Origin of the sequence: Thiomonas sp. SCN 64-16, assembly GCF_001725585.1 — a bacterium.
Classification (GTDB): Bacteria; Pseudomonadota; Gammaproteobacteria; order Burkholderiales; family Burkholderiaceae_C; genus Thiomonas; species Thiomonas arsenitoxydans.
The window spans coordinates 56,356-112,473 of record NZ_MEGQ01000003.1 but is presented as its reverse complement, the minus strand read 5'-3'; the positions used below and the strand labels follow the sequence as shown (position 1 = coordinate 112,473).

The following is a 56,118-nucleotide window of genomic DNA, read 5'->3' as shown; positions in this document are numbered from 1 at the left end:
CTCGCACAGCGCGTGCTGGTGCTGCATGGTGAGCAAGACGATGTGGTGCCGCTGTCCGGCGTGCTCGATTGGGCGCGGCCGCAGCAGTTGCCCGTGGTCGTGTTTCCGGGCGCGGGGCATTTTTTCCACGGCCTGCTGCTGCCCCTGCGCGAGTGGGTCTGTCAGTGGCATGGGGCACAAAACCCCTGAGGCCAGCAGCACGCGCGTCTGAAACGCGCCTTTGTTTTTTCGTTCTTGCGAACCTTCTCGCCGCCCCGCGCTCTGACCCTCTGCCGCGACATCGAGAGTGCGCGGCAAAACTTCGTCACCCCTGTCACGCCCTCAGGCTGCTAGGGTGTCGGTTTTCTGTTTTGAGTCTCAGGATTCGCCTATGTCCGTTCAATCGTTTGTCGCCGCCTGCAGCGCGGCCTGTCTGCTCGCGCTGTCGCCTTTGGCGCAGGCCGCCCCCACTCCAGCGGCAGCTCCCGCCGCAACGACTCCGGCCCCGAGTGCCGCAGCCGCTCCCCTCACGCCGATGCAGGCCATGCTGGCCACCGTGCCGCCGCCCAAGCTCGATGCGCGGGCTTGGTTGGTGGTCGATCTGACCAGTGGGCAGATCCTCGCCGAGCACGACGCCCACGCTCAGGAGGCACCGGCTTCGCTGACCAAGCTGATGACGGCTTACTTGACCTTCAAGGCCTTGAAAGAAGGCACCATCAAGCTCAACCAGATGGTGACCGAATCGAAAGAGGCTTGGCAGACCGGCGGCTCGCGCATGTTCATCGACCCGCGCGTGCCGGTGTCGGTCAACGACCTGCTGCTGGGCATGATCGTGCAATCGGGCAATGACGCCGCGATGACGCTGGCGCAGACGGTGGGCGGCTCGGTGAGCGCCTTCGTCGCCATGATGAACCGCCAGGCGCAGCAGTGGGGCCTTAAGGGCACGCATTTCATGGACCCGACGGGCCTGCCCGACCCCGGCCACCACACCACGGCGTATGACCTCTCCATCATCGCCACCCACATCATCCGCGACTTTCCGGCCGATTACGCGCGCTATTTCAAGGTCAAGGAATTCACCTACAACCACATCACCCAGCCCAACCGCGTCAGCCTGCTGTTCACCGATCCTTCCGTGGACGGCATGAAAACGGGTTACACCTCCGAGGCGGGTTATTGCATGATTACCTCGGCGCTGCGCCAATTTCCCAACGGCCCGCGCCGCCTGCTCACCGTGGTGATGGGTACGCCCACCGAGCGGGCCCGCGGCGATGAGAGTCAGGTGCTGCTCAACTGGGCCTATCAGAACTTCGACGACATCGTGTTGGCCTCGCCCGGCAAGCCGGTACTGACTGCGCCAGTCTGGAAGGGCGTGGATAACAAAGTGGAACTGGGCTCCTCGGTGCCGGTGGTCATCTCGGTGCCGCGCGGCATGGGCAAAGACCTTCAGACCAAGGTGGTGCGACCCGACCCGCTGGTGGCGCCGCTGCAGGCCGGGCAACGCGTCGGCCAACTCGACGTCAGCATGAGCGGCAAGCCGCTGGCGGTCTATCCGCTGGAGGTCATCAAGGCCGTGCCCGAAGCGGGTCTGTTCGGCCGCGCTTGGGACAGCTTGCGCCTGATGATCAAGTAGAGCGCACAGGCTGAAGCGAATCAGACCGCTGCGGCCTGATCCGCTTCAGCCATGCACACCTCGCCGCGCAGCGAGTGCGGGTAGGCCGTGGTGATGCGCACCGGCACGATCTGGCCGATCAAGCGCGCGTTGGCCTTCAGGTGCACGATGCGGTTGTTTTCGGTGCGGCCCTGCAGTTCCGAGGGATCTTTCTTGCTCGGCCCTTCGATGAGCACGGCCTGTTCCGTGTCCACCATGGCGGCGCTGATGGCCGAAGCCTGCATCTCGATCTGCGTCTGCAAGACCTGCAGCCGCTTGAGCTTGACGTCGGCCGGGGTGTCATCCGCCAGATTGGCCGCCGGGGTGCCGGGGCGCGGGCTGAAAATGAAACTGAAGCTGGCGTCGAACTGCATGTCCTCGATCAGCTTCATCAGCTGCGCGAAGTCGGCCTCGGTCTCGCCCGGAAAGCCGACGATGAAGTCGGAACCGATGCAGATATCGGGGCGCACCGCGCGCAGCCGCCGCACGATGCTCTTGAACTCCAGCGCGGTATAGCCGCGCTTCATCGCTGCCAGAATGCGGTCGCTGCCATGCTGCACCGGCAGGTGCACATGGTTGACCAGTTTGGGGATACGGCCGTAGGCATCGATCAGCCGCTGGGTGAATTCCTTCGGATGGCTGGTGGTGTAGCGGATGCGTTCGATGCCGTCGATCTCGGCCACGCATTCCAGCAGAAAGGCGAAATCTTCGCCCTCTCCCGAGCCTAGCCAGGCGTTGACGTTCTGGCCCAGCAGCGTCACTTCGCGCACGCCCAGCGAGGCCAACTCGGCCACCTCGGTGAGCACGTCGACCAAGGGCCGAGAGACTTCCTCGCCGCGGGTGTAGGGCACCACGCAATAGCTGCAATACTTGCTGCAGCCTTCCATGATGGAGACGAAGGCGCTTGGGCCCTCCACCCGTGCGGGCGGCAGGTGGTCGAATTTTTCGATTTCCGGAAAGCTGATGTCGACCTGCGCGCGCCCGAGCGCCTGGCGCTGCGCAATGAGCTGCGGCAGCCGGTGCAGCGTTTGCGGGCCAAACACCAGATCGACATAAGGCGCGCGCTTGACGATGGCCTCGCCTTCCTGGCTTGCCACACAGCCGCCCACGCCGATCAGCAGACTTGGCTTGTCGGCCTTGAGCTCGCGCAGGCGCCCCAGATCGCTGAACACTTTTTCCTGCGCCTTTTCGCGAATGGAGCAGGTGTTGAGCAAAATGAGATCGGCTTCCTGCGGCGTTGCCACGGGTTCATAGCCTTCAGCCGCGCCGAGCACGTCGGCCATCTTGGCCGAGTCGTACTCGTTCATCTGGCAGCCGAACGTCTTGATAAAGACCTTTTTTGTCACGATGGAAGCGTCCGTCAATTGCTGAAAAACAGCCCGCACTGCCCCGGTGCCTTGGGCAACTGAAGCTGGCTGGCCGTGGAATCGCTCACCAGCCACACGCGAAACACATTGCCCATCGCGTCGGTCTGAAACACCACCGGGGCCTGTAGCCCGTTGAGCTGATTGCGGGGAATGATGCGGTTCTGTGGGCTGATCACCCGCGCGCCTGGGCCGAGGGTGTAATCGGTGCAGTTGATGCTGACGTTCGGAAACGCGCCAAACGTCGCTAGGCCCTGCAGGCTGCCCATCGGGTAGTTCATCTGCGCGTGAGCCGCGCCCAGGCTGCCCAGACACAGCGCCGCCCCAAGGGTCATCCGACGCAGCAACGGTTGAAGTTTCATGGCCGACTCCTTGGACAAACAACGGTTCAGCGGTTCGCAGGGCGCGCAAAACAAAAAAGCCCAGGCAGCAACGCATGGGCTTGGATCAGCGCCCACGAATTCGGCGCGAAGGGTGCAAACGAGAAGCCTACGAAAAAAACGATGTGGGCTGGAAAACTATGGTGGCGCTTCAGGGACTCGAACCCCGGACCTGCGGATTATGATTCCGTCGCTCTAACCGACTGAGCTAAAGCGCCAACACGCAAACAAGCCGCGCAGTATAGCGCATCATTTGTTCGTGAAAAGCGGTTTTCGTTTTTCCAGGAAAGCCGCCATACCCTCCTTCTGGTCGGCCGTAGCGAACAGCGACTGAAACAGCCGACGCTCGAAACGCAAACCTTCGGACAGCGACGATTCAAACGCGCGGTTCACGCTCTCCTTGGCCATGAGCACCGAAGGCTGCGAGAAGCTGGAAATGGTTTCGGCCATCGCCACGGCCTCATCCAGCGTTTGCTGCAGCGGCACGACCCGCGCGACCAGGCCGCTGCGCTCGGCCTCATGCGCGTCCATCATCCGGCCGGTGAGGATCAGATCCATGGCCTTGGCTTTGCCCACGGCGCGCGTCAGCCGCTGGGTGCCGCCGGCGCCGGGAATGATGCCGAGCTTGATTTCGGGCTGGCCGAACTGGGCGTTGTCGGCGGCCACGATGAGATCGCACATCATCGCCAGCTCGCAGCCCCCGCCCAGCGCGAAGCCGCGCACCGCCGCAATCACCGGCTTGCGAATCTGCATCATCGCTTCCCAGTTGCGGGTGATGAAGTCCTCCGCGTAGCTGGCGGGAAAGGTCTTCTTCGCCATGGCGGTGATGTCGGCCCCGGCGGCGAAAGCCTTGTCGCTGCCGGTGACGACCATGCAGCCGATGGCCGAATCCGCGTCAAACGCTTTCAGCGCGGCGCCTAGCGCGTCCATCAGGGCGTCGTTCAGGGCGTTGAGTTGCTTGGGGCGATTGAGGGTGATGAGGCCGACGCGGCCTCGGGTTTCGGTGAGGACGACAGCGTCGTCAGGGGTCTCCATGGGCATCTCCTAAAGGGGCGTTTAACTCAGATTTTCCATTAGGACACGGGATGATGGTGCGGCGGATTGGGGATGGATTTGGCCCGGCGCGACAAGCTCATAGCCGAAGCTATGGGCGCGAAGCGCGGGGGTAAAGACGCCCCAATCCGCCCGCCAGCGCCCGTGTAGGGCGAAGCCTCGCCTAATGGAAATTCTGGGTTTTAGAGCATTGTGCGTCACAGTGCGGCGCCCATCCAGGCGCTCAGACGTTGGCGCTGCGCGGGGTGCGGTTTGTCGGTCAGGCGCAGCTGCACGCGGCTGTCGGGCAGCGCAAACCAAGGCGTTTCGCTGTGCTGCTCCAGGTCTTGCCGCAGCCAGGTGAGACGCCACACATCGCCCGCTCGGGCCTGTGCATGGCGGCGCTCGATCACGGCTTTGCGCGCCCGCTCGCCGTCCAGCGTGAGCAGCAGATCGCCAGCGGCCAGCCCGGCGCGTTCGGCCCAGCCGCCGTTGCGCACGCGCTGCACGCTCAGCCAGCCGCCCGCCTGTTCCTGCGCGGCCAGCCCCAGCGCGTCGAGCGGAGTGTCTTCTTGCGAGGCCCATTGAATGCCGAAATCAGCGAACTGTGTCTTGACCGGGGGCAGTTCAGTGCCGTGAACATGGCGACGGAAGAAGGCGCGCCAGTCGAGGTCGCTCACTTCCTTGAGCAGCGCGGGCATCGCGTCTTCGGCCACGCCTTCGGCGCGCAGCGGCGCGTCGGCACGGCCATAGCGCGTCCACAGCAGACGCATCACGTCGTCCAGCGTGGCCGCGCTTTCGCGGCGCAGCCGCAGGTCGATGGACAAGGCGACCAGCGCGCCGAGCTGGTAGTAGCTCACCGTGGCGTTGGCGGTGTTTTCATCGGGACGGTAATACTTGGTCCAGGCATCGAAGCTGGCCTCGGCCACGCTTTGAACCTGGCGCCCGGGCGTGCGCAGCACCGCGCCGAGGGTGCGGGCCAGACCGTCGAGGTATTGCTGCGGCGTGATCAGTCCCGCGCGCAACACCATCAGATCGTCGTAATACGCGGTGAAGCCCTCGAACAGCCACAGCAGGGTAGTGGGGTTTTCGGCTTGAAGGTCGTAGGGCGTGAAGGCCTGCGGCTTGATGCGCTTGACGTTCCAGGCGTGGAAGTATTCGTGGCTGCACAGACCGAGAAAGTCGCGATAGTCGCTGTGGGCGCTATGGGCGCTGTCGGTGTCTTGCAGGCGCGGGTGCGGCAGGCTGCGGCGGGCGCACATCAGAGCGGTGCTGTCGGCATGTTCCAGCCCGCCGTAGCCCTCGGCGGTCGGTGCGACCATGAACAGGTACTCGGCAAACGGTGCGCGCTTGCTGCGGGGCTCGAACAGGGCGATCTGCGAACTGCAGATGCGCTTGAGGTCGCGCGCCAGCCGCCGGGTATCCACGGTGTCGTGCGGCCGATTGCCTTGGGCGATGACCATGGCATGCGGGGCCCCGCCCGCACTGAACTCCAGCCGCAGCAGTTCGCCCATTTCAACGGGATGGTCGATTAGCGCGTCGTAGTTTGCCGCGCGTCGGCTGCCGAAGCCATGGGTGTCGCATTCAAGCGCGGGCAAGGTGGTGGCCACTGTCCAGTGCGGCGCGAAGTCGGGGCAGGCGAGGGTGACGGTGTGCGGCTGTTGCTCGCGTCCAGCGGCTGCGAGCAGCAGGCTGCTGGCGTTGAAAAAGCCGCGCTGAATATCGAGGTAGGCGGTGCGTACCGAGAGATCGAAGGCATACACCCGGTAGCGCAGCCGTAGCGGCCCGTTGCACGGAGCGGCGCGCCAGCGGTTCTTGGCGATTTTGTGTAGTGCGATGGGTTTGTCGCCGCACCAAGCCTGCAGCTGCAAGATATGGCGGGCGAATTCGCGCACCAGATAGCTGCCGGGAATCCAGACCGGGAGCCAGAACTCCTGCCCCGCTGGCTCAGGGTGGGGCAGGTCGAGCTCGACCAAAAACTGGTGCGCGAGTGCATAGGCAACCGATACCCGGTAGCTCGGGCCGGTCTGCGAGCTGTCGGGAGGGGCTTGGACTAGGGCGGTGGTACGGGAGCGAGGTGAGGCAGAGGAGGTCATGGTGTCGTGCGCTGGCATCGATCGGGCGCGTTGTTGTCAGAGAGCACGGAATTTGTAAGTCCGGATTTGAGCGTTTCAAAACCCATGCTAACCTGCCGGAAATATTCAGGCTTGGTCCTTTCAACAACACTCTTCAACAACGATTGAGCGGCACCTTCATTGTGGAACGCGACGTTTTTTCTGAAATTGCCGCACATGCGGGAGCGGGGGCTCCGGCGCTGGTTTATCAACCGCAGGTGAGTTTCCCGGCGGGGCAGGTCATTGGGCTGGAGGTGCTGTTCCGCTGGCGCGCGGAAGATGCGCCGAAGCGGCATTCCCCGCTGATGTTTCTGCCGCAACTGACCCCTGCACAGACCAGCGAGCTGTTTTTCTGGGTGATGGAAGAAGCCATCTCCGAGGCGCGGGTGCTGTCCAACTGGACAGGCTGGAACGGCTACATCTCGGTCAATATCGAGGCCGATCAGATCGGCGATCCGGCACTGATCGAGCACATCAGCAGTACCCTGCAGCGCTACGCCTGGGCGCCCGAGCGCCTGATGGTCGAAGTGACCGAGCGCCGCGCCATCCCAGCGTTTCCCAGTGTGGCGCGCAATGTGCAGTCGCTGCGCAAGTCGGGCGTGCGGGTGGCGATGGACGATTTCGGCGAGGGCTACGCCTCGTTCGAATATCTCAAAATCCTCGATCCGAGCGACATCAAGATTCCGGCCAGCTTCACGGCGGATGTGACCAAGGACGTGCGCAACGCAGAAATCGTGCGCGGACTCGTCGATATCTCCCGACGCCTGTCGATCAACGTGGTCGCCGAGGGCGTGGAAACGCGCGAATGCGCCCAGGCGCTGCACGGCATGGGCCTGCAAAGCATGCAGGGCTATCTGTTCGGCGAGCCGCGCGAGCTCGAGGAATGGGCGCAACTGCTCAAACAGCCCGGCGCCAGCGTGTTGCAGCCCAGTTGAAGCAAGACGTCACCCCAAGTCACATTTCGACGCCCCGTCTCCTGTTTTTTCCATCCATCATGGAGGAAGGATAAATACAGGAGACAAGCATGAGCACCATCCCGGCGCCCTTGGGCGCAGAGGCGTCTGAAGGCCCCCGTCCCGGCCACCACGGCGCGCCCACCATCGCGGCGCGCATCGACCGCCTGCCTCCCTCGAAGACCGTGCGCAATATGGTCATCCTGCTCTCGCTGGGCGGGCTGTTCGAGTTTTACGACCTGTTTCTGACCGCTTATATCGCGCCCGGTTTGTTCAAAAGCGGGGTGTTCACCGCGACCACCAAGGGGCTGTTCGGTTTTCAGGGGATTGCCAGCTTTGTTGCGGCCCTGTTTCTCGGTTTGTGGGTGGGCACGCTGTTCGTAAGCTGGCTGTCGGATCGGTATGGGCGGCGCGCGGTCTATACCTGGGCCTTGCTCTGGTATTGCATCGCCACCCTCATCATGGCGTTTCAGCAGACCGCGATGAATATCGACATCTGGCGCTTCATCGCCTCCATCGGGATCGGCCTGGAGATGGTCAACATCGACACCTATGTCTCGGAACTGGCGCCGCAGGCCAAGCGGGGCACGTATTTCGCGATGAACCAGTTCATCACCTTCAGCGCCGTGCCGGTGGTCGCCTTTCTGGGATGGCTGCTGGTGCCGCATCAGATCGCGGGGCTCGATGGTTGGCGCTGGGTGGCCATCATCGGCGCGCTGGGCGCCATCGTCATCTGGTTCATCCGGCTGCGCCTGCCCGAGTCGCCGCGCTGGCTGGAAGACAAGGGCCGTCATCACGCGGCTGACGCGATTCTCAGCCGCATTGAAAAGCAGGTGGAACGCGAAACCGGCCGACCCCTGCCCGAGCCGAAGGGCTTTGTGGGCGATGTCGAGCACGTCAAGGCGCGCTGGGGCGAGATGTGGGAAGGCGTGTATCGCAAACGCACGGTGATGCTCATCCTGTTCAATATTCTGCAGACCGTGGGGTACTACGGCTTTGCCAGTTGGGCGCCGACCTATCTCATCGCCAAGGGCTTGGACATTCCGAAGTCGCTGCTCTACACCTTCATCATCGCCTTCGCCTATCCGATTTCGTCCCTCATCGGCGCCTCATTCGGCGACCGTTTCGAGCGTAAATGGTTGATCGCCGTGCCCGCGCTGGCCGTGGCGTTGTTTGGCCTGCTGTTCGCCCATGCGCAAGGGGCGGCCGCGATCATTGTGTTCGGTATTGCGGTGGCGTTTTTCAACAACATCATGAGTTACGCCTTCCACGCTTACCAGAGCGAGCTCTACCCCACCCGCATCCGGGCGCGGGCAGTGGGTTTCGTCTATTCGTTCAGCCGCATCAGCGCGGTGTTCACCGGCTTTGTGATCGCCGATCTGCTCAAGACCTCGGGCGACGTTGGCGTGTTCACTTTCATCGCTGCCGCGATGGTCGGCGTGGCGCTGGTCATCGTCATCATGGGGCCGCGGGTGACGCAGCGGCGGCTGGAGGATATCGCGCGGTAGGCTTTCAAATCGGCGTCGGATAATGGGCTGTCTTCATTCCCCACGGCCCGCCATGACCTCCACCGATCTCATCGTTCCAGACCCCGTGTTTCGCCGCGTTCCCGCCGCATTCGGCCTGCGCTGGTGGATGGATGGCTGGCGCAGTTTCATGCAGGCGCCGCTGCCCTGGCTGGGCCTGGCCGTGGCGCTGCTCGTGCTGCTGTGGCTGTTGGGCGAGTTGCCGATGGGCGGGCTGCTTTCGCAATGGCTGAGCCTGCCGCTGCTGGCTTTCGGCGTGATTTTTGCGGCGCTGCTGCGCAAGCGGGCGGCGCAGGCGCGAACGATCACGCCGCAAGGCATGCCGGTCGAACCTCAAAATGAAGGCACGCTGTCGTCGACCACGCAGCGGTGGACCGGCCGCATCGGCCCGCTGTTGCTGGTCTCCCTGCTGGTGCTCGCGCTGGGCGGGGTGATCGGCGCGGTGATCGTGATGGGGCTGGGCGCGATGTTCGGCCTGGGGCTGGCCAGCTTTGGCGCGTTTGCCAAAGTCATGACCCCCGGCGTAGGCATGGCCGCAGGTCTGGGCGCCTTGGCGGGTTCGCTCATGACCTTGCTGCTCTTGGTTCTGCTGGCGCTCTATCTGTTCAGCGTGGCGTTCTGGTTCGTCAATACGCTGGTGGCGCTCGGGGGCGTCAGTCCGTGGAACGCGGTCAAGCTGTCGGTGCGAGCCGGGTTCACCAATCTGGCGCCCATTACCTTGTTTACCGTTTTGCTGCTGCCGATTTCTATCGTGGCCATGTTGCCGTTCGGCCTCGGCCTTCTGGTGCTGTTTCCCGTGCTGTCGGGCGCGTCGTTTGCGTCGTACCGCGACGTGTTTGGCGACGAGGCGGCGGCCTGAATTTCCTTTGTTGAACGGATCACCATGAATGTCATCGACTATCTGCGCCAACACATCCGCACCGTGCCCGACTGGCCGTCGCCCGGCGTGCAGTTCCGCGACATTACGCCGCTGCTGCAGAACCCGCGGGTGTTCCGCGTGCTCATCGACCAGTTCGTGCATCGCTATATGGCCCCCGATCTGCGCCCGGACGTGGTGGCGGGCATCGACGCGCGCGGCTTCATTCTCGGCGCCGTTATCGCCTACGAACTCAACATCGGCTTCGTACCCATCCGCAAGAAGGGCAAACTGCCTTTCGACACGGTGTCCGAGGAGTATGAGCTGGAATACGGCAGCGCCACGGTGGAGATTCACACCGACGCGGTGCGGCCGGGCGATTGCGTGCTGCTCATCGACGACCTCATCGCCACCGGCGGCACCATGATGGCCGGCAAGCGTCTGCTCGAAAAGCTCGGCGCCAGCGTGATCGAAGGCGCAGCCATCGTCGATCTGCCCGAACTCGGCGGCTCAAAGCTGCTGCGCGATGCAGGCCTGCCGCTGTTCACCCTGGTGGATTTCGCCGGACATTGATGATGCTACGGCTGATCAGCAACTGGCGAGGTTTGCTGCCCGCCCTGATGTGCGCGGCGGCCTTGTTTGCCTCGCCGCAAGCGCAGGCCCAGCAAGCCGCCATGGCGCCGGAGGTGTCGATTCGCAGTGTGAACAGCATCGCCCTGCAAGGCGCAACCGCCATCCTCGATCTCACCCTGAATATCCGCAACACCGGGAGCCTGGCCCTGCCGCTGCAGAAACTGCGGTTTCAGATCCGGTTCAACGGCCTGGATGTGGCGCAGGGCGTGAGCACCGCGCCCGTCACCATCGCAGCGCAGCAGCAGGCGCAGGTTCCGGTGCAGGTCGAGGTCGACAGCGCAACACTGCTGAGCCTCATCGCTACCCTGCCGTCGGACGGCACGGTGCGCTACGTGATTCAGGGGACAGCCGAGATCGGCCAGACGATGCTGCAGATTCCCTTCTCCCACAGCGGGGCGGTGCGATTGACTCTGCAGTAGCGCAGTCACTCAGACTGCTGTCGCAGGCGCTTTGTCGAGCTGGCGGCGCATCATGCGGTGCGACCACAGTCCGCCAAACGGAATGAGCGAGGCGAGGAAAACGCCCAGGCTGCGCAAGGGCGAGAGCTGCCCGCGCGAGAGCGTCACCACCAGTGCGATCGTGGCCCAGATGAACAGCGCGCCGTGAATCGGCCCGATGATTTTCACGCCCGCAGGCCAATCGGCCGCGTACTTCAGCGGCACGGCCAGCAGCACCAGAGCGATAAGCGACGAACCTTCGACCAGCGCCATGACGCTGAGATGATGAAGCGGGGACTTGAACATGCGCGAAACTCCGATGAATCGAGATAGATGCGCGAAATGCTATGTCCCGAAAAATCCCCTACGACGCAAATGCGACCGAGCGAGTCCCGAGGAATTGCCCGATCGCAATTCCTGCGTCAGCGAGTGCGCTGACCCCCGCCCTGGCGGCGCTGACCGCCGAAGCCAGCAGCTTGTCCACCGCCAGAAGGGCGGCGTCCACTGCCTTGGCCGTTGCGCATGTGCGGAGGCAGGTCGAGTTCGACCCAGGGGGTGCTTTGCCAGGAATCGGCACGGCGTTCCGGCGGCAGGCCGCCTGCGGCAGCAGGTGCGCCAGAGGGTTTGTTGCCGCCGTTGCCCGATTGGCGCTGGCCTTGCGGCTTGGAGCTGGCGGATGTCTGGGCGCGTCCCTGGCCCTGACCGGGGCCGTTGCGGCTTGCGCCGCGATTGCCTGCGCTTGCACCGTTGCGGCGTTGACCTTGGCCACCGCCTGCGCCGCCCCCACCCTTGCCGCCGCGGCGCTCGCCGCCGTGCAGTACAGTGCGGCCCATGACGATGGGCTGCGCCTTGGCGTCGGGGTCGGGCTCGAAGCCCGGAATGACTTCTTGCGTAATGGGGTTGCGCACTAGCTTTTCGATGTCGCGCAGGAAGCCTAGTTCGTCCACGCAGACCAGCGAAATGGCTTGCCCATTGCTGCCCGCACGGCCGGTGCGGCCGATGCGGTGCACGTAGTCTTCGGGGATGTTGGGTAGTTCGTAATTCACCACGACCGGAAGCTGGTCGATGTCGATGCCGCGCGCGGCGATATCGGTAGCGACGAGCACCTGCAGCTTGCCGCTCTTGAAGTCGGCCAGGGCGCGCAGGCGGGCGGACTGGGTTTTGTTGCCGTGAAAACCGGTGGCGACAATGCCGTCCTTGTCGAGCTGTTCGGCCAGGCGATTGGCGCCGTGCTTGGTGCGGGTGAACACCAGAGTTTGCGGCCAGTTGCGTTCGCGGATGAGGTGAACCAGCATGTCGCGCTTGCGTTCGCGGTCGACGGGGAACACGATCTGTTCGACCAGATCGGCCGTGGCGTTCTGTCGTGCGACGGCAACCTGTTGCGGGTTGACCAAAAAGTCGCCGGCCAGCCGCTTGATCTCTTCAGAGAAGGTGGCGGAGAACAGCAGGTTCTGGCGCTGCTTGGGCAGCAGGGCGACGATGCGGCGCATATCGTGGACGAAGCCCATGTCGAGCATGCGGTCGGCTTCGTCGAGCACCAGCATTTGCACCGCGGACAGGTCGATATTGCGCTGGCTTTGGTGGTCGAGCAGGCGGCCGGGCGTGGCCACGACGATGTCCATGCCGCGCGCCAGGGCGTTGATCTGCGGCTGCATGCCCACGCCGCCATACATCGCCATGCTGTGCAGCTTGAGGTGGCGGCCGTAGGCGGCGAGGTTTTCATGCACCTGCGCAGCCAGCTCGCGGGTGGGAGTGAGGATGAGGGCGCGGGGAATGATCTTTCCCTTGGCGTTGCGAGCGGGTTCGCCGCCGCTCAGGCGCTGCAGCATGGGCAAGGTGAAGCCGGCCGTTTTGCCGGTGCCGGTTTGCGCGGCGGCCAGCAGATCATGCCCTGCGAGCACAACCGGAATGGCCTGGAGTTGAATGGGAGTGGGTACGGTGTAGCCTTGCTCGGCAACAGCACGCACGAGGGGCTCGATCAAGCCCAGATCTTGAAAAGACATGTGAAAAACTTTCGGGAGCGGTGTGTGAACCGATCCAGGACTCTGCCACCGCGCTTGAAGAAGCGCGCCAGTCTGCAACAGATGGAGTGGGCCGAGAGGCTCGGCAGGAGTCAAAAGTGACTGCGGCTGGGAGACTGGACATGGCCGCTAAGCAGTATGGTAATGGAATTCTTGCTGCTGCGCGTCATGGCCGTGGCCTTGCAGCGACAATAGCGGTTTGCCCCATGGGATGCGGGCGCGCAGTCTTTCCTCAAACAGGTCTGAAACACAGATGGCTCAATACGTTTTCACCATGAACCGGGTCGGCAAGATCGTGCCGCCCAAGCGTCAGATTCTCAAGGATGTTTCGCTGAGTTTTTTCCCCGGCGCCAAGATCGGCGTGCTGGGCCTGAACGGCTCAGGCAAATCGACCCTGCTCAAGATCATGGCCGGGGTGGATACCGACATTGAAGGCGAAGCCGTGCCGATGGCGGGCTTGCGCATCGGCTACCTGCCGCAGGAGCCGCAGCTCGATCCGGCGCAGACCGTGCGCGAGGCGGTGGAAGAGGGCCTGGGCGGTGTGCTCGCCGCCAAGAAACGGCTGGAAGAGGTGTATGTGGAATACGGCAACGCCGATGCCGACTTCGACAAACTGGCGGAAGAGCAGGCGCAGCTCGAAGCCATCATTGCCGCGGGCGAGGGCGACAACACCGATCTGCAGATGGAAGTCGCCGCCGATGCGCTGCGGCTGCCCGCGTGGGATGCGATTGTCGGCCCGCTGTCGGGCGGTGAAAAGCGTCGCGTGGCGCTGTGCCGCCTGCTGCTCTCCAAGCCCGACATGCTGCTGCTCGATGAGCCGACCAACCACCTCGACGCCGAGAGCGTGGACTGGCTCGAGCAGTTTCTGCACCGCTTTCCCGGCACCGTGGTGGCCGTCACTCACGACCGCTATTTCCTCGACAACGCGGCCGAGTGGATTCTTGAACTCGACCGTGGCCAAGGCATTCCGTTCAAGGGCAATTACAGCAACTGGCTGGAGCAGAAGGAAGCCCGGCTGGAGCAGGAGTCGCGCAGCGAGGCGTCTCACCTCAAGACCATGAAGCAGGAATTGGAGTGGGTGCGGCAAAACCCGAAAGGGCGCCAGTCAAAAAGCAAGGCGCGCATGGCGCGGTTCGAAGAGCTCTCCAGCATCGAGTACCAGAAGCGCAACGAGACCAACGAGATTTTCATTCCCGTGGCCGATCGCCTGGGCAATGAAGTCATCGAGTTCAAGAACGTGCGCAAGGCGCATGGCGAGCGGCTGTTGATCGAGAACTTGAGCTTCAAGCTGCCGCCGGGGGCCATCGTCGGCGTCATCGGCCCCAACGGCGCGGGTAAGTCCACGCTGTTTCGCATGATTGCTGGCAAGGACAAGCCCGATGCGGGCGAGATCGTCATCGGCCCCACGGTCAAGCTGGTGTACGAAGACCAGAGCCGCGAGGCGCTGCCCGACGACAAGACGGTGTGGGAAGCGATTTCCGACGGGCTGGACATTCTCAACGTGGGCAAGTTCCAGGTGCCCTCGCGCGCCTACTGCGGGCGGTTCAATTTCAAGGGCGGCGATCAGCAGAAAATCGTGGGCAAGCTCTCCGGCGGGGAGCGCGGGCGGCTGCATCTGGCCAAGACCCTGATTTCCGGCGGCAATGTGCTGCTGCTCGATGAGCCGTCCAACGACCTCGACGTCGAAACCCTGCGCGCGCTCGAAGATGCGCTGCTCGAGTTCGCGGGCTGCATCATGGTGTCGAGCCACGACCGCTGGTTTCTCGACCGCATCGCCACCCACATTCTCGCGGCTGAGGGCGATTCGCAGTGGACGTTCTTTTCCGGCAACTACCAGGAATACGAGGCCGACAAGAAACGTCGTCTGGGCGAAGAAGGCGCGCGCCCGCACCGTCTGCGCTTCAAGGCGCTGCGGTAAACCGCCAGCCGGCGATGGAACCACTGCTCGTCGCCTGTCTGTGCGCGCAGTGGTGCGGCATCTGCCGCGACTGGCGTGCAGGCTTCGACGCGCTGGCGGCCCAACTGCCGCCCGATCTCGCGGTGCGCTGGGCCTGGATCGACGTGGAAGACTGTGCCGATGCGCTGGGCGATTATGAGCCGTCCAACTTTCCGGTTCTGGCGGTTCAGCGTGGCGGCGACCTGCTCTACTGCGCGCCGCTGCCGCAGCAGCCCGCGCTCTGGCTGCGGGTGCTGGCCGAGCTGGTTCGCGTAGACGGTGCGGCGGCCCAGCAACTGGCGCAGCAGGCTGCCAAGGCCGGGCTGCCCGATCTGCGGAGCCTGGTCTAGCTTTTTAGGAATTTCTCATCCAAGGATGCTCATGTCGACGCGTATTGCCGATCTCCACATTGCGCGGGAAGAGCTGTTGCCCACGCCGAACGAATTGCGGGCCGAAGTGCCCGTCAGCGAGGCCCAGGCGCAGGTCGTCGCCCGCGCGCGCCAGACGGTGCGCGACATCGTGCGGGGCGATGACGACCGGCTGCTGGTCGTCGTCGGGCCTTGCTCCATCCACGACAGCGCTGCGGCGATTGAGTACGCGCGGCGTCTGCGCGAGGTAGCCTCGCGCTTGGACGATGCCCTGTTTCTGGTGATGCGGGTGTATTTCGAGAAGCCGCGTACCCGTCTGGGCTGGAAGGGCATGATCTACGACCCTGATCTGGATGGCCGCGGCGACCTTCACAAGGGTTTGCTCAAGGCTAGAGGCCTGCTGGTGGAGTGCGCGCGTCTGGGCGTTCCAGCCGCTTCTGAAATTCTCGATCTGGTTACGCCGCAGTACTACGCCGAGTTGCTGAGTTGGGGCGCCATCGGCGCGCGCACCACCGAAAGCCCGCTGCATCGGCAGATGGCCTCGGCGCTGTCGGCCCCGCTGGGATTCAAGAATCCGACCAGCGGCAAGCTGCAGACGGCGGTGGACGCCATCGTGGTGGCGGCGCAATCTCACCGCTTTCCTTCCATCTCGCTCGACGGCCGGGCCATGGTGATCACCACGACCGGCAATGCCGATTGCCACCTCATCCTGCGGGGCGGCGACGCGGGGCCGAATTTCGATGCCGCCAGCGTGGAAGCAGCCGTGGCTGCGCTGCAGGCGGCCGATCTGCCCGGCCGGGTGATGATCGACTGCAGCCATGCCAACAGCCGAAGCGACTATCGGCGCCAGCCGCAGGTGGCGGCCGAGATCGGTGCGCAGATCGCCGCAGGCAGCCGCCACATTCTCGGCATCATGCTGGAGAGTCATCTGGTCGAGGGCAAGCAGGCGCTCACGGCGGATCTGTCGGCGCTGCAGTACGGGCAGAGCATCACCGATGGCTGCATCGGCTGGGAGGCCACGGTGAGGGTGCTGGAGCAACTCGCCGATGCGATTCGCAGCGGCCGCGGGCGGCGCATCGGCCAGAATCAACCCACCTGAAAACCTTCGGGGCAGCCTTCGGCGTCGGCAGGCTCGACCTGCACCGCGTCCACCCGCGCAGCGGGAGGACCGATCCGCAGCCATTCGAGCAGGGCTTGCACCGCCCGCGCATCACCGCAAATCCACACTTCCACCCGGCCATCCTGCAGGTTGACGGCCTGCCCTCGCAGCCCCAGCGACAGCGCTCTGGCGCGGGTTGCGGCGCGGAACGACACACCCTGCACCCGGCCGTTCACCCAGGCGCGCCGGGACAAATTGGCCTCGGGGTTGCTCATCAGGCCTTGGCGCCCAAAGCAGGGCGCGCACCGAAAATCGCCGAGCCCACCCGCACGATGGTGGCGCCTTCCAGAACCGCCGCTTCAAGATCGGCGCTCATGCCCATCGACAGGGTGTCGAGCGTCAGACCGTGCTCGGCGGCGATGGCGTCGCGCAGCTCGCGCAGCCGGGCGAAGGGCGCGCGTCGTGCTGCGGCGTCGGCTCTGGGCTCGGGTATGCACATCAACCCGCGCAGACGCAGTCGGGGCAGCGCGGCCACAGCCGCGGCCAGCGCCGAGGCGTCTTCCGGGCGCACGCCGCTCTTGGTGGTCTCGCCATCCACATTGACCTGGATGCAGACCTGCAGCGGATCCAATTCTTCGGGCCGCTGGTCGCTCAGACGCTGGGCCAGCTTGAGGCGGTCGATGCTGTGCACCCAGTCGAAATGTTCGGCGACATCGCGGGTCTTGTTGCTTTGCAGCGGCCCGATGAAATGCCATTGCAGCGCGGGCCAGTCCGGGCGCAGCGCGGCGATCTTGTCCACCGCTTCCTGCACATAGTTCTCGCCGAAGGCGGTTTGCCCGAGTGCGGCGGCGCGGGCGATGTCTTCTGCGGGAAAGGTTTTGGACACCGCCAGCAGGGCGACAGAGTGCGGATCGCGCCCGGCTGCTGCGGCGGCTTGTGCGATGCGCTGGCGCACTGCGGACAGAGGGTGGGCGAGAGGAGAGACAAGAGGGGAGGCGAGGGACATGGGCCGACAAAATCTGGATCGATACAACAATTCCACCCGGGTCAGCCCGCCGAATTGCGGGAAACCGTGGTTCTGACCTTAAGATAGCCCATTCGATAGCCGCGCGGCGGACGCACCGTCACGCACAAGCTTGCTCGGGGGAGACATCGCTTGGACATCACACAACTGCTCGCATTCAGCGTCAAGAACGACGCCTCCGATCTGCACCTCTCGGCGGGTCTGCCGCCGATGATTCGCGTGCATGGCGACGTGCGGCGCATCAATGTCGAGCCGCTCGACCACAAGGCGGTGCACGCCATGGTGTACGACATCATGAGCGATTCGCAGCGCAAGCACTACGAAGAGTTTCTCGAGGTCGATTTTTCCTTCGAGATTCCCTCCCTGGCGCGTTTTCGCGTCAATGCCTTCAACCAGGCGCGCGGCGCGGGCGCGGTGTTCCGCACCATTCCGAGCAAGGTGCTCACCCTCGACGATCTCAACGCGCCGAAAATTTTCGCCGATCTGGCGCTCAAGCCGCGCGGTCTGGTGCTGGTGACCGGGCCGACGGGTTCGGGCAAGTCCACCACCCTGGCGGCGATGATCAATCATTACAACGAGACCGAGTACGGCCACATTCTCACCATCGAAGACCCGATCGAATTCGTCCACCAATCGAAGAAGGCGCTGATCAATCAGCGCGAAGTCGGCCCGCATACCCTGAGCTTTTCCAACGCGCTGCGCTCGGCGCTGCGCGAAGACCCGGACGCGATTCTGGTGGGCGAAATGCGCGACCTCGAAACCATCCGCTTAGCGCTTACCGCTTCCGAAACCGGCCACCTGGTGTTCGCCACCCTGCACACCTCGTCGGCACCCAAGACCATCGACCGTATCGTCGACGTGTTCCCGGCGGAAGAAAAGGAAATGGTGCGCGCCATGCTGTCGGAAGCGCTGGTGGGCGTGATTTCGCAGACGCTGTGCAAGAAAAAAGACGGCTCGGGCCGGGTGGCCGCGCACGAAATCATGATCGGCACGCCGGCCATCCGCAACCTCATTCGCGAAAACAAGATTGCGCAGATGTATTCCATGATCCAGACCAGCCAGTCTTTCGGCATGCAGACCCTCGACCAGAATCTGGCCGATCTGGTCAAGCGCAACATGATCTCCGCCACCGAAGCACGCACCAAGGCCAAACAGCCCGAAAACTTCCCTGGCGCCTGAGAGCCCAGTCGCGCCACCGGCGCAATCCGCACTCTCCCAATATTCCCACTCGCACCCAGCAGGCCATGAAACTATTCGACAAACTCCGCGCCGGTTCGCGCAAAGACGGGGTGGACGATGCGCCCGAGTCTCAGTTTTTCACCACCGGCTTCCATGACGCGGAAGTCTCCAGCCTGGAGTCTGTGGTCGACTGGTCGCAGCGCTCGGCCGAGATCGGCGTGACCAAGCTGTCGCGCAGCGCCGGCGGCCAGCGCCTGCTCGAACTCTGGCAGCAAGACAAATACATGGCAGGGCTGACCCAGTCGGACAAAGAGCGCTGCATCAAGTACTTTCATTTCTACACCGTCAAGGCGGGAGCCGACCTCATCGCGCAGGGCGAGACCGGCAGCTTCATGGTGGTGCTGCTGCGAGGCGCGGTGGCGGTCGATCGCATGCAACCCTGGGGCGACAGACTGCGCCTGACCGAAGTGCGCGCAGGCAGCATGCTGGGCGAGATGTCGCTGGTTGACGCCGCGCCGCGCTGGTCGTACTGCACCACGCTGACCGACAGCGAGATTGCGGTGCTCGAAGCTGGCGATCTCGACCGCATGATTGCGCAAGACCCGGCCGCGGCCTGCCGTCTCATCGGCTCGCTGGCGCGCCGCCTGTCGCTGCGTCTGCGCAAGCTCAGTGCGCGGGTCGCCGCGACTTCGCCTGGCGGTTGATGCGCGCGGCTTGCGGCATGAACCACCGTATTCAAAACCTGAACAAGCGCGGGGGGGCGTATGGATCGTGATCAGGCTTCCAAATTCATCAACGATCTGCTCAAGCTGATGATCAGCCGGGGCGGCTCGGACCTGTTTCTCACGGCCGACTTTCCGCCGGCCATCAAGGTCGATGGCGCAGTCTCCAAGCTGTCGTCGCAGGCGCTCACCAGCCAGCACACGCTGGCGCTGGCGCGCTCGATCATGAACGACAAACAGTCGGCCGAGTTCGAGCGCACCAAGGAATGCAATTTCGCGATTTCTCCCGCGGGCCTCACGCGCTTTCGCTGCAATGCCTTCATCCAGCAGGGCAAGGTGGGCATCGTGCTGCGGCAGATCCCGCAAGACTTGCCCTCCATCGACAGCCTGGGATTGCCGCAAGTGCTCAAGACGCTGGCGATGAACAAGCGCGGGCTCATCATTTTTGTCGGCGCCACGGGTTCGGGCAAATCGACCTCGATGGCCGCCATGCTCGATTTCCGCAACGAAAATTCGCACGGCCACATCATCACGGTGGAAGATCCCATCGAGTTCGTGCATCCGCACAAGAACTGCATCGTGACCCAGCGTGAAGTCGGGCTCGACACCGACAGCTGGGAGGCGGCGCTCAAGAACACCCTGCGTCAGGCGCCCGACGTCATTCTGATGGGCGAAATCCGCGACCGCGAGACCATGGAGCACGCGGTGGTTTTTTCCGAGACCGGCCACCTGGTGCTGGCCACGCTGCACGCCAACAATGCCAACCAGGCGCTCGACCGCATCATCAACTTCTTCCCCGAAGAACGGCGCGCGCAACTGCTGATGGACTTGTCGCTCAATCTGCGCGCGCTGGTGTCGCAGCGGCTGGTGCCGCTGCAAACCGGCAAGGGGCGCGTGGCCGCGGTGGAGGTCATGATCAACTCGCCGCTGATCGCCGATCAGATCTTCGAAGGCAAGCTCACCGAGATCAAGGATGTGATGCGGCGGTCGCGCGAGATGGGCATGCAGACCTTCGACCAGGCCTTGTTCGAGTTGTTCGATGCCGAGAAGATCAGTTACGAAGACGCGCTGCGCAACGCCGATTCGGTCAATGACCTGCGGCTGCGCATCAAGCTCGACAGCAAGCGCGCGCGCAACGCCGACATCGGCAGCGATACCGGGCACCTAGCCATCGTCTGATTTTTGCGGCGCAGGGGGTTGTCGCGGCTCAGGGCTGAGGCACGCTGACGATCCATCCTTCGACCGGGTCGATGGCGTGCGGAAGTCCATAGCCTTCATGCCGCCTGATGCAGGCCCACGCGGCCTGCATCAGGCAGAGCGCAGCGTCCAGCGCGTCGCCGCGCGCGTCGAGCTGCATGGGCTTGCGTTGCTCATCGGTGCACTGCAGTCGGATGCCCAGCGGGTGACGCCCGCTTTCCATCGACGCCAGCAGCAAGTCGCGTGCGGCTTCGCGTTCGGCGGTCTGCTTCGCGGGGTCGTCACTTTTATAACTGCGCCGCCCCAGAACGGCGCGGGCGGCATGGCCCGGATAGGCTTCGAGCGCCACGCGCAGCGGATCGCCACCACGCAGACCCGGCAGCGTGACCCCTGCATCGAGCAGCAAAGGCACTCCCGCGTGCAGCATCCACGCGACGGGCGGATTCACCCATTTCATCGACGGCGAAGACCCCGCAGGCAGATCGCAGGCGCGGTGGGCGAATTTCGCTCCAGCCGGGCGGGCGGCACAAAAGCTGCGGAAGACTTCGCGCAGTTGCGCGCGGCTCTGGTGGCGCAGATGCGAGATCAACCGTTCCCAAGGCAGCGGGGCTTCGTCTTGCCGATGGCCGGGCCAGCGCAGGGTGTCGATCAACTCGCGCGGCAGGCCGAAAGGCAGGTCGAAGGCGCCGATCCAGGGGCCGGGCGTCTGCAGCCACTGACCGAACGACGCCAGGGTGTCGAGCCGGTTGAAGTCCTGCAGGATCACGGTGTGCGATGCGTCTTGAGCCAGCCGCCCCCGCGCGATCACTATGGGTTTTCGCCGACTGGGCGCACTGCTGAAATCGACGCCGAACAAGGTGATGTCGTCTGCTCCGTTCATTTGCGCAGCACGGCTGGGGGCGGAGCGTCAGCGGGCGGAACTTGCCGCAGCAACAGGCTGCGCACGGGCGCGGGCAGCCCCAGCCGCGCGGCCTGTTCAAGATCGAGCCACTGGCCTTGTGGCTCTGCGGCCCTGGGCTGGGCTTGAACGTCGACGAGCAAGGGGCGCACGGTCAGCTCGAAATGGGTGAACGCATGGCGAAACGGCGCCAGTTCTCGCTGGCCGATCACCGGCCCGATCTGCGCGGCGAACTGCTGCGCCTGCTCGGGGGCATCGAATTGCGGCAGGCTCCACAGGCCTGGCCAGAGGCCCAGTTGCGGGCGCTTTTCCAGCCAGCAAAGACCGTCCGGCGAGTTGCGCAACCAAAGCATGACGGTGCTGCGCTGCGGGCGACTTTTGCGCGCCGCCTTGCGCACGGGCAGGTGCTGCGGATCGCCCGCCAAATGAGCGCGGCAATCCGTGGCAAAAGGACATTCGGTGCAGGCAGGCTGGCGCGGCCTGCACACGGTGGCGCCCAGATCCATCAGCCCCTGCGTGTAGGCGGCGATGTCTTGTGCCTCGGGCAGCAGGCTGCGCGCGAGCGACCAGAGCTTGCGCGTGGTGGCCGTGGCGGGAACCGGATCGTCGATGCCGTGACTGCGGCAGAGCACGCGCTGCACATTGCCGTCGAGAATGGCGGCGCGCTCGTCGAAGCAGAACGCGGCAATCGCCGACGCCGTGGAGGGGCCGATGCCCGGCAGCGCGGCAAGGCTTTCCGCCGTTTGCGGGAACGCGCCGCCATGCGTTTGAACCACGATCTGCGCGCACCGGTGCAGATTGCGGGCGCGCTGGTAGTAGCCCAGCCCGCTCCAGGCGGCGAGCACGGCATCTTCAGCCGCCGCGGCGAGCGCCTGCACCGTGGGAAACAGGGTCGTGAAACGCGCGTAGTAATCGATGACTGTGGCGACCTGCGTCTGCTGCAGCATGATCTCCGACAGCCAGACCCGGTAGGGGTCGCGCACCTGCCAGGGCAGGTCGTGCCGCCCATGCTGGCGCTGCCACTGCACCAGGCGGCTGGCGAAATGCGGCAGGGTTGGCGCTGTGAAGGCGGCGGCTGAATCGGGCACGGTGGGCAGATCGACACTGCGGCGCAGCGGCGCTCAAGCGAATGGAGCGCCGCATTGTGCCAGCCCTTTGCGGCGAGCGTTTACGCGGCGATCAAGCGACGAATCTGATCGTTCAGCCCGCGTTGCAGCACGTCGATCTGGGCGATTTGCTTTTGCAATTCGTCAATGCGGTCGTGCAGGCTGTCTTTGGTGTCTTCGATGCGTTGCAGCGTGGCCAGGCGCCGGTTGAGTTGCTTTTTGCGCTCGCGCACCTGACTGTCGAGCTGGGCGATGGCTGAGCGGTCCCAGTTTTCGATATCGCGCAGGGCGCGCTCGAACAGATCGCGCACCCGCGACGACAGGGTGCGCAAGGTGCGCAGGGTGTAAGCGTTGTTCTGCAGTTTGAGCCAGTTCACGCCGGAGAGATGCTCGGTGTAGGCATTGACCACCCGGTCGAACTCCTGCATCAACCCGCTGAGACGCAGCACACGCGGCGCGGTGACGGTGAAGCCGAATTCGCTATTGGCGCGGGTGAAGGCGGCGGCGAGCATCTGGCGGATTTCTTCGATCTGCGTTTCGGCATCCACCAGCCGTTTGCGCAGATCGGCGCCGATGCGGGCGAGTTCGCCCTTTACGCCGACTTTCAGCAGCGCGCCGCCCATGCGCGACTCAAGCTGCTCCAGATCGTGCAGCACCGACTTGGCGGCGAAGCGCTCGCGCAACTGCTCGAGCATGCGGTTGTTGACGGCACGCAGCGCCAGCACCTGCGCCATGCCGGCGTCGAACTCTTGGCGCTCTGCGGCCAAGCGCTGCAGCATGAGCACCACCATATTGGCATTCTTGCCGCGCAGTCCCTGCAGTTCGTCGAGCTGTCCCTGGGCCTCGTGCAGTTGCTTGCGCAGTTGCTGCAAAAGTTCGGACTGCACCTGCCCGACCGCATCGCGCACGGCGCCGTCGAGCAGGCTGCGACGGTCGATATTAGCCGCGCGATTGAGCGCGTTTTCCAGCGCGCCCAGGCCCGAGCGGGTGAGCAGCGGGCCGTCACCCTGAATGCGCGCCAGCAGGGCTTTGTGCGCCGAGACGGGAAACACCCGCTCGGGCGGCAGACGCAGCGTTTGCGCGGTGGTCTGCACCTGATGGTCGATGCTGGCGGCGATTTGCGGCGCGGTGAGCAGCGGATCCCACAGCGCATCGACCTTGTTGAGCGCCACCAGGGTTTGCGCGCCGCTGGTGGTCGCGATGTGGCGGTTCCAGATTTCCAGATCGCTGCGCGTCACCCCGGTGTCGGCGCCGAGCACGAAGACCACGGCGTTGGCCGAGGGGATGAGCGAGAGGGTCAGCTCGGGCTCGGCGCCCACGGCGTTGAGCCCCGGCGTGTCGAGAATGCTCAGGCCCTGATCGAGCAGCGGATGGGCAAAGTTGACCAGCGCGTGACGCCATAGCGGAATTTCGACTTCGCCCTGGGCGTCGGTATTGAGCTGCGCCAGGTCTTCGGCATCATGGAAGAAGCCCAAGTCTTGGGCACGCTCCAGCGGTACGCGCTGGGTGTCGGACAAATGGGTGAGCGCCTGCGCCAACCCCTGCGCATCCTGGGAGGGCAGCTCGAAATGCGTCCAGACCTGCGGGCTCGATTTCCATTGCGCCAGGGTCTGCGATTGCAAGCGGGTTTCGATGGGCAGCAGCCGCAGGCCGCGGGGCTGCGCGGGGTCGGAGAACAGTTCCATCGGGCACATGGTGGTGCGCCCGGCTCCGGCGGGCAGGATGCGCTGGCCGTGTCCGCTGAAAAAGATGGCGTTGATCAACTCGGACTTGCCGCGCGAGAACTCGGCAACGAAGGCCAGGGTCATGCGGTCGTTGTCGAGCCGGTGGATCTGCCGCTGCAGCAGCGGCCGTGCCTGTTCGAGATCGAGCCCGCTCTCTTCGAGCCAGGTCAGCAGCGCTTTGACGCGCTGTAGCGCTTCGGCGCGCCATTCGGCGTAGTCAAACAGACCGGCGGTGAGGATGGGGGCTTCGACGTGCGGATTCATCGCTTGGGGCGCTTGGATTAACTGAGTAAAAGTAAAACACAGCGCACTCTGAATTTCGATCAGCGTATCCCCGCCTTGGGCTTGGCTTTGAGAATTTTTTGGCACTTGGGGCAGAAATAGGTACTGCGCTGCCCCTGCACGATCTGCCGGATGGACGTGGCGCAGACGCGACAAGGCTGCCCGACTCGGCCGTAAACCAGCGCCTGCATTTGAAAGTACCCCAGTTCGCCATCGCTGTGGGCAAAGTCGCGCAGGCTGCTGCCGCCCAGCGCTACCGCCTGTTGCAAGGTTTCGCGCACCGCCGCGGCCAGGCGATCGCAATGGACGGGGCGCAGATGCGAAGCTGGTGTGCGCGGGTCGATCTGCGCACGAAACAGGGCCTCGCAAGCGTAGATATTGCCAATTCCGGCGACGATGTGCTGCGACAGCAGCAGCGGCTTGATCGCCGCCTTGCGTCCGGCCAGAGCGCGGCTGAGCGTGGTGCCATCGAATTCGGCGCCCAGCGGCTCGGGCCCGAGCACGCGCAGCAGGGGATGGCGCTGCACTTCGTCACCCGCGTGCCAGAGCACCGCGCCGAAGCGGCGCGGATCGCGCAGGCGCAGCACCCCGCGGTCGGTCAGCCATTCCACATGCTCGTGCGGCGACAGCGGGGCGGGCGCTTGCGCGGCCGGTGTCCAGCGCAAAGAACCCGACATGCCCAGATGCACGATCAGCACGCCGGCGGAGTTCGGCGCGGCGGCGGTCTGCGACAGTCGCAGCAGCAGATATTTGCCGCGCCGCTCAAGCGCTTTGATGCGCAGCCCGACCAGCGTTTGCGGGTCGATGTTCAACGGCCAGCGCAGCGGTTTGCCCAGGCGCAGGCCGGTCAGGCGGGCGCCGAGCAAGGCGGGTTCCAGACCCTGGCGGGTGACTTCGACTTCGGGCAGTTCGGGCATGTCGGCATTGTGCCGCAGGGGGAAATGGCAGACTTCTACAATCCGCACGATTCTCGGCCCTGTCTGCTGGTGCAGATACGGCGTTCTATTCAGACTTTCAGGACTCCCATGCGCGCTGCCGTTCTTGTGTCGGCCCTGTTGTTTCCGGCTCTCACCGCTGTGCCTATTGCAGCCTATGCACAGCAGTCGGCCGTTCGGGCCAGCGCGCAGGAAACCGCGCGGCAAGTCTTTGCCATTCTGGCTGGAGAGATTGCGGCCAATACCGGGCATCCCGGCGTGGCCTACACCGAGTTGCTCAAGGCGGCGAAGGAGCTGGATTCCGAGCCGCTCTACCGACGCGCGGCGGAAATCGCCCTGCGCGCAGGCGCGCCCGACAAGGCGCTCGCAGCCGCTCAGGCCTGGCGCAAAGCCATGCCCGGTTCACGAGAGGCCAGCGCCTGGGTCGTGCAACTGCTTTTGCTCATGGGGAAAACCAGCGAGGCTGGCTCGGCCATCGCCCAAGACCTGGCCAACACCCCCGAACCGCAGCGCGGGCAAGCCATTGCCGATCTGCTGCCCCTGGCCGCTCAGGCGAGCGATGCCGCCGCCACGCTGTCGATGATGCGCACTGCGCTGGCCGGGCAGCGGCAATTCGCGCAGACCGATGTGGTGCTGGGTTTGTTGCGCGCGCGCGCCGGAGACCAGAAGGGGGGCTTCGCCGATGCGCTGCATGCCCTGACGCTCAACCCGGGTCTGGCCCCGGCTGCGGCGCTGCTGCTGCAGCTCTACACCGTCAACCCGCAGGCAGCTGACGGCGCGATGCAGAAATTTTCTGCAGCCCAGCCCAAAGACAGCGGCCTGCGTCTGGCCTGGGCGCAGGCCGCGCTGGCCCAGCAGCGCGACGGCATTACGCTGAACGCGCTCGAAAAACTGGTGGTCGATGCGCCTGATCTCGCCCCGGCCTGGCTGATATTGGGCAGCCTGCAGACTGAATTCGGCCAGCCCGCGCGCGCGGTGGTCTCGTTGCAAACCTATCTGCGGCTGGCGCGCGCCCAGGCCGAGCCGCCCGTGCTGACCCCGGCTTACATCGCGCTGGCGGAGGCTTCGCGCAAACTGGGCGATCTGGATCAGGCCAACCGCTGGCTCGATCAGATCGAGCCAGATGCCAGCAACCACCTTGCCGTGCTCAGCAACCGCGCGGCCATTCTGGTGCAGCAGGGCAAGGTGAACGACGCCCTCAAGCTGGCGGAAACCTTGCCCGATGCGACCGAGGCGCAGCGCAAAGACCGGCTGCTGGCGCGGGCGCAGGTGTTGCGCGAGGCCGGGCGCTTCGATGCGTCTTACAAGCTGCTGCAGTCCGGTCTCAAGCAGACTCCCAACGATGTCGATCTGCTGTACGAAGCCTCGATGATGGCCGACAAAAGCGGGCACATCAAAGACATGCTGCAGATGCTGCGAAGGGCCATTGCGCTCGACCCCGAGTCCCAACCGGCCTACAACGCGCTGGGCTACACCCTCGCCGACCGTGGCGAGCAGTTGCCCGAAGCGCGCAAGCTCGTCGCCCGCGCGCTGGAACTCTCGCCCGGCAATCCCTTCGTGCTTGACAGCATGGGCTGGGTCGAACACAAAATGGGCCACAACGATCAGGCGCTCGATTTGCTGCAGCAGGCGTATGACGCGCGGCCCGATCCGGAAATCGGCGCGCATCTGGGCGAGGTGCTGTGGCAGCTCGGCCAGCGCGACCGGGCGCGCGCCATCTGGCACGAGGCCATCGAGCGCGCGCCGCACGACACTGTGGTGCAGGCGGTGCTGCGCAAATACGGTGTGACATTCTGATGCGGCGTCGCCTCTTTGCAGGGGTTGTCGTTGGGGTGATCGCGATGGCCCTTGGCGGCTGCGCCACGCCCCAACTGCCGCAGTCGTCCGAGCCTGCCAATACGCTCGCGCTGGCAGGGCGGCTGTCACTCGTCAGCGGTCAGCCCGATGCGCAAAAGGCGCTTTACGGCGGTTTCCGGTTGGTGTTGCGCGGGGCCGTTTCCGGCGAGTTCGAAGTCTTTTCCCCGCTGGGTCAAATGCTGGCCAAGGCGCAATGGAGTTCCGGTCAAGCCAGCCTGGATAACGGCCGACAGACGCAGCATTTCGCCTCTTTCGACGACATGACCCGCGCCGCACTGGGCGTGGCCTTGCCGCAGGCTGCGTTGCAGGATTGGGTGCGGGGGCGACCGGCTGCCAGCCTGCCTTCGCAAACCCTGACGGACGGCGGTTTCGAGCAACTGGGCTGGAAGGTGCAGCCCACTTGGCGTGACGGCCAGCTCGCGCTTCTCAAGGCGCAACGCCTGGCGGGCGACCCGGCGGAGCTGCGCATAGCGATCGAATCCGCAACGGCAGCGCCGCAAACCGCTCCCTGAGGCGCTGCGGCGCTTGATTCATGCGTGCCTTGTTCAATCTGCCCGCCCCGGCGAAAATCAACTGGTTTTTGCACGTCACCGGCAAGCGCCCAGACGGCTATCACACCCTGCAGACGGTCTTTCAGTTCATCGATTGGTGCGACACGCTCGATCTGATCCAGCGTGACGATGGCCTCATCCGCCGCATCGGCGCTGACGAACTGCCGCAAGACGACCTTTGCGTGCGCGCCGCCCGCCTGCTCCAACAGGCGACGCAGTGCGAAAGCGGCGTCTATATCCATCTGCGCAAGTGCATTCCGCAACAGGCCGGGCTCGGCGGCGGAAGTTCCGATGCTGCCACGGTACTGATCGGCCTCAACCGTCTCTGGCGCCTCGATCTGCCGCGCGCCAAACTGATGCAACTCGCCTTGCAACTCGGCGCCGACGTGCCGATTTTCATCTACGGCCGCAACGCCTGGGCCGAGGGCGTCGGCGAGCAGTTGCAGCCAATCGATCTGCCCACGCCCAGTTTTGCTGTGGTGCATCCGGCACGCGGCCTGTCCACACGTGCGGTGTTTTCCACCCTTGACTTGACAACCAAAAAACCCGAAGAAACAATAGCAGGCTTTGCTGAATGGCTGGGCGAATTTTTCGCGTCAGACGGGCGGCAGAAAAATCGGCACCAGAAAAGTCAGAGCAAAAACTGTCAACAAGTCGATCAGCAAAGCAGTCTTTGCCCTGTCTGGGGCAGAAACGATTTGCAGCCCGGCGCCGAGGCGCTGGAGCCTGAGGTGACTCAGGCGTTGCAGATTTTGCGTACTGCGTTGATGGGGCCGCTGGCAGCACACTCGCCGACGTTGCGTTCTGAGTTGCTTTTCGACGCGCGAATGACGGGTTCCGGCAGCGCAGTTTTTGCTTTGATCGGTGCGTCAGATCGATCTGGTTTGCCGAGCAGGCACGGGCCGTCTGATGAGGTGTTGGGTGGTTTGCCGGACTTGTTGCCTGAGGGTTGGCAGGGCCGGTTGTGCGAGGGTTTGCGCGAGCATCCGTTGTGCGATTGGATTGACGCATAATGCCTAGCTTGCGCTGCCGTAGTGCAGTAGATTTTGACAGACAGTTTTTTATCATTTGCCATCGTCGATGGTGGTGAATGAAGTTGGGGAGTCGCCAAGTTGGTTAAGGCACCGGATTTTGATTCCGGCATTCGAGGGTTCGAGTCCTTCCTCCCCAGCCACGATTTTTGAAAGCGTTTCGCTTGCGGCGCTGCAGACCGCGGGCTCTGCCGGAGAGAACAAAAGTTCCGGCACTTCAGGCGCACTGAATAAGCGCAACACTCCACCATGACACCGAATCCGGCGGACTTCATCCTGTTCACCGGCAATGCCAATCCGGCGCTTGCCCAGGAAGTTGCGGAACAACTCGGCATTGGCCTCGGTCAGGCCTATATCGGGCGGTTCTCCGACGGTGAAGTGACCGTCGAGATTCAGCAAAACGTGCGCGCCCGAGAGGTGTTCATCGTTCAGTCCACCTGCGCGCCGACCAATGACAACCTGATGGAACTGCTCATCATGGTCGATGCGCTCAAGCGCGCTTCGGCCGAGCGCATCACGGCGGTCATTCCCTATTTCGGCTATGCGCGGCAAGACCGGCGTCCGCGCTCAGCGCGCGTGCCCATTACCGCCAAGGTCGTGGCCAATATGCTGCAGGCCGCAGGCGTGGCGCGCGTGGTCACCATGGACTTGCATGCCGATCAGGTGCAAGGGTTTTTCGACATTCCGGTCGACAACATCTACGCCTCGCCGATTCTGCTCTCCGACCTGCGCGAAAAGAATTACAGCGACCTCATCGTGGTCTCGCCCGATATCGGCGGTGTGGTGCGCGCCCGCGCGCTCGCCAAATTGATGGACTGCGATCTGGCCATCATCGACAAACGCCGTCCCAAGCCGAATGTCTCGGAAGTGATGAACGTCATCGGCGAGATCGACGGACGCAACTGCATCATCATGGACGACATGGTCGATACCGCCGGTACGCTGACCAAGGCGGCCGAGGTGCTCAAGGCGCGCGGCGCCAAGCGCGTCATGGCGTACTGCACGCACCCCGTGCTGTCGGGCCCGGCGATTCAGCGTCTTCAAAGCAGCGCTATCGACGAACTGGTCGTGACCAACACCATCCCGCTGCGCCAGGAAGCGCGCGAATGCGGCAAGGTTCGCCAGCTCTCCGCCGCCCCGCTTATCGCGCAGACGCTGCAGCGCATTGCCTACGGCGGGTCGGTGCTGCAGTTGTTCAACGAGCAGGAAACCTTGTTCTGACGCTGTTGTGATTTTGTACCTGTCGGATGTTCCGGCAGGCTGTCACGGCGCTGGTCGCAGGCGCCGTTCACCACGGGGCGAGTCCCCTTTTTCAGGAGTCGACATGAAAGTCGTCGCATTCGAACGTAGTTTGCAGGGTACCGGTGCGAGCCGCCGCCTGCGTCGCGCCGGGAAGACCCCCGGCATTATTTACGGTGGCGAGCAAGCGCCCCAGATGATCGAACTCGATCACAACGCGCTGTATCACGCGTTGAAAAAAGAGCAGTTCCACTCCTCTGTGCTGCAGCTGGAAATTGCCGGCAAATCCAGCCAGGTGCTGCTGCGTGATTACCAGATGCACCCCTTCAAGCAACTGGTGCTGCACGTGGATTTCCAGCGTGTGGACGCCGGACACAAGATTTCCATGAAGGTACCGCTGCACTTCACCGGCGCGGAAAATTCGCCTGCGGTCAAGCTCAGCCACGGCCTGGTCAACCATGTGATGACCGAAGTGGAAGTGTCTTGCCTGCCGTCCGAACTGCCCGAGTTCATCGAAGTCGATCTGAGCGAATTGGTTCTGCACCAGAGCGTGCACGTCAACGATCTCAAGCTGCCCAAGGGCGTGTCGGTGCTCACGCACGGGGTGGACAATCCTGCGGTCGTGACCGTCAGCCCGCCGCCGGGTGGGGTGGGTGAAGAGGGCGCAGAAGGTGCGGCTGCTGCCGAAGGCGAAAGCAAGTAAATCGGCTTTTTCCAGCCACAAGGCCGCCTGGGGGAACCTGAAGGCGGCCTTGTTGTTTTTGGAGCCGCGGTGAGACTTCGGGCGATTATGGCCGCTCGACCGGCTGATCGACTGGCCTTGGGCGGCGGTCTTCGCCCACGGCGACATAGGTCAACAGCGCCTCGGTCACTTTGATGACCTCGACGTTCGATGGCGTGCGCTGGGCATAGACCTCTACCCGCACGGTGACCGACGTGTGACCCACATGGTCGATTTCGGTGAAAAACGACAGCACGTCGCCCACCAGCACCGGCTGCTTGAACACAAACTCCTTGACCGCCACGGTCGCCACCCGCCCCTTGGCACGCCAGGCCGCAGCGATACCCCCGGCGATGTCCACCTGCGCCATGATCCAGCCCCCGAAAATATCGCCGTGCATGTTCACGTCGGCAGGTCGGGCCTGGGTACGCAGCGTGGGCGCGCGGTCGGGGAGTTGAGGATCGGTGGTCATGAAGGGCTCCAAGCAGGGCGCCGTTGCGGCGCGGATAATCAAGCTGCGAAGTTTAGGGGCAGCTCACGAAGTTCGTGCCCCGCGCTGCTCTGCTCCGCCCTGATCGTTCATCGGCCCCTATTGGCCAAATCCCGTTAGTCCATGCACGCCCGATCCTCTCCTGCATTGCCCGAGCCGTCCTCCCATGCCACGGCAGCGCGTTCGCGCTGGGCGGTGGTTTCCGCGCTTTGGCCCTATCTGTGGGAATACCGCGGCCGGGTGTTGTTGGCGCTGGCGATGATGATCGCCGCCAAGGTGGCCAACGTCGGCGTGCCCATTGTGCTGAAAGACATCGTCAATGCGCTCGATCTCAAGCCGGGCGATCCGCGTGCGGTGCTGGTGGTGCCGGTGGCGCTGCTGGTGGCCTATGGCCTGCTTCGTCTGAGCGTGTCGCTGTTCACCGAGTTGCGCGAGGTGGTGTTTTCGCGCGTGACGCAAGGCGCGGTGCGCAAGATTGCGCTGCAGGTGTTCGATCATCTGTTCAGTCTGAGCATGCGCTATCACCTGGAGCGCCAGACGGGCGGCATGTCGCGCGATATGGAGCGGGGCACGCGGGCCATCTCCAGCCTGGTGTCGTTCACCCTCTACAGCATTCTGCCCACCTTGGTGGAAATGGCGCTGGTCATCGGCATTCTGCTGGTCAAGTACGACATCTGGTTCGCGGGCATCGCGCTGGTGGCGCTGGTGCTGTATGTGGCGTTCACCGTCACCGTGACCGAATGGCGCACGCAGCTACGCCGCGAAATGAACACGCAGGATTCGCGCGCCAACCAGCGCGCCATCGATGCACTGTTGAATTATGAGACGGTGAAAATGTTCGGCAACGAGGCGCTGGAGTCGACTCGCTACGACGACAACCTCAGAGCCTGGATGCGCGCGGCCATCAAGTCGCAGAACTCGCTGTCGCTGCTCAACCTTGGGCAGAGCTTGATCATCGCTGCCGCCGTGACCCTGCTGGTCTGGCGGGCGACCGTCGGTGTGGTGAGTGGCAGCATGAATCTGGGTGATCTGGTGCTGGTCAACGCCTTCATGCTGCAGCTCTACGCGCCGCTGAGTTTTCTGGGCGTGATCTACCGCGAGATCCGGCAGTCCACCACGGATCTGGAGCGCATGTTCACCATTCTGGAAGAGCACCAGGAAATCAAGGACCCGCCTCAGGCGCCAGCTTTGCAGGTCGGACGGGGCGAAGTGCGTTTCGAGAATGTGCGCTTTGGCTATGGGGCCGACCGCGTCATTCTCGATGGGCTGGACTTCACCGTGCCCGCCGGAGAAACGGTGGCCATCGTCGGCCCTTCCGGCGCGGGAAAATCCACGCTGGCGCGTCTGTTGTTTCGCTTTTACGCGCCGCAGTCCGGGCGCATTCTGATCGACGGCCAGGACATCGCCCAAGTCACGCAAGCCAGCGTGCGCCGCGCCATCGGCATCGTGCCGCAGGACACGGTGCTGTTCAACGACACCATTGGCTACAACATCGCCTACGGCAAACCCGGCGCCAGCGCGGCCGAGGTGGAGGCGGTGGCGCGCGCCGCGCATATCCACGACTTCATCGTCAGCACGCCCCAAGGCTATGAGACGCAGGTGGGCGAGCGCGGCCTGAAGTTGTCCGGCGGAGAGAAGCAGCGCGTGGCGATTGCCCGGGCCCTGCTGAAAAATCCGCCCATCCTGATTTTCGACGAAGCCACCTCGCAGCTCGACTCGCACAACGAAAAGGCGATTCAGACGGAAATACGCGCGGCCTCGCGCGACCGCACTGCCATTGTGATTGCTCACCGCCTGTCCACCGTGGTCGATGCGCATCAGATTCTGGTGGTGGAAAGCGGGCGCGTGGTCGAACGCGGCACCCACGCGCAACTGCTGCAGGCGCGCGGCCTGTACGCCCGCATGTGGAATCTGCAGCAGGATAGGGCGGCTCACCCCGAAGCGTCTGCGGCGATGGCCTGATGCTGGAACGGAGTTTGCATACACCTATTGCGCATTTGTGACCCACGGTTACACTTGTGCGATTCGTTCACCCCATTCCTACATTCACGGAGATTCGCATGATCAAAAAACTGTTTGGTTTGACCATCCTGGCTGCGGCCGCAATGTCTTGCGCCCAGGCGGCCGAGCTCACCGGCACGCTGAAAAAAGTGAAGGAAACCAACAGCATCACAGTCGGTTACCGCGAGTCGTCGATTCCCTTCTCCTACCTCGACAACAACGGCAAACCCATCGGCTACGCGATGGAGCTGTGCGGCAAGGTGGTCGATGCCGTCAAGGCCGATCTGAAAATGCCCGGTCTGAAAGTGAACTACACCCCGGTCACGTCGAGCAACCGCATTCCCCTGCTCGAAAACGGCACCATCGACCTGGAGTGCGGCTCCACCACCAACTCGGTGGCGCGCCAGAAACAGGTGGCTTTCGGGCCAACCTACTTCGTCATCAACGTGACGGCTGCGGTGAAGAAAGACTCGGGCATCAACGATTTTGCGCAACTGGCGGGCAAGACCATCGTCACCACCTCGGGCACGACCGCCGTGCCGCTGCTGAAAAAGTACGAAAAGACCAAGGACATGGAATTCAAGGAAATCTACGGCAAGGATCATGCCGAGAGCTTCCTGCTGATGGCCGATGGCCGGGCTTCCGCGTTCGTGATGGACGACATTCTGCTGGCGGGGCAGATCGCCAACTCCAAGGATCCGGCGGCCTACAAAATCCTGCCCGGTTCGCTGCGACAAGAGCCTTACAGCATGATGCTGCGCAAGGATGATCCGCAGTTCAAGGCGCTGGTCGACAAGACCATCGATGGCGTGATGAAGTCGGGCGAGATCAACAAGATCTACACCAAGTGGTTCACCAGCCCGATTCCGCCCAAGGGCATCAACCTGAACTTCCCGGAAACCCCCGCGATCAAGGAAGCCTTCGCCCACCCGAACGACAAGGGCGTCGAATAAGCACCGCCAGGTTGGCAAGGAACCAAGCCGGCAGCTATGCCGGCTTTTTTCCATGGTGAGATGACGCGGGCAGACGAGGGGATGACATGCTGGGGCTAGGAATTTTTCTGGAAGACACGCCGGACGGCGACACCACCTGGGGCATGTCGCTGCTTTCCGGGCTGGAATACACCCTGTTGCTGGTGGTCTGCGCCTGGGTGATCGCCATGGTGCTCGGCTCGGTATTGGGGGTGGTGCGCACCACCAAGCACCGCTTTTGGGTGATGCTGGGCAACGGCTATGTGGAACTGTTCCGCAACATCCCCCTTCTGGTGCAGTTTTTCCTCTGGTATTTCGTGCTGCCCAGCGTGATTCCGCCGCTCAAGCGATTTGCCAACGCGGTTGATCCGGGCACCTTCCAGATTCTCACGGCCGTGGTTTGTCTCGGGCTGTTCACCGCGGCGCGGATTGCCGAGCAGGTCAAGTCGGGCATTCAGTCGCTGCCGCGCGGGCAGACTTTCGCCGGGCTGGCGCTCGGGCTGACGCCCACGCAGACCTACCGCTACGTGCTGCTGCCCATGGCGTACCGCATCATCATTCCGCCGCTCACCTCCGAGTCGATGAATCTGGTGAAGAACTCCGCAGTGGCGTATTCCATCGGCCTGACTGAACTGTTTTTCCGCACCCGCGAGATGGGAGAGATGACCTTCCGCTACTTCGCGGCCTTCGGCGCGGCCACGGTGCTGTATGTCGCGGTGGCGTTTTCCATCAACCGCATCATGGCGTGGGTGGAGCGCGCCACGGCGGTGCCGGGCTATATGGGCGGGAGCAAGTGATGGGCGATTTTGACTTTGGCTCCATCGTCTCGGTGCTGCCCTTTTTGCTCAAGGGGTTGACCTACACCATCCAACTCACCGTGGTGGCGGCCATCGGCGGCACGCTGCTGGGTATTTTGCTGGCGCTGGCGCGGCTGTCGCACCTGAAGTGGTTGTCCTTGCTGGCGGCGGGCTACATCAATCTGATGCGCTCGATTCCGCTGCTGTTGGTGATTTTCTGGTTCTACTTCCTGGTGCCGGTGATGCTGCAGTCGATCACCGGATCGGACTATCCGCCCAAGATCGGGGCGGAGCGTTCGGCCTATTTCACCTTCATTCTGTTCGAGGCGGCGTATTTCGCGGAGATCGTGCGCGCGGGCATCCAGAGCATTCCCAAAGGGCAACTCGGCGCAGCCTATGCGCTGGGCCTGACCTACGCGCAGTCGATGCGGCTGATCATCCTGCCGCAGGCGCTGCGCAATATGTTGCCGGTGCTGCTCACCCAGACCATCGTGCTGTTCCAGGACGTGTCGCTGGTGGCGCTGCTCAATGTCACCGACTTCGTCGGCGCCGCCATGAAAATCGCGCAGCGCGACAGCCGCGTGGTCGAGATGTACACCTTGGTGGCCGTGGTGTATTTCGTGCTGAGTTTCCTGCTGTCGCAAGGCGTCAAGCGCCTGCATCAGCGCATCGCCATCGTGCGGTAATGCGATAAGTCATTTTCAATGGATCGTTCCATGTCCCAGAATTCTGCCCAGGGCGCCAGCGCGCCGATGATCGATATTCGCCAGATCAGCAAGTGGTACGGCGACTTCCAGGTGCTCACCGACTGCTCCACGCAGATTGCGCGCGGCGAAGTGGTGGTGGTGTGCGGGCCGTCGGGCTCGGGCAAGTCCACGCTGATCAAGTGCGTCAACGCGCTCGAACCCTTTCAGAAGGGCGATGTGGTGGTGGACGGCACCTCGATCGCCGATCCCAAAACCAATCTGCCCAGGCTGCGTGCGCGCGTGGGCATGGTGTTTCAGCACTTCGAGTTGTTTCCGCACCTGACGGTGACCGACAACCTCACGCTCGCCCAGATCAAGGTGCTCGGGCGCAGCAAGGCCGAGGCGCGCGAAAAGGGCCTGCTCTACCTCGACCGCGTGGGCCTTTCGATGCACAAGGACAAATTCCCCGGACAACTCTCTGGTGGACAGCAGCAGCGCGTGGCCATCGCGCGTGCGCTGGCGATGGACCCGATTGCCATGCTGTTCGATGAACCGACCTCGGCGCTCGATCCGGAGATGGTGGGCGAAGTGCTCGACGTCATGGTCAAGCTCGCCGAAGAGGGCATGACCATGATGGTGGTCACGCACGAAATGGGCTTTGCGCGCAAGGTGTCGCACCGCGTGGTGTTCATGGATGCGGGGCGCGTGGTGGAAGATTGCCCGACGCCGCAGTTCTTCTCGACCAGCGAACAGCGCAGCGAGCGCGCCGCGCACTTCCTGGCAAAAATCCTGCAGCACTGAGCGGCCGCTTCATTGCGCGGCAGGGCGGGGCGTAGCATGTCGGCGTTGCCGTTTTCGCCACCCGACATGACCTCGAACCCCACGCTCACCCTCACGCGCCCCGACGATTTTCACCTGCATCTGCGTGATGGCGCCGCCATGCGCGATGCGCTGCCCTGGACGGCACGGCAATTCGCTCGGGCCATCGTCATGCCCAATCTCAAGCCGCCCGTGGTGCATCTGCGGCAGGCTCTCGACTACCGCGCGCGCATCATGGCCGCCTTGCCTGAGGGTAGCGATTTCACCCCGCTGATGACGCTCTATCTCACCGACGACACCACCCCGGCGATGGTGACCGAGGCGAAGAACAGCGGCATGGTGCATGCGTTCAAGCTCTACCCGGCGGGCGCAACGACCAATTCGGACAGTGGAGTGACCGAACTCAAGCGCATCTATCCGGCGCTCGACGCCATGCAGCAGGTCGGCATGCCGCTGTTGATTCACGGCGAAGTGACCGACCCCGAGGTCGATGTGTTCGACCGCGAGGCGGTGTTCATCGAGCGACATCTCATCGCTCTGCGCCGCGCTTTTCCCGAGCTCAAGATCGTGCTGGAGCACATCACCACGGCCCAGGCCGCCGCGTTCATTCAAGAGGCGCACGACCGGGATGCCCAGGGTGCGCCCCTTCTGGCCGCAACCCTCACGGCGCATCATCTGCTGCACAACCGCAATGCCATGTTCAAAGGCGGCATGCGGCCCCATTACTACTGCCTGCCGGTGCTCAAGCGCGAGACCCACCGCCAGGCCCTGCTCGATGTCGCCACGAGCGGAGACGACCGTTTCTTTCTCGGCACCGACTCTGCGCCGCATGCGCGCAACACCAAGGAAACGGCCTGCGGCTGCGCCGGTTGCTTCACGGCGGCCAATGCGCTGGAGTTGTACTGCGCGGCTTTCGAGCAGCGCAATGCTTTGCACCGACTCGACGATTTCGCCAGCCGTTTCGGCGCGGCGTTCTACGGTTTGCCGCGCAATACGGGCTCGATCACCCTGGAGCGCCGCAGCTGGCAGGTGCCCGACACGCTGCCCTATGCCGACGCCGACATCGTGCCTCTGCACGCGGGCGAAGCGATGGATTGGCAGGTGCAGGTCGGGGTTTGCGGGGTTTGACTTTGCGGAGTTCGATCTCGGGTCTGATCTCGCTTTATGCGAACGACCCGGCCAGCGGAATCGGCAGGTCGGGCACCCGGTAATTGCTCGTGGTCATCAGGTCGATGCCGCAACTCAGGCCCTCGGCCCAGTCGATGAATTGCGCCACGGCCGGTTTGCCCTTGATGGGGGAGCCATGCTGCGGCACGATCATCTCGATGTCCAGAGTGCGCACCATGCTGGCCCAATACCGCAGGATCTTGTTCGACACCATATAGCGGCGGTGGAAGGCTTCCATATGGGGCAGGGCATCGGCCAGTTGCGCAAACGGGCGGCCCGCCTGCGCACCGCTGACGAGTGAAACCCCCAGATCGCCCGAGAACAGGATTTTGCTGATCGGGTCATAAAACTGGAAGTTGCCCTCAGCGTGCAAAAAGTGCGCTGGCAGCAGCACGATGTCGCTCTTGCCCAGGCGCAGCGTTCCTCCGGCGTCAGGCACGGCGATGATGCGTTTGTCGGTTTTGCCGAGCTTGCAGAAATGCGGAGCAAAACGCGCCCACAGACGAGAGATCACCAGATCGGCCTTGGAGGCGGTCATCCAGCGGTCTAGTGAGGCGATGATGTCCGGGTCGGCATGCGAAGCCAGCAGGTAGTGCAAGTCTTGCGGCGCCATGTATTTGCGCATGGTCAGCGTGAGTTCGTTGAACGTCATATTGCCGCCCGGATCAATGAGCGCGCCCTGGCCGTGGTCGATGAGGGGGAATTGATTGGCCAGCACGGCGTCGCCGTCGTCTTCGACCAGATCGCTGAACATGAGGCACAGATGCGTGCCGTTGTTGAATAGTTCTGTCGCCACGGAATTCGCTCTTTCGCTGAACCGCAAAAAATGTAAAGGCGAATCATCCGATCTTTTGAATACATGAAGCTTTGCGCTGCATCAAAGGCAGGGCATTCTGGGGTCTGCAACCGGGTCGGCGAGGTTTCTCCGTCATAATGCGGCCTGCGAAGTGGGGTGGGCAGTCGCGGTGTGCTTCAGGCGCATCGAGGAAGGTCCGGACTCCATAGGGCGGGATGACGGCTAACGGCCGTGCACGGTGACGTGACGAACAGGGCCACAGAGACGAGTAAACGCCGGGCAACCGGCGTGGACGTGAAACGCGGCAACCTCCATCCGGAGCAACACCAAATAGGCAGACGCGCCAGCGGCAACGCTGGCACAGCGCGGCCCGCGCGAGTCTGCGGGTAGGTGGCTTGAGCCGCGCAGCAATGCACGGCCTAGAGGAATGGCTGCCACGGTGCGGGTGCAAGCCCGCGCTGCACAGAATCCGGCTTATAGCCCCGCTTCGCACTTTTCCCCTCAGTTTTTACAACCCCGATCGGGTGCGGATCGGTGCTGCCCGTCATCCGGCAAGGTGCAGATGCGCTTCCATTTCTAGAAAGAACATTCAAGGCATACTCTAAATTGTTCATTTTTATAAGAAACATGCTTATTTACTGGTTCCATAAACAGTATCTAAGTCCTTGTTTTGTAAAAGAAATTTCAGGGTTTCAGGCTTGACCGCAGATATCGCCATCCCCTAAAGTGGCGAATAGTGCAGAAAAGTGGGGAATTGTGCAGAGCGCTGCGCCATTTCACCGGCCCCACTGCAGCACGGCAACCGCGGGCGACTTCATGTTTATTGGCATTTCGGCACTCACTCTGGACGGCAAAGGTCGCATGACCGTGCCTGCCCGGCATCGTGATCTGCTGATGGCGCGCTCGCAGGGGCGACTCACGCTGACCAAAAGCCCCGACGGTTGTCTGCTGATGTTTTCCGACGACGAGTGGACGAGTTTTCGCGACCGGGTGATGCAGTTGCCCATGTCGGCGCAGGGCTGGAAGCGCATCTATCTCGGTCATGCCACCGAAACCGAAATGGACGGCACCGGGCGCGTGCTGATTTCGCCCGAATTGCGTCAGGCCGTCGGTCTGGAGCGCGAGGTCGATCTCATCGGCATGGGGCGTCACTTCGAAATCTGGGATCGCGCCAAACATCAGGCGCAAGAGGCTGCGGTGGTCGAGGCCGGCATGCCCGACGCCGTGCGCGACATTGTGTTGTGACCGTGTATGCCCCACACCACTCCCATGCCCAGCGCCGAAACGGCGCACCGCACCGTGTTGCTGCACGAGGCGGTCGACCAGCTGATCACCAACCCGGACGGGGTGTACCTCGACGCGACTTTCGGGCGTGGCGGACACAGCCGGGAAATTCTGCGGCGGCTGTCGCCCGCCGGGCGGCTGATTGCGATCGACCGCGATCCGCAGGCCATCGAAGCCGCGGCCCAGATTCGCGATGCGCGTTTTGTGATCAAGCACGCGCCTTTTTCCGAGTTTGCGCGGGTGCTGCACGAGCAGGGCGTGGCGCAGGCCGATGGGCTGCTGTTCGATCTGGGTGTGTCGTCGCCGCAACTCGATCAGCCCGAGCGCGGCTTCAGTTTCCGCGCTGACGGGCCTTTGGATATGCGGATGGACACCAGCAGCGGGCAAACCGTCGCTGAGTATCTGGCCACGGCCAGCGTGGATGAAATTGCAACCGTGCTGAGGGATTATGGAGACGAACGGGCGGCTGTCCAGATTGCAAAGAAGATTGTGGCTCGCCGCGATGCCGGAGCGCCCCTCGCGCGCAGCGGCGAACTCGCCGCACTGGTTGCCAGTGCCGTCAAGAGCCGTGAGCCGGGCCAGGACCCGGCCACCCGCACGTTTCAAGCTCTTCGGATTCACGTCAATGCCGAGCTTGCGCAAATCGAAACGGCGTTGAGCCAGGTGCTCGACTGCCTGAGGCCGGGCGGGCGGCTGGCCGTGATCAGCTTTCATTCGCTGGAAGACGCGCTGATCAAACGCTTTATTCACCGCCATGCCCGCGCACCGGCGGTCGATCGGCGCCAGCCCTTCGTCCCCGGCGTTTCGGCCGAGTTCCAGCCGCAACTCAAGGAGGTGGTGCGGATGCGGCCTTCGGCGGCGGAAATCAGCGGCAATGCGCGGTCGCGCTCGGCCATGCTGCGCGTGGCACAACGGGTCTGAGGAACACGCGATGACCCGAATCAACTTCCTGCTGCTGTTTGTCGTGGTGCTGTGCGCCATGTCGGTGGTGCGCGCGCAGTACCAGGGGCGGCGCACGTTTGCCGCGCTGGATGTGGCGCAGCAAAGGGCCGAGCAGTTGCAGATGGACAAGGATCGTCTGCAGGTGGAATATCGCGCGATGAGTGCGCCGGGCCGCATCGAGAGAATCGCGCGCACCCAGCTCGACATGCGCCCCATCACGGCGGCGCGCACCATCTTCGTACACGAAGGCCAGGTCACCCTGCCGCCGCTGCCCGTCATGCCGCAGTCCCAGCCGAAACCGGCCAGTCAAGGTGCGCGGCGATGAAGAATCCGGCTATGCGTGCGCCCAAGTCGGCAGCCAGCTATGGCAAGAGCCCGCTGCTGAATGTGAAGTTGCCGCCAGGTCGCGCCTGGCTGGTGAAGGGGCTGCTGTTTGCGGCGTTTGCGGCGCTGGGTCTGCGCGCCTTCTGGGTGCAGGTGTGGACGACGCAGTTCTATCAGAACCAGGGCGATCTGCGCTTTGTGCGCACCATCGAGCTGCCGGCGATGCGCGGCCGCATTCTCGACCGCAACGGCAATATTCTGGCGTCGAGCATTCCGGCCAAGACCATCTGGGCCGATCCCACGCAGGTCGAGTCGGGCAACGACAAGGTGCAGCAACTCGCCCGGCTGCTTGGCCTGAATGCCGCCGATCTGCAGCGCCGGCTCGACTCCAACAAACAGTTCGTCTATCTCAAGCGGCAGGTGGACATCGACGTGGCCAAGGAGGTCAAGGCGCTGGGCATCAAGGGCATTTATGAATCGCCCAGCTACAAACGCTACTACCCGGAAGGCTCGGCGGCGGCGCAGCTCATCGGTTTCTCCAATATCGAAGGCCAGGGACAGGACGGCATGGAGCTGGCGCTGCAAGCGCGGCTGGCCGGTCACCCCGGTGTGCGCAAGGTCGTGAAAGACCGGCTGGGTAATGTGATCGAGGACGTATCGGGCGGCGTCCCGCCGGTGGACGGGCAGGATGTGCGCCTGTCGATCGACAGCAAGATTCAGTATCTCACCTACCAGGCGCTCAAGCAGTCGGTCGAGGACAACAAGGCCAAGAACGGCAGTGCGGTGGTGATCGATGCGAAAACGGGCGAGATTCTGGCGATGGCCAACTACCCCAGCTTCGATCCGAATAGCCGCAAGCGCATGACCGAGGCGGACATCCGCAACTACGCCGTGACCGATGCCTTTGAACCCGGCTCGGTGCTCAAGCCCATCACCCTGAGCGCAGCCTTGCAGGCCGGCATCATCACCCCGACGACGGTGTTCCATACCGCGCCGGGCTGCCAGCAGTTTTACGGCGCCAATATCTGCGATGACAGCAACAACGGCAATATCGAGCTGCCCCAGGTCATCCAGTATTCGAGCAACGTCGCCACTTCGCAGGTGGTCAGCAAGATGCCAGCGCAGGTGCAGTGGAATATGTACACCGCGGTGGGCTTCGGCCAACGTCCGCAGATCGAGTTTCCCGGCGCGACCAGCGGGCTGATGCGGCCCATGAAACGCTGGCGCCCGATCGACCGCATCACCATGGGTTTCGGTTACGGGTTGGGTATCTCCACTCTGCAGCTGGCGCATGCCTATCTCATCTTCGCCGACCGTGGCCGCATTTTCCCGGTCACCCTGTTCAAGCACGATGAGGCGCCCGAAGGCGTGCAGGTCGTCTCGCCCACCGTGGCGCGCGAAATGCGCGGCATGCTGGCGCTGGTGACGCAGCCCGGCGGCACCGCACCGGCGGCGGCCGTGCCGGGCTACTCCACCGGCGGCAAGACCGGCACCGCCTGGATTGCCAAGGATGGCAAGTACGACAAAAAGCTGTTCCGGGCGCAGTTCGTCGGACTGGCGCCGATCCACCACCCGGTGCTGGTGATGGCGGTTTCGGTCGATCAACCGACGGGTGGCAAGCACTTCGGCGGTCAGGTGTCGGCTCCGGTGTTCGGTGCGGTGGTGCCGCAGGCGCTGCGCATTCTCGGGGTACAGCCCGACCTGCCAGTCAAGCCCGATCTCGTTCCCGCGCAAACCGCGCAAGCCCTGCAACTCCCGGCGGGCCGGGCGATGAAGGGGGGCGCATGAGTCACACGCCGAAAGCGGTCGATACCGTGCTGCAAGCGTTGCGCGCCTTGGGCGTCGCGGCCGATGCGACGTGGACCGCCGACAGCCGCAGCCTGCAGCCCGGCGAGGTGTTCGTCGCCTGGCCGGGGGCGGCGCGCGATCCGCGTCAGTTCGTGGCGCAGGCCTTGGCCGCGGGGGCGGCGGCCGCGCTGGTCGAGGCCGAGGGAGTGCAGCATTTCGGCTTCACCGATCCGCGCATTCTGGCTGTTGACGGGCTCAAGGCGCTGGCCGGGCCGCTTGCGGCGGCCTGGTACGGACATCCGTCCGAGGCTGTCAAGCTGCTGGCCGTGACCGGCACCAATGGCAAGACCTCCTGCGCTTTGTGGGCAGCGCAGGCCCTGAACGCGGCTGGGCAGCGCTGCGGGGTGATCGGAACGCTGGGCGCCGGATGGCCGGACGCGCTGCAGCCCACCGGATTCACCACGCCCGACCCGGTGCGTCTGCAGACGATCCTGGCGCGGCTGCGCGAGCAAGGCGCGCTTTGGTGCGCCATCGAGGCATCAAGCATCGGCCTGGACGAACATCGCCTGGCGGGTTGCGCTATTCATGCGGCTGCATTCACCAATCTGACGCAAGACCATCTCGACTACCACGGCGACATGGCGGCCTATGCGCGCGCCAAGCGGGCGCTGTTCGTCTGGCCGGGGCTGCAGCATGCCGTGCTGGATATCGACGATCCCTACGCCGCAAGCGTCTTGCTCGCTGATTGCCGCAGCCGGGGGCTGCAGGTGCAAACCACCGCGCTGATCGCCAAGGCCGACTGGTGTGCGGAGGACGTGGTGCAGACTTCCACCGGCCAGCGTCTCACCCTGGTGCATCACCACCATCGCCACGCGCTTGATCTGCCCGTACTGGGCGCTTTCAACCTGCGCAATTTGCTGGTGGTTGCCGCGCTGCTGCACACCACGGGGCTGGATGACGCGGCCATTGCCGCCGCCTTGCGCACGGTGCGCGCGGTGCCGGGGCGCATGCAGATGCTGGGCGGCATCGGTGCGCCGCTGGCGGTCATCGACTACGCCCACACGCCCGACGCGCTGGACAAGGCGCTTCAAGCGCTGCGGCCTGTCACCGCCAAGCGCAAAGGCAAGTTGTGGTGCGTGTTCGGCGCCGGCGGCGACCGCGATGCGCGCAAACGCCCGCTAATGGTGCAGGCCGCCGAGGCCCACGCCGACCGCGTGGTGCTGACCAGCGACAACCCGCGCAGCGAAGCGCCGGGCGCCATCCTGCAAGACTTGCTCGCCGGTCTGCAGCAACCCGCGCAAGCCCTGCTGATCGAAGACCGCGCCGCCGCCATCGCCCAGACCCTGTCGCACGCCGCTGTGCACGACGTGGTACTCATCGCGGGCAAGGGGCACGAAAACACGCAAGAGATAGCCGGACACAAGCAAGCCTTCAGCGACGCCTTCCATGCCCGCATGGCACTGGCCACGCGCGGCGCTGGGCTTTGCAGCCTGGGCGAATTGCGCGACTGGATCGGACCCGAGGCCCGCCTCATCGGCGAGGCCGACGTGGCGGTGAGCGCCATCGAGACCGATAGCCGCAAACTCACGCCGGGCGCGCTGTTCGTCGCCTTGCGCGGCGCCCGCTTCGATGCGCACGACTTTCTGCCGCAAGCGGCGGCTGCTGGTGCGCGCGCCCTGCTGGCCGAGCAAGGCGTGGCGGCAAGCGGGCTGCCGGGCATCGAGGCGCCCGACACCCTGCGCGCATTGGGCCTGTTGGCGCGAGGCTGGCGGCGCCAGCAGACGTTGCCGCTGATCGCGGTGACCGGCAGCAACGGCAAGACCACGGTGACGCAGATGCTCGCAAGCATTCTGGCGGCGTGGCAGGGGCAAGACCAGCGTCTGGCGACGCAAGGCAACTTCAACAACGAAGTGGGTCTGCCGCTCACTTTGCTGCGCTTGCGGCCGCAACATCAGGCCGCCGTGGTCGAGCTCGGCATGAACCATCCGGGCGAGATCGCCTGGCTCGCCAGTCTGGCCGAACCCACCGTGGCGCTAGTGAACAACGCCCAGCGCGAACATCAGGAATTCATGCATAGCGTCGAAGCGGTCGCGCACGAAAACGGCGCGGTGCTCGCCGCATTGCCGCAGACCGGGGTGGCGGTGTTTCCCGCAGGCGACGCCCAGAATGCTATCTGGGTGGCGCAGGCCGCCGGTCGGCGTGTGTTGCGTTTTGCCCTGCGCGAGGCGGCTGAGGCGGACGTGGAGGCTGAAGTCAGCGGCCATGCGTTTTATCGGCAGGGCCAGTTGCGGCTGCAATTGCATACCCCGGCGGGCCATGCCGAAGTGGGCCTGCAACTGCTGGGGCGGCACAACGCGCGCAATGCGCTGGCGGCGACCGCGGCGGCCTTGGCCGCAGGCGCGCCGCTGGATGCCATCTGCCGCGGACTCGAAGCCTTTGCTCCGGTGGCCGGGCGTCTGGTGCCGCGGCGTCTGCGTTGCGCCGACGAGCACACGCTGCTGTTGATCGACGACAGCTACAACGCCAATCCCGACTCGGTGCGCGCCGCCATCGACGTGTTGACCGAGCTGCCCGGGCGCAGCCTGCTGCTGCTCGGCGATATGGGTGAAGTCGGTGACAACGGCCCGGCCTTCCATGCCGAAGTGGGTGCGTATGCGGCCCAGCGCGGCGTGGCGGCGCTGTGGGCTTGCGGTGCCATGACGGCGCAGGCGGTCGCGGCCGCACAGGCGGCGGGCCTGGCGGCAGCAAAGCATCAGCCCGACTTGATGGACTTCACCCTGGATGCCGCGGTGCTGCGCGAATTCGACACCGTGCTGGTCAAAGGCTCGCGCTTTATGCGCATGGAACGCGCGGTGCAGGCCATCGCCGCGCTGGCGGCGAATGGCAACGGCGCGTCCACGCAGGAGGTGCACCATGCTGCATAGTCTGGCCATGTGGCTGATGGAGCTCTCGCCCGATCTGCGCTTTTTCCGGGTGTTCAACTACATCACTTTCCGCGCGGTGATGAGCACGCTCACCGCGCTGTTCATCGGCCTGCTCGCGGGCCCCGCAGTCATCCGCAAACTTACCGCGATGAAGGTCGGCCAGGCCGTGCGTCAGGACGGGCCGCAAACTCATCTCATCAAGACCGGCACGCCCACCATGGGCGGGGTGCTCATCCTGCTGTCCATCGGCGTGTCCACCTTGCTGTGGATGGATCTAAGCAACCGTTTCGTCTGGCTGGTGCTGTTGGTCACGCTGGGTTTCGGCGCCATCGGCTGGGCCGACGATTACCGCAAGGTGGTGTACCGCGACCCCAACGGCATGCGCTCGCGCGACAAATACTTCTGGCAGACGCTCATCGGCGTGGCCGCCGCGTTCTATCTGGCTTTCGCCGTGTCGGGCAAGGGCAACGCCGAGGTCTGGCATCTGTTCGTGGCGTGGTTGCAGAGCGGCATGAGCATGCCCTTGCCCCCCGCTTCCGACCTCATCGTGCCGTTCTTCAAATCGGTCAGTTATCCGCTCGGCGTGACCGGCTTCATCGTGCTGAGCTATCTGGTCATCGTCGGCAGCAGCAACGCGGTCAACCTCACCGACGGCGCCGATGGCCTGGCCATCATGCCCGTGGTCATGGTCGGCAGCTCGCTGGGCGTGTTTGCCTATGTCACCGGCAACGCGGTCTATTCCAAATACCTGCTGTTCCCCTTCATTCCGGGAACGGGGGAGCTGCTGATTTTCGTGGGCGCGATGGTCGGCGCCGGGCTGGCGTTTCTGTGGTTCAACGCCTATCCGGCGCAGGTGTTCATGGGGGACGTGGGCGCGCTGGCGCTGGGCGGCGCTTTGGGCACCATCGCCGTGATCGTGCGTCAGGAAATCGTGCTGGCCATCATGGGCGGCGTGTTCGTCGCCGAAACCGTGTCGGTGATGATTCAGGTGACCTACTTCAAGTACACCAAGAAGAAGTACGGCGTGGGACGGCGCATTTTCAAAATGGCGCCGCTGCACCATCACTTCGAGCAACTCGGGGTGAAAGAGTCGCAGGTGGTGGTGCGGTTCTGGATCGTCACCATGATTCTCTGTCTGGTGGGTCTGGCGAGTCTGAAGCTGCGATGAACCTGAACTCACTCTCCGTTCTCGTGCTCGGTCTGGGCGAATCCGGCCTGGCGATGGCGCGCTGGTGTGCGGCGCAGGGCGCGCAGGTGCGCGTGGCCGACAGCCGCAGCGCGCCGCCTGGGTTGGCTGCGCTGCAGCGCGAAGTGCCATCGGCGCAGGTGCATTGCGGTAGCCTGAGCGCCGACCTGCTGGGCGACGCGCAACTGGTGTTGCGCAGCCCTGGCATCGCACCGCACGCGGCCGAGTTTGCCGCGCTCACACAGGCAGCCGCCGAACGCGGCGTGCCGATGGCCGGTGAGCTGCATCTGTTCCAGTGGGCGCTCGACGCGCTGCGCGCAGAGCGAGGCTATGCGCCCAAGATCGTCGCCATCACCGGCACCAACGGCAAGACCACCGTCACACGGCTGACCGGGCTGATGCTGGAGCGCGCGGGCTGGAGCGTGGCAGTGGCGGGCAATATTTCGCCGTCCATGCTCGACGTGCTGCAGGCCCGGCTTCAGGCCGACGACCTTCCTGCAGCCTGGGTGCTGGAGCTCTCCAGCTTCCAGCTTCATGGCATGGAGGGCTTCGCCGCCGACGCCGCCACGGTGCTCAACCTCACCCAGGACCATCTCGACTGGCACGGCGACATGACGGCCTACGCCGCCGACAAGGCCAACATCTTCGGCAATCAGAGCGCGCAGGGCGTCATGGTGCTCAACCGCGACGATCCGCAGGTGATGGCGATGCAACGCCCGGGGCGCAAGCTGCGGCGCTTTGGTTTGTCCGCGCCGCAACAACCCGGAGACTTGGGCGTGGTGCGCGAAGGCGGCATCGACTGGCTGGCGCGCGCCCTCCCGGAAGAGGACTCCCCCCGAAATCGCCGCGGTGCGGCGATCTCCCCCCAGGGGGCCGGGCAAGGCTTGGGGCGGCCCGGCGCCTTGCCCGAGGCCGCGCTCCAGATGCAGCGTTTGATGCCCGCGGAAGCCCTGCGCATTCAAGGCGCCCACAACATCGCCAATGCCCTGGCCGCGCTGGCGCTGGGCGATGCCGTGGGCACGCCGCTCGCGCCCATGCTGCATGCCCTGCGTGAGTATCGCGGGGAGCCGCATCGCATGCAGACCGTGGCGGTGATCGACGGCGTGCGCTGGATCGACGACAGCAAGGGCACCAATGTCGGCGCCACGGTGGCGGCGCTGGCGGGCATGGAAACGCCGGTGGTTCTGATCGCCGGTGGGGACGGCAAGGGGCAGGATTTTTCGCCGCTGCGCGCGCAGGCTGCGCGGCTGCGCGCTGCGGTGCTGATCGGCCGCGATGCGCAGGCCATCGCCGCGGAGCTCCAGGGGCTGGCCCCCACCGAATTCACGCAGTCCTTGGAGCAGGCTGTGCAGCGCGCCGCCACGCTGGCGAAGACCGGCGACGCGGCGCTGTTGTCACCCGCTTGCGCCAGTCTGGACATGTTCCGCAACTACGCGCATCGCGCCGAGGTGTTTGTCGCCGCCGTGCGCGAGTTGGCCGAAGCGCGTGGACAAGTCTGGAACGAAGGGGCCGACCATGCTTGAGCGCATGTTGCCCTTCCTCGGTCGTAAGCGCGACAAGGCAGCGGCCGATCTGCCGGTGCGCGTGGGGCATAGTGCGCCGCGCAATTCGCGCATGCTGGAGTACGACCAGAACCTGGTCTGGGTCACGCTGCTGCTGCTGGCCTACGGCCTGGTGATGGTGTATTCGGCGACGATTTCCTTCCACGACTCGCCGCGCTATGCGCAGTGGTCGCCTTACCACTATTTCATCCGTGATTTGTTCTCCATCGCTGCGGCCTTGCTGGCAAGCTGGATCGTGGTGCAGATTCCAATGGCCGAGCTGCAGAAATGGTCGATGCGCTTTTTCTTCCTCTCGCTGATCGGGCTGGTGCTCGTGCTGCTGCCGCATATCGGCAAGGACGTGAACGGCTCCAAGCGCTGGGTGGTTTTCCCCGGCGGGCTGAACTTCCAGCCCTCCGAACTGGTCAAGCTCACCGCGCTCATCTATGCCGCCGATTTCATGGTGCGCAAGCAGGAGGTCAAGCAAAGCCTGCTCAAGACCTTCCTGCCGATGATGGCGGTGATGATGATCGTGGGCGTGCTGCTGCTGGCCGAGCCCGACATGGGCGCCTTCCTGGTCATCGCTTCCATCACCTTGGCCATCCTGTTTCTCGGCGGGGCCAACGGCAAGCTGTTTTCGGTGTTCAGCGTGGCGGTGATCGGCGCCTTTGTGTTGATGATCGTGCTCTCGCCCTGGCGGCGTGATCGCATCTTCGCCTACCTCAATCCCTGGGCGGAATCGAATGCGCTGGGCAGCGCCTATCAGCTCTCGCACGCACTCATCGCCATGGGGCGCGGCGAGTGGTTCGGCGTCGGCCTCGGCGGCAGCATCGAAAAACTGCATTACCTGCCGGAAGCGCACACCGACTTTCTGCTGGCCATCATCGGCGAGGAACTGGGTCTGGTGGGCGTCGGCGTGGTGATTTTCGCGTTTTACTGGATCGTGCGCCGCGCCTTCGACATCGGCCGTCAGGCGCTGGTGCTCGACCGCATGTACAGCGCGCTGGTGGCGCAAGGCATCGGCGTGTGGATCGGCGGGCAGGCCTTCATCAATATCGGCGTGAACCTCGGTCTGTTGCCCACCAAGGGGCTGACGCTGCCGCTGATGAGCTATGGCGGCTCGGCGCTGCTGCTCAACTGCATGGCCATTGCCGTGCTGCTGCGTGTCGATTTCGAAAACCGGATTCTGATGCGCGGAGGACATGTATGACAAGCTCCCCCCGAGATCGCCGCGATGCGGCGCTCCCCCCCCGGGGGGCGGGGCAAGGCTTGGGGCGGCCCGGCGCCTTGTTCGGGGAAGTCCCCCCCCGAGATCGCCGCGTTGCGGCGCTCCCCCCCCAGGGGGCGGGGCAAGGCTTGGGGCGGCCCGGCGCCTTGCTCCTGTCGCCCTCGGCTGCCCCGGTGGCCGTCATCATGGCCGGAGGCACCGGCGGTCATATCTTCCCCGGCATTGCCGTGGGCGAAGGGCTGCGCGCTGCGGGCTGGACGGTGCACTGGATGGGCGCGCCCACCGGCATGGAGGCGCAGCTCGCGCCGCGTCACGGCTTCGACATGCTTTGGGTGCGCTTCGGTGGCCTGCGCGGTAAAGGGCTGCTGACCAAACTGCTGCTGCCGCTCAACCTGCTGCGCGCCTTCTGGCAGGCTTTGCGCGGCTTGCGCCGCGTTGGCGCCGACGTGGTGGTGAGCATGGGCGGCTATATCGCCTTTCCCGGTGGCTTGATGAGCGTGTGGGCTGGGGCCAAGTTGGTGGTGCATGAGCAGAACGCCGTCGCCGGTCTGGCCAACAGGGTGCTCGCGCGCCTGGCCGACCGCAGCTACACCGCGTTTCCCGACGCGCTGCCGGGTGCGCAGTGGGTGGGCAATCCGGTGCGTGCGGAGATCTGCGCCTTGCCTTCGCCCGAGCAGCGTTACGCCGGTCGCAGCGGGCCGCTGCAGGTGCTCGTGGTCGGCGGCAGTCTCGGCGCGCAGGCGCTCAACTCGCTGGTACCGCAGGCGCTGGCGCTTTTGCCTGCAGTCGAACGCCCGCAGGTGCGTCATCAAAGCGGGGCCAAGCATCTGCCGACCCTGCAACAGGCTTATGTCGACGCCGGGGTGCAAGCCGACTGCGTGGCCTTCATCGACGACATGGCCGCGGCTTATGCGCAGGCCGATCTGGTGATCTGCCGCGCCGGTGCCTCGACCGTGACCGAAGTGGCCTGCGCCGGTGTGGCAGCGCTGTTCGTGCCGTTTCCCCATGCGGTCGATGACCACCAGACGGTGAACGCGAAATTTCTCGCAGGCCGCGATGCGGCGCTGTTGATTCAACAAAGCGACCTGAGCGCGCAGGGGCTGGCCGAACTGCTGCAAAGCCTGGACCGCCCGCGCCTGCTGCAACTGGCGCAGGCCGCGCGCGGCCTGGCGCGACCGGATGCGGTGCAGGCGGTCGTGGCGGGCTGCAACGCCCTGCTGGCGGGACGCGAGACGAGCAAACAAACAGGAAGGCAAGGGCGATGAAACACGCCATTCGCAACATTCATTTCGTCGGCATCGGTGGTGCCGGCATGAGCGGCATTGCCGAAGTGCTGCACAACCTGGGCTATGCCATCAGCGGCTCGGATCTGAGCGAGAGCGCCACCGTGCGCCGACTGCGCGAGCTGGGCCTGCGCGTGGCCATCGGCCACGACGCCGCTCAGGTGCAGGATGCCGATGCCGTGGTCGTTTCCACCGCCGTGCGTGCCGACAACCCCGAGGTGCTCGCGGCGCGTGCGCGCCATATTCCGGTGGTGCCGCGCGCGGTCATGCTGGCCGAGCTGATGCGCCTGAAGCGCGGCATTGCGATTGCGGGCACGCATGGCAAGACCACCACCACCAGTCTGGTCGCCAGTGTGCTGGCCGAGGGCGGGCTCGATCCGACCTTCGTGATCGGCGGACGGCTCAACAGCGCCGGGGTCAACGCGAAGCTCGGGCAGGGCGAATACATCGTGGTCGAGGCCGACGAATCCGACGCCTCCTTCCTCAACCTGCTGCCGGTGATGGCCGTGGTGACGAACATCGACGCCGACCACATGGATACTTACGGCCACGACCCGGCCCGACTGCGCCATGCCTTCGTCGATTTCATCGCCCGGCTGCCGTTCTACGGCGCGGCCGTACTGTGCGTGGACGATGCGGCGGTGCGCGGCATCATGCCGTTTGTTTCCAAGCCCATCACCAGCTACGGCTTCGCCGAAGACGCGCAGGTGCGCGCCATCGACGTGCGGGCCGAGGGTGCGCAGATGCACTTCACCGTGCTGCGCCGCAACGGCGTGCAACTGCCGCCGCTCGCCGTCACGCTCAACCTGCCGGGGCGGCACAACGTGCAGAACGCACTGGCCGCCATCGCCGTCGCCACCGAACTGAGCGTGGACGACGCCGCCATCCAGCGGGCGCTGGCCGGGTTCACCGGCGTGGGTCGGCGCTTCCAGCGCTATGGCGAAGTGGCTGCTCACCACGGCGGGCACTTCACCCTGATCGACGATTACGGCCACCATCCGGTCGAAATGGCGGCCACGCTGGCGGCGGCCCGTGGCGCCTTCCCGGGGCGGCGCTTGGTGCTCGCCTTTCAGCCGCATCGCTACACCCGCACCCGCGATCTGTTTGAAGACTTTGTGAAAGTGCTCGGCGAGGCCGACGCGGTGCTGCTGGCCGAGGTGTACGCCGCCGGTGAAGCCCCGCTGGTCGCGGCCGACGGTCGCAGCCTGGCGCGTGCGGTGCGCGTGGCCGGCAAGACCGAGCCGGTGTTCGTCGAAGCCGTAGCCGATCTGCCGCAGGCCATTCTGGAGATGGCGCGCGAGGGCGACGTGCTGATCTGCATGGGGGCAGGTTCCATCGGCGTGGTGGCCGCTCAAGTGGTGGCGATGGCAAAGGAGACCGCGCAATGACCCCCTGGCCGCAAATCGATCCGCGCGGTCTGGGCCGGGTCGCGGTGCTCATGGGCGGGCTTTCCGCCGAGCGTGAGGTGTCGCTGATGTCGGGCAAGGGCGTGCTCGCCGCGCTGCAGTCGCGCGGGGTCGATGCCTTTGCTTTCGATCCGTCGGTGGACGATCTGGCGGCGCTCAAGTCGTTTGGTGCGCAGCGCGCGTTCATCAATCTGCATGGCCGCTGGGGGGAAGACGGCACGGTGCAGGGCGCGCTGGAACTGCTCGGCATTCCCTACACCGGGCCGGGCGTGCTGGCCTCGGCCCTGGCGATCGACAAGGCCATGACCAAGCGGCTGTGGCATTTCGAGAACCTGTCCACACCCAAATGGCGCGAGGTGGGCACGCTCATCGAGGCTCAGGCGGCGGCGGCCGAGCTGGGCTTTCCGCTGATTTTCAAGGCCACGCATGAAGGCTCCACGCTGGGTCTCAAGCGCGCCGACAGCGAGGCCGAAGTGCAAGCAGCCTATCTCGAAGCCGCACGCTTTGACAGCCGGGTGCTGGTGGAGCAGTTCATCGAGGGCGACGAAGTGACCTGCGCGGTGATCGGCGCGGGCGATCAGGCGCGGGCGCTGCCGCTCATCCGCATCGTCGCCCCCGGCGGCAACTACGACTACGAACACAAGTATTTCAGCGACGACACCCGCTACATCTGCCCAAGCGAACTTCCGGCCGACGAAGAAGCGCGCATTCAGGATCTGGTCTTGCGCAGCTATCGCACGCTGGGCTGCCGCGGCTGGGCGCGGGCCGACGTCATGATTCGCGCGACCGACCGCCAGCCCTTCTTGCTGGAGATCAACACCTCGCCCGGCATGACCTCGCATTCACTGGTGCCCATGGCCGCGCGCGTGGCCGGGCTGGAATACGCCGATCTGTGCCTGCTCATCCTCAGCATGGCGGCACTCGATCAATCGCATAAGGGGGTTGACCCCCACGCTGCGGCTTCGCCTGCGCTGCCCCCCGAGGGGGCCATCCCCACCCCGGCCCTCCCCACAAGTGGAGAGGGAACAAACACTCCTCCCCCACGCCGTGGGGGAGGTTGGGAGGGGGAAAAGCCCGCCTCGGCGCAGCCCGGCGGCGGCGGGAGGTGCGACCGATGAGCAGTTACGCCCCGCGCGAGCTCCCGCTCGACATCCGCCTGATGCAAGGCACCTCGCGTGCCCTGTTCTGGCTGGTGGCGCTCGGCTGTCTGTTCGTCGCCGGGCACTGGCTGATGCAGCGCAACTGGTGGGACATCCGCGCCGTGCGGCTTCAGGGCGACCTGCAGCGCATCAGCCCGGTGACGGTACGGGCCGAGGCCCTGCCGCAGTTGCGGGGCAATTTCCTCACCATCAATCTTGCGCAGGCGCAGCGGGTGTTCGAGAGCCTGCCGTGGGTGCGTACCGCGGTGGTGCAGCGGCTGTGGCCGATGCAACTGGTCGTCACGCTGCAGGCGCAGCAGCCAGTGGCCATTTGGCGCGAGCCGGGCAGCGCGCCGCAACTGGTCAACGCGCAGGGGCAGGCGTTCACTGCCAACCTCGGCGAAGTCCAGGGGCTGGGTCTGCCGCAGCTCAGCGGCCCGGCGGGAACCAGCGCGCAGGTCTTGCAGATGAGCCAGAAGCTGCAGCCTTTGATGCAGGAATTTCATCAGACCGTCGCCACGCTGGCGCAAGGCAGCGGCGGCAACTGGAGCGTGCAGACCCGCTCGGGCCTGAGCATCGACCTGGGCGGTGCGCCCGACAGCGCGGCGACGCAGACCCGACTCAAACAGTTCATGACCCTGATGCCGCAGCTCGAAGCCCGCTACGGGCGGTCCATCGACAGCGTCGATCTGCGCTATCCCAACGGCTTCGCCGTGCATCTGCAAGGCGTGGATCTGCCGGGCATGAACAAGACAACGAACAAGACGCCGCAACCCGCGGGGAGGAAAGACTGATATGGCCAAGGACTACAAGGATCTGGTGGTGGCGCTGGACATCGGCACCTCCAAAGTGCTGGTGGTGGTGGCCGAAATGCTGGCCGATCGCGACAACCCGGCGGCGGGATTCAAGATCGTCGGCATGGGCCAGGCGCCGACCGCGGGCATGCGCCGCGGGGTGGTGGTGGACATCGAGGCGACGGTGCAATCCATCCAGGCGGCCTTGAAGGAGGCCGAACTGATGGCCGATTGCAAGATCACCCATGTGATCACCGGCATCACCGGCAGCCACATCCGCGGGCAGAACTCGCACGGCATGGTGGCCATCAAGGATCGCGAAGTCACGCAGGCCGACGTCACCCGCGTGATCGAAACCGCCAAGGCGGTGAACATTCCGGCGGATCAGCGCTTGCTGCTGGTCGAGCCGCAGGAGTTCATCATCGACGGCCAGGACGTGAAAGAACCGGTGGGCATGAGCGGCGTGCGGCTGGAGGTGAACGTGCACATCGTCACCGGGGCGCAGACTGCCGCGGAAAACGTGCTCAAGTGCGTGCGCCGCTGCGGCCTGGAGGTCGAGCAACTGGTGGTCCAGCCACGCCGTGCTCACCGAGGACGAGAAGGAGCTCGGCGTGGCGGTGGTGGACATCGGCGCCGGCGTGACCGACATCGCCATCTACACCGGGGGCGCCATCCGCCATACCGCCATCATTCCGGTGGCCGGCGAGCTGGTCACCAGCGATATCGCCATGGCCCTGCGCACGCCCACGCGCGACGCCGAAGACATCAAGATCGAGCACGGCATCGCCAAGCAGGTGCTGGCTAATCCCGAAGAGACGCTGGAGGTGCCTGGGCTGGGCGACCGCGGGCCGCGCATGCTGTCGCGGCAGGTGCTCGCCAGCGTGATCGAGCCGCGTACCGAAGAAATTTTCGCGCTGGCACAGCAGGTCATTCGCGATTCCCACTTCGAGGAAGTGCTGTCTTCCGGCGTGGTGCTCTGCGGCGGTTCGGCGCAGATGCCCGGCATGGTCGAACTGGCAGAAGACATTTTTCTCAAGCCGGTGCGCGTGGGCGCGCCCAGCTACACCGGCCCGCTGGCCGACATGGTGCGCAATCCGCGCATGGCCACGGTCATGGGATTGTTGGCCGAGGCCCTGCACCAGCGTCAGCGCGGCGCACGCCTTGCGCAGAAGAGCAGTTCAGTCAAGGGCTCGCTGGGACGTTTGCGCGAGTGGTTTGCAGGGAATTTTTGAGTTCTGCGGGGCGGTGCCCGGAGGGTCCGGGTGCCGCCCCGCAGAGTGTGTTCGGCGGGCGTAGGGTGCGTCAGCCGGTTTTCAACGGAGGTGTGACATGGCTTTTGAAATGATCGAGAACGACGCCCACAGCGCGTTCAACCAGGGAACCAACATCAAGGTGATCGGTGTTGGCGGCGGCGGCGGCAACGCGGTCGAACACATGATCGCCTCGGGCGTGCGTGGCGTGGAGTTCATCTGCGCCAACACCGATGCCCAGGCGCTCAAGACCTCGGGTGCGCACCAGTTCCTGCAACTGGGCAAGACGGGTCTGGGCGCTGGCGGCAAGCCGGTGGTCGGGCGCGAGGCGGCGGATCAGGCGCGTGGCCAGATTCGTGATGCGCTCGAAGGCGCGCACATGCTGTTCATCACGGCCGGCATGGGCGGCGGCACCGGCACCGGCGCCGCGCCGGTGATCGCCAAGATCGCCCGCGAAATGGGCATCCTCACCGTGGCCGTGGTGACG

At 64.6% G+C, this 56,118-nt stretch carries 51 protein-coding genes, 2 tRNA genes, 1 other RNA gene and 1 pseudogene (2 of these 55 cut by a window edge); 40 read left to right on the top strand and 15 right to left on the bottom strand.

Annotated elements, in window-relative coordinates; all coding sequences use genetic code 11:
* Window positions 1-189, top strand: partial view of an alpha/beta hydrolase gene (locus ABT24_RS01550; protein ID WP_276728933.1) — the 3' end only. Its footprint begins 492 nt before the window's first position; 189 of the gene's 681 nt are visible here — the last part of the coding sequence; the start codon falls outside the window, past its left edge; it ends in the stop codon at window positions 187-189.
* 181 nt (window positions 190-370) lie between these two features.
* On the top strand, window positions 371-1,612 hold the full coding sequence (locus ABT24_RS01545) for a D-alanyl-D-alanine carboxypeptidase family protein (RefSeq protein WP_276728936.1): 1,242 nt from the start codon (window positions 371-373) through the stop codon (window positions 1,610-1,612).
* Between the two features lie 20 nt (window positions 1,613-1,632).
* On the opposite strand, the gene miaB is transcribed toward ABT24_RS01545, so the two are convergent.
* From miaB to ABT24_RS01520, 5 genes are all read right to left on the bottom strand, one after another.
* Window positions 1,633-2,976 carry a tRNA (N6-isopentenyl adenosine(37)-C2)-methylthiotransferase MiaB gene (miaB, locus tag ABT24_RS01540; protein WP_276728939.1) on the bottom strand — a complete coding sequence of 448 codons (1,344 nt, stop codon included), beginning with the start codon at window positions 2,974-2,976 and terminating at the stop codon, window positions 1,633-1,635.
* 14 nt (window positions 2,977-2,990) lie between these two features.
* Complete coding sequence (locus ABT24_RS01535) at window positions 2,991-3,356, bottom strand: hypothetical protein (RefSeq protein WP_276705995.1); 366 nt, start codon at window positions 3,354-3,356, stop codon at window positions 2,991-2,993.
* Window positions 3,357-3,515: 159 nt separating this feature from the next.
* A tRNA-Met gene (locus ABT24_RS01530) sits at window positions 3,516-3,592 on the bottom strand.
* A gap of 31 nt (window positions 3,593-3,623) precedes the next feature.
* The gene (locus ABT24_RS01525) at window positions 3,624-4,409 is read right to left on the bottom strand and encodes an enoyl-CoA hydratase (RefSeq protein ID WP_276705997.1); all 786 of its coding nucleotides are present in this window, start codon (window positions 4,407-4,409) and stop codon (window positions 3,624-3,626) included.
* 215 nt (window positions 4,410-4,624) lie between these two features.
* Complete coding sequence (locus ABT24_RS01520) at window positions 4,625-6,502, bottom strand: M61 family metallopeptidase (protein WP_276728942.1); 1,878 nt, start codon at window positions 6,500-6,502, stop codon at window positions 4,625-4,627.
* 143 nt (window positions 6,503-6,645) lie between these two features.
* On the opposite strand from ABT24_RS01520, the gene ABT24_RS01515 reads away from it, so the two are divergent.
* The 5 genes from ABT24_RS01515 to ABT24_RS01495 all read left to right on the top strand — a co-directional run bounded on the left by ABT24_RS01515 (window position 6,646) and on the right by ABT24_RS01495 (window position 10,907).
* Entirely contained in the window at window positions 6,646-7,455 is an 810-nt protein-coding gene (locus ABT24_RS01515) for an EAL domain-containing protein (RefSeq protein WP_276728945.1), read from the top strand.
* Window positions 7,456-7,544: 89 nt separating this feature from the next.
* Window positions 7,545-8,981: an MFS transporter gene (locus tag ABT24_RS01510; protein ID WP_276728949.1), complete on the top strand. Its 1,437-nt coding sequence runs from the start codon at window positions 7,545-7,547 to the stop codon at window positions 8,979-8,981.
* Between the two features lie 52 nt (window positions 8,982-9,033).
* Complete coding sequence (locus tag ABT24_RS01505) at window positions 9,034-9,858, top strand: DUF2189 domain-containing protein (RefSeq protein WP_276728952.1); 825 nt, start codon at window positions 9,034-9,036, stop codon at window positions 9,856-9,858.
* A 24-nt stretch (window positions 9,859-9,882) separates the two neighbouring features.
* Window positions 9,883-10,428 carry an adenine phosphoribosyltransferase gene (locus ABT24_RS01500; protein ID WP_013122094.1) on the top strand — a complete coding sequence of 182 codons (546 nt, stop codon included), beginning with the start codon at window positions 9,883-9,885 and terminating at the stop codon, window positions 10,426-10,428.
* Window positions 10,429-10,430: 2 nt separating this feature from the next.
* Window positions 10,431-10,907 (top strand): LEA/WHy family protein, encoded by a 477-nt coding sequence (locus ABT24_RS01495; protein WP_276728955.1) that lies wholly within the window; start codon window positions 10,431-10,433, stop codon window positions 10,905-10,907.
* A gap of 9 nt (window positions 10,908-10,916) precedes the next feature.
* Here ABT24_RS01495 and ABT24_RS01490 read toward each other — a convergent pair whose 3' ends face one another.
* On the bottom strand, window positions 10,917-11,231 hold the full coding sequence (locus tag ABT24_RS01490; RefSeq protein ID WP_276728958.1) for a DUF3817 domain-containing protein: 315 nt from the start codon (window positions 11,229-11,231) through the stop codon (window positions 10,917-10,919).
* A 116-nt stretch (window positions 11,232-11,347) separates the two neighbouring features.
* Window positions 11,348-12,928 carry a DEAD/DEAH box helicase gene (locus ABT24_RS01485; protein WP_276728961.1) on the bottom strand — a complete coding sequence of 527 codons (1,581 nt, stop codon included), beginning with the start codon at window positions 12,926-12,928 and terminating at the stop codon, window positions 11,348-11,350.
* Window positions 12,929-13,199: 271 nt separating this feature from the next.
* Between ABT24_RS01485 and ettA the strand changes: the two genes are divergently transcribed.
* Genes ettA through ABT24_RS01470 form a run of 3 tightly spaced genes read left to right on the top strand, consistent with a single transcriptional unit; the run spans window position 13,200 to window position 16,349 of the window.
* The gene (gene ettA, locus ABT24_RS01480) at window positions 13,200-14,864 is read left to right on the top strand and encodes an energy-dependent translational throttle protein EttA (RefSeq protein WP_276728963.1); all 1,665 of its coding nucleotides are present in this window, start codon (window positions 13,200-13,202) and stop codon (window positions 14,862-14,864) included.
* A gap of 14 nt (window positions 14,865-14,878) precedes the next feature.
* Window positions 14,879-15,232, top strand: coding sequence for a thioredoxin domain-containing protein (locus tag ABT24_RS01475; protein ID WP_276728965.1), 354 nt, complete (start codon window positions 14,879-14,881; stop codon window positions 15,230-15,232).
* Window positions 15,233-15,263: 31 nt separating this feature from the next.
* Window positions 15,264-16,349: a 3-deoxy-7-phosphoheptulonate synthase gene (locus ABT24_RS01470; protein ID WP_276728969.1), complete on the top strand. Its 1,086-nt coding sequence runs from the start codon at window positions 15,264-15,266 to the stop codon at window positions 16,347-16,349.
* On the opposite strand, the gene ABT24_RS01465 is transcribed toward ABT24_RS01470, so the two are convergent.
* Together ABT24_RS01465 and ABT24_RS01460 are read right to left on the bottom strand one after the other, a co-directional pair.
* Window positions 16,337-16,624, bottom strand: coding sequence for an acylphosphatase (locus ABT24_RS01465; protein WP_276728972.1), 288 nt, complete (start codon window positions 16,622-16,624; stop codon window positions 16,337-16,339). The genes ABT24_RS01470 and ABT24_RS01465 overlap by 13 nt on opposite strands.
* Window positions 16,624-17,355, bottom strand: a complete 732-nt coding sequence (locus tag ABT24_RS01460) for a YggS family pyridoxal phosphate-dependent enzyme (protein ID WP_276728975.1) — start codon at window positions 17,353-17,355, stop codon at window positions 16,624-16,626. The genes ABT24_RS01465 and ABT24_RS01460 overlap by 1 nt, the downstream gene beginning before the upstream one ends.
* A 150-nt stretch (window positions 17,356-17,505) precedes the next feature.
* On the opposite strand from ABT24_RS01460, the gene ABT24_RS01455 reads away from it, so the two are divergent.
* From ABT24_RS01455 to ABT24_RS01445, 3 genes are all read left to right on the top strand, one after another.
* Window positions 17,506-18,552, top strand: coding sequence for a type IV pilus twitching motility protein PilT (locus ABT24_RS01455; RefSeq protein ID WP_156054148.1), 1,047 nt, complete (start codon window positions 17,506-17,508; stop codon window positions 18,550-18,552).
* 65 nt (window positions 18,553-18,617) lie between these two features.
* A complete protein-coding gene (locus ABT24_RS01450) occupies window positions 18,618-19,256 on the top strand; it encodes a Crp/Fnr family transcriptional regulator (protein WP_013104505.1) in 639 nt (212 codons plus the stop codon).
* 60 nt (window positions 19,257-19,316) lie between these two features.
* Complete coding sequence (locus ABT24_RS01445; protein WP_156054149.1) at window positions 19,317-20,453, top strand: PilT/PilU family type 4a pilus ATPase; 1,137 nt, start codon at window positions 19,317-19,319, stop codon at window positions 20,451-20,453.
* Window positions 20,454-20,481: 28 nt separating this feature from the next.
* Here ABT24_RS01445 and ABT24_RS01440 read toward each other — a convergent pair whose 3' ends face one another.
* The 4 genes from ABT24_RS01440 to mutM form a co-directional block, all read right to left on the bottom strand.
* Entirely contained in the window at window positions 20,482-21,351 is an 870-nt protein-coding gene (locus ABT24_RS01440; RefSeq protein WP_276728978.1) for a DUF429 domain-containing protein, read from the bottom strand.
* The gene (mutY, locus tag ABT24_RS01435; protein WP_276728981.1) at window positions 21,348-22,457 is read right to left on the bottom strand and encodes an A/G-specific adenine glycosylase; all 1,110 of its coding nucleotides are present in this window, start codon (window positions 22,455-22,457) and stop codon (window positions 21,348-21,350) included. The genes ABT24_RS01440 and mutY overlap by 4 nt, the downstream gene beginning before the upstream one ends.
* An 80-nt stretch (window positions 22,458-22,537) precedes the next feature.
* Entirely contained in the window at window positions 22,538-24,463 is a 1,926-nt protein-coding gene (locus ABT24_RS01430; RefSeq protein WP_276728986.1) for a dynamin family protein, read from the bottom strand.
* Window positions 24,464-24,522: 59 nt separating this feature from the next.
* A complete protein-coding gene (mutM, locus tag ABT24_RS01425) occupies window positions 24,523-25,398 on the bottom strand; it encodes a bifunctional DNA-formamidopyrimidine glycosylase/DNA-(apurinic or apyrimidinic site) lyase (protein ID WP_276728988.1) in 876 nt (291 codons plus the stop codon).
* Window positions 25,399-25,506: 108 nt separating this feature from the next.
* On the opposite strand from mutM, the gene ABT24_RS01420 reads away from it, so the two are divergent.
* From ABT24_RS01420 to ABT24_RS01395, 6 genes are all read left to right on the top strand, one after another.
* A complete protein-coding gene (locus ABT24_RS01420; RefSeq protein WP_276728992.1) occupies window positions 25,507-27,213 on the top strand; it encodes a tetratricopeptide repeat protein in 1,707 nt (568 codons plus the stop codon).
* A complete protein-coding gene (locus ABT24_RS01415; RefSeq protein WP_276728995.1) occupies window positions 27,213-27,785 on the top strand; it encodes a lipoprotein insertase outer membrane protein LolB in 573 nt (190 codons plus the stop codon). Before ABT24_RS01420 ends, ABT24_RS01415 begins: the two co-directional genes overlap by 1 nt.
* A gap of 20 nt (window positions 27,786-27,805) precedes the next feature.
* A complete protein-coding gene (gene ispE, locus ABT24_RS01410; RefSeq protein ID WP_276728998.1) occupies window positions 27,806-28,837 on the top strand; it encodes a 4-(cytidine 5'-diphospho)-2-C-methyl-D-erythritol kinase in 1,032 nt (343 codons plus the stop codon).
* Window positions 28,838-28,921: 84 nt separating this feature from the next.
* Window positions 28,922-28,998: transfer RNA gene (locus tag ABT24_RS01405), tRNA-Gln, on the top strand.
* Window positions 28,999-29,104: 106 nt separating this feature from the next.
* The gene (locus tag ABT24_RS01400) at window positions 29,105-30,076 is read left to right on the top strand and encodes a ribose-phosphate pyrophosphokinase (protein WP_013104515.1); all 972 of its coding nucleotides are present in this window, start codon (window positions 29,105-29,107) and stop codon (window positions 30,074-30,076) included.
* Between the two features lie 103 nt (window positions 30,077-30,179).
* On the top strand, window positions 30,180-30,797 hold the full coding sequence (locus ABT24_RS01395; protein ID WP_013104516.1) for a 50S ribosomal protein L25/general stress protein Ctc: 618 nt from the start codon (window positions 30,180-30,182) through the stop codon (window positions 30,795-30,797).
* A gap of 85 nt (window positions 30,798-30,882) precedes the next feature.
* On the opposite strand, the gene ABT24_RS01390 is transcribed toward ABT24_RS01395, so the two are convergent.
* The gene (locus ABT24_RS01390) at window positions 30,883-31,287 is read right to left on the bottom strand and encodes an acyl-CoA thioesterase (protein WP_276729001.1); all 405 of its coding nucleotides are present in this window, start codon (window positions 31,285-31,287) and stop codon (window positions 30,883-30,885) included.
* 141 nt (window positions 31,288-31,428) lie between these two features.
* Between ABT24_RS01390 and ABT24_RS01385 the strand changes: the two genes are divergently transcribed.
* The 6 genes from ABT24_RS01385 to pyrC all read left to right on the top strand — a co-directional run bounded on the left by ABT24_RS01385 (window position 31,429) and on the right by pyrC (window position 37,707).
* Window positions 31,429-33,267, top strand: coding sequence for an ABCB family ABC transporter ATP-binding protein/permease (locus ABT24_RS01385; protein WP_276729004.1), 1,839 nt, complete (start codon window positions 31,429-31,431; stop codon window positions 33,265-33,267).
* Window positions 33,268-33,365: 98 nt separating this feature from the next.
* Window positions 33,366-34,259, top strand: a complete 894-nt coding sequence (locus ABT24_RS01380) for a transporter substrate-binding domain-containing protein (RefSeq protein WP_276729007.1) — start codon at window positions 33,366-33,368, stop codon at window positions 34,257-34,259.
* Between the two features lie 86 nt (window positions 34,260-34,345).
* Window positions 34,346-35,074, top strand: a complete 729-nt coding sequence (locus ABT24_RS01375; protein ID WP_013104520.1) for an amino acid ABC transporter permease — start codon at window positions 34,346-34,348, stop codon at window positions 35,072-35,074.
* A complete protein-coding gene (locus ABT24_RS01370) occupies window positions 35,074-35,760 on the top strand; it encodes an amino acid ABC transporter permease (RefSeq protein ID WP_013122133.1) in 687 nt (228 codons plus the stop codon). The genes ABT24_RS01375 and ABT24_RS01370 overlap by 1 nt, the downstream gene beginning before the upstream one ends.
* A gap of 66 nt (window positions 35,761-35,826) precedes the next feature.
* On the top strand, window positions 35,827-36,561 hold the full coding sequence (locus ABT24_RS01365) for an amino acid ABC transporter ATP-binding protein (RefSeq protein ID WP_276729172.1): 735 nt from the start codon (window positions 35,827-35,829) through the stop codon (window positions 36,559-36,561).
* A gap of 66 nt (window positions 36,562-36,627) precedes the next feature.
* The gene (pyrC, locus tag ABT24_RS01360; RefSeq protein ID WP_276729010.1) at window positions 36,628-37,707 is read left to right on the top strand and encodes a dihydroorotase; all 1,080 of its coding nucleotides are present in this window, start codon (window positions 36,628-36,630) and stop codon (window positions 37,705-37,707) included.
* A gap of 34 nt (window positions 37,708-37,741) precedes the next feature.
* On the opposite strand, the gene ABT24_RS01355 is transcribed toward pyrC, so the two are convergent.
* Window positions 37,742-38,542 carry an oxygen-binding di-iron domain-containing protein gene (locus tag ABT24_RS01355; protein ID WP_286737294.1) on the bottom strand — a complete coding sequence of 267 codons (801 nt, stop codon included), beginning with the start codon at window positions 38,540-38,542 and terminating at the stop codon, window positions 37,742-37,744.
* A gap of 148 nt (window positions 38,543-38,690) precedes the next feature.
* Here ABT24_RS01355 and rnpB point away from each other — a divergent pair.
* From rnpB to ftsZ, 15 genes and pseudogenes are all read left to right on the top strand, one after another.
* Window positions 38,691-39,035: RNase P RNA component class A (gene rnpB / locus ABT24_RS01350), an RNA gene on the top strand.
* Window positions 39,036-39,358: 323 nt separating this feature from the next.
* Window positions 39,359-39,787: a division/cell wall cluster transcriptional repressor MraZ gene (gene mraZ, locus ABT24_RS01345; RefSeq protein WP_013104526.1), complete on the top strand. Its 429-nt coding sequence runs from the start codon at window positions 39,359-39,361 to the stop codon at window positions 39,785-39,787.
* 24 nt (window positions 39,788-39,811) lie between these two features.
* Window positions 39,812-40,747 carry a 16S rRNA (cytosine(1402)-N(4))-methyltransferase RsmH gene (gene rsmH / locus ABT24_RS01340; RefSeq protein ID WP_276729016.1) on the top strand — a complete coding sequence of 312 codons (936 nt, stop codon included), beginning with the start codon at window positions 39,812-39,814 and terminating at the stop codon, window positions 40,745-40,747.
* 10 nt (window positions 40,748-40,757) lie between these two features.
* Window positions 40,758-41,093, top strand: coding sequence for a cell division protein FtsL (gene ftsL, locus ABT24_RS01335; RefSeq protein ID WP_276706056.1), 336 nt, complete (start codon window positions 40,758-40,760; stop codon window positions 41,091-41,093).
* Window positions 41,090-42,880: a peptidoglycan D,D-transpeptidase FtsI family protein gene (locus tag ABT24_RS01330; RefSeq protein WP_156054164.1), complete on the top strand. Its 1,791-nt coding sequence runs from the start codon at window positions 41,090-41,092 to the stop codon at window positions 42,878-42,880. The genes ftsL and ABT24_RS01330 overlap by 4 nt, the downstream gene beginning before the upstream one ends.
* Complete coding sequence (murF, locus tag ABT24_RS01325) at window positions 42,877-45,804, top strand: bifunctional UDP-N-acetylmuramoyl-L-alanyl-D-glutamate--2,6-diaminopimelate ligase MurE/UDP-N-acetylmuramoyl-tripeptide--D-alanyl-D-alanine ligase MurF (protein WP_276729020.1); 2,928 nt, start codon at window positions 42,877-42,879, stop codon at window positions 45,802-45,804. The genes ABT24_RS01330 and murF overlap by 4 nt, the downstream gene beginning before the upstream one ends.
* Window positions 45,794-46,972 carry a phospho-N-acetylmuramoyl-pentapeptide-transferase gene (gene mraY / locus ABT24_RS01320; RefSeq protein WP_276729022.1) on the top strand — a complete coding sequence of 393 codons (1,179 nt, stop codon included), beginning with the start codon at window positions 45,794-45,796 and terminating at the stop codon, window positions 46,970-46,972. The genes murF and mraY overlap by 11 nt, the downstream gene beginning before the upstream one ends.
* A complete protein-coding gene (gene murD / locus ABT24_RS01315; RefSeq protein ID WP_276729025.1) occupies window positions 46,969-48,513 on the top strand; it encodes a UDP-N-acetylmuramoyl-L-alanine--D-glutamate ligase in 1,545 nt (514 codons plus the stop codon). Before mraY ends, murD begins: the two co-directional genes overlap by 4 nt.
* Window positions 48,506-49,741 (top strand): putative lipid II flippase FtsW, encoded by a 1,236-nt coding sequence (gene ftsW, locus ABT24_RS01310; protein ID WP_276729028.1) that lies wholly within the window; start codon window positions 48,506-48,508, stop codon window positions 49,739-49,741. Before murD ends, ftsW begins: the two co-directional genes overlap by 8 nt.
* A 203-nt stretch (window positions 49,742-49,944) precedes the next feature.
* Entirely contained in the window at window positions 49,945-51,024 is a 1,080-nt protein-coding gene (murG, locus tag ABT24_RS01305; protein ID WP_276729176.1) for an undecaprenyldiphospho-muramoylpentapeptide beta-N-acetylglucosaminyltransferase, read from the top strand.
* Window positions 51,021-52,430 (top strand): UDP-N-acetylmuramate--L-alanine ligase, encoded by a 1,410-nt coding sequence (gene murC / locus ABT24_RS01300; RefSeq protein WP_276729031.1) that lies wholly within the window; start codon window positions 51,021-51,023, stop codon window positions 52,428-52,430. The genes murG and murC overlap by 4 nt, the downstream gene beginning before the upstream one ends.
* Window positions 52,427-53,566, top strand: coding sequence for a D-alanine--D-alanine ligase (locus ABT24_RS01295; RefSeq protein ID WP_276729034.1), 1,140 nt, complete (start codon window positions 52,427-52,429; stop codon window positions 53,564-53,566). The genes murC and ABT24_RS01295 overlap by 4 nt, the downstream gene beginning before the upstream one ends.
* Window positions 53,563-54,381, top strand: coding sequence for a cell division protein FtsQ/DivIB (locus tag ABT24_RS01290; RefSeq protein ID WP_276729037.1), 819 nt, complete (start codon window positions 53,563-53,565; stop codon window positions 54,379-54,381). The genes ABT24_RS01295 and ABT24_RS01290 overlap by 4 nt, the downstream gene beginning before the upstream one ends.
* A 1-nt stretch (window position 54,382) precedes the next feature.
* Window positions 54,383-55,613, top strand: a pseudogene (gene ftsA, locus ABT24_RS01285) (cell division protein FtsA).
* Between the two features lie 97 nt (window positions 55,614-55,710).
* On the top strand, window positions 55,711-56,118 hold the 5' portion of the coding sequence (gene ftsZ, locus ABT24_RS01280) for a cell division protein FtsZ (protein WP_276729040.1). The gene runs 780 nt beyond the window's last position; the window shows 408 of its 1,188 coding nt (coding positions 1-408); the start codon lies at window positions 55,711-55,713; its stop codon lies beyond the right edge, outside the window.

Bases quoted from the DNA above. Each gene is read 5' to 3' on its own strand.
- mutM (WP_276728988.1), bottom strand. From the start codon at position 25,398: ATGCCCGAACTGCCCGAAGTCGAAGTCACCCGCCAGGGTCTGGAACCC.
- mraZ (WP_013104526.1), top strand. From the start codon at position 39,359: ATGTTTATTGGCATTTCGGCACTCACTCTGGACGGCAAAGGTCGCATG.
- murD (WP_276729025.1), top strand. From the start codon at position 46,969: ATGAACCTGAACTCACTCTCCGTTCTCGTGCTCGGTCTGGGCGAATCC.
- pyrC (WP_276729010.1), top strand. From the start codon at position 36,628: ATGACCTCGAACCCCACGCTCACCCTCACGCGCCCCGACGATTTTCAC.
- ABT24_RS01465 (WP_276728972.1), bottom strand. From the start codon at position 16,624: ATGAGCAACCCCGAGGCCAATTTGTCCCGGCGCGCCTGGGTGAACGGC.
- ABT24_RS01390 (WP_276729001.1), bottom strand. From the start codon at position 31,287: ATGACCACCGATCCTCAACTCCCCGACCGCGCGCCCACGCTGCGTACC.
- ftsW (WP_276729028.1), top strand. From the start codon at position 48,506: ATGCTTGAGCGCATGTTGCCCTTCCTCGGTCGTAAGCGCGACAAGGCA.
- ABT24_RS01375 (WP_013104520.1), top strand. From the start codon at position 34,346: ATGCTGGGGCTAGGAATTTTTCTGGAAGACACGCCGGACGGCGACACC.
- ABT24_RS01370 (WP_013122133.1), top strand. From the start codon at position 35,074: ATGGGCGATTTTGACTTTGGCTCCATCGTCTCGGTGCTGCCCTTTTTG.
- ABT24_RS01505 (WP_276728952.1), top strand. From the start codon at position 9,034: ATGACCTCCACCGATCTCATCGTTCCAGACCCCGTGTTTCGCCGCGTT.
- ABT24_RS01295 (WP_276729034.1), top strand. From the start codon at position 52,427: ATGACCCCCTGGCCGCAAATCGATCCGCGCGGTCTGGGCCGGGTCGCG.
- ABT24_RS01415 (WP_276728995.1), top strand. From the start codon at position 27,213: ATGCGGCGTCGCCTCTTTGCAGGGGTTGTCGTTGGGGTGATCGCGATG.
- ABT24_RS01395 (WP_013104516.1), top strand. From the start codon at position 30,180: ATGAAAGTCGTCGCATTCGAACGTAGTTTGCAGGGTACCGGTGCGAGC.
- ABT24_RS01490 (WP_276728958.1), bottom strand. From the start codon at position 11,231: ATGTTCAAGTCCCCGCTTCATCATCTCAGCGTCATGGCGCTGGTCGAA.
- ABT24_RS01470 (WP_276728969.1), top strand. From the start codon at position 15,264: ATGTCGACGCGTATTGCCGATCTCCACATTGCGCGGGAAGAGCTGTTG.
- ABT24_RS01430 (WP_276728986.1), bottom strand. From the start codon at position 24,463: ATGAATCCGCACGTCGAAGCCCCCATCCTCACCGCCGGTCTGTTTGAC.
- ABT24_RS01385 (WP_276729004.1), top strand. From the start codon at position 31,429: ATGCACGCCCGATCCTCTCCTGCATTGCCCGAGCCGTCCTCCCATGCC.
- rsmH (WP_276729016.1), top strand. From the start codon at position 39,812: ATGCCCAGCGCCGAAACGGCGCACCGCACCGTGTTGCTGCACGAGGCG.
- ABT24_RS01525 (WP_276705997.1), bottom strand. From the start codon at position 4,409: ATGGAGACCCCTGACGACGCTGTCGTCCTCACCGAAACCCGAGGCCGC.
- ABT24_RS01330 (WP_156054164.1), top strand. From the start codon at position 41,090: ATGAAGAATCCGGCTATGCGTGCGCCCAAGTCGGCAGCCAGCTATGGC.
- murG (WP_276729176.1), top strand. From the start codon at position 49,945: ATGGCCGGAGGCACCGGCGGTCATATCTTCCCCGGCATTGCCGTGGGC.
- murC (WP_276729031.1), top strand. From the start codon at position 51,021: ATGAAACACGCCATTCGCAACATTCATTTCGTCGGCATCGGTGGTGCC.
- ABT24_RS01290 (WP_276729037.1), top strand. From the start codon at position 53,563: ATGAGCAGTTACGCCCCGCGCGAGCTCCCGCTCGACATCCGCCTGATG.
- ispE (WP_276728998.1), top strand. From the start codon at position 27,806: ATGCGTGCCTTGTTCAATCTGCCCGCCCCGGCGAAAATCAACTGGTTT.
- ABT24_RS01485 (WP_276728961.1), bottom strand. From the start codon at position 12,928: ATGTCTTTTCAAGATCTGGGCTTGATCGAGCCCCTCGTGCGTGCTGTT.
- ABT24_RS01495 (WP_276728955.1), top strand. From the start codon at position 10,431: ATGCTACGGCTGATCAGCAACTGGCGAGGTTTGCTGCCCGCCCTGATG.
- ABT24_RS01365 (WP_276729172.1), top strand. From the start codon at position 35,827: ATGATCGATATTCGCCAGATCAGCAAGTGGTACGGCGACTTCCAGGTG.
- ABT24_RS01545 (WP_276728936.1), top strand. From the start codon at position 371: ATGTCCGTTCAATCGTTTGTCGCCGCCTGCAGCGCGGCCTGTCTGCTC.
- murF (WP_276729020.1), top strand. From the start codon at position 42,877: ATGAGTCACACGCCGAAAGCGGTCGATACCGTGCTGCAAGCGTTGCGC.
- ftsL (WP_276706056.1), top strand. From the start codon at position 40,758: ATGACCCGAATCAACTTCCTGCTGCTGTTTGTCGTGGTGCTGTGCGCC.
- ABT24_RS01520 (WP_276728942.1), bottom strand. From the start codon at position 6,502: ATGACCTCCTCTGCCTCACCTCGCTCCCGTACCACCGCCCTAGTCCAA.
- ABT24_RS01475 (WP_276728965.1), top strand. From the start codon at position 14,879: ATGGAACCACTGCTCGTCGCCTGTCTGTGCGCGCAGTGGTGCGGCATC.
- ABT24_RS01535 (WP_276705995.1), bottom strand. From the start codon at position 3,356: ATGAAACTTCAACCGTTGCTGCGTCGGATGACCCTTGGGGCGGCGCTG.
- ABT24_RS01450 (WP_013104505.1), top strand. From the start codon at position 18,618: ATGAAACTATTCGACAAACTCCGCGCCGGTTCGCGCAAAGACGGGGTG.
- ABT24_RS01445 (WP_156054149.1), top strand. From the start codon at position 19,317: ATGGATCGTGATCAGGCTTCCAAATTCATCAACGATCTGCTCAAGCTG.
- ABT24_RS01440 (WP_276728978.1), bottom strand. From the start codon at position 21,351: ATGAACGGAGCAGACGACATCACCTTGTTCGGCGTCGATTTCAGCAGT.
- ettA (WP_276728963.1), top strand. From the start codon at position 13,200: ATGGCTCAATACGTTTTCACCATGAACCGGGTCGGCAAGATCGTGCCG.
- ABT24_RS01460 (WP_276728975.1), bottom strand. From the start codon at position 17,355: ATGTCCCTCGCCTCCCCTCTTGTCTCTCCTCTCGCCCACCCTCTGTCC.
- ABT24_RS01500 (WP_013122094.1), top strand. From the start codon at position 9,883: ATGAATGTCATCGACTATCTGCGCCAACACATCCGCACCGTGCCCGAC.
- ABT24_RS01380 (WP_276729007.1), top strand. From the start codon at position 33,366: ATGATCAAAAAACTGTTTGGTTTGACCATCCTGGCTGCGGCCGCAATG.
- mraY (WP_276729022.1), top strand. From the start codon at position 45,794: ATGCTGCATAGTCTGGCCATGTGGCTGATGGAGCTCTCGCCCGATCTG.
- ABT24_RS01420 (WP_276728992.1), top strand. From the start codon at position 25,507: ATGCGCGCTGCCGTTCTTGTGTCGGCCCTGTTGTTTCCGGCTCTCACC.
- ABT24_RS01400 (WP_013104515.1), top strand. From the start codon at position 29,105: ATGACACCGAATCCGGCGGACTTCATCCTGTTCACCGGCAATGCCAAT.
- ABT24_RS01510 (WP_276728949.1), top strand. From the start codon at position 7,545: ATGAGCACCATCCCGGCGCCCTTGGGCGCAGAGGCGTCTGAAGGCCCC.